Annotated in this window: 52 protein-coding genes and 1 other annotated feature (2 of these 53 cut by a window edge); of the genes, 32 read left to right on the forward strand and 20 right to left on the reverse strand. The window is 46.8% G+C overall.

The window, feature by feature from the left end:
• Positions 1–620: the 5' portion of an efflux RND transporter periplasmic adaptor subunit gene (locus tag NFHSH190041_RS11535; RefSeq protein ID WP_261921987.1), read on the reverse strand. It extends 466 nt beyond the left edge of the window; 620 of the gene's 1,086 nt are visible here — the first part of the coding sequence; it begins with the start codon at positions 618–620; the stop codon falls past the left edge of the window.
• Positions 621–1,021: 401 nt separating this feature from the next.
• On the opposite strand from NFHSH190041_RS11535, the gene NFHSH190041_RS11540 reads away from it, so the two are divergent.
• Positions 1,022–1,906 carry an IS1595 family transposase gene (locus NFHSH190041_RS11540; RefSeq protein ID WP_261925010.1) on the forward strand — a complete coding sequence of 295 codons (885 nt, stop codon included), beginning with the start codon at positions 1,022–1,024 and terminating at the stop codon, positions 1,904–1,906.
• A gap of 419 nt (positions 1,907–2,325) precedes the next feature.
• Here NFHSH190041_RS11540 and bamC read toward each other — a convergent pair whose 3' ends face one another.
• On the reverse strand, positions 2,326–3,417 hold the full coding sequence (gene bamC / locus NFHSH190041_RS11550; protein ID WP_261921989.1) for an outer membrane protein assembly factor BamC: 1,092 nt from the start codon (positions 3,415–3,417) through the stop codon (positions 2,326–2,328).
• A gap of 3 nt (positions 3,418–3,420) precedes the next feature.
• On the reverse strand, positions 3,421–4,305 hold the full coding sequence (gene dapA / locus NFHSH190041_RS11555; RefSeq protein WP_261921990.1) for a 4-hydroxy-tetrahydrodipicolinate synthase: 885 nt from the start codon (positions 4,303–4,305) through the stop codon (positions 3,421–3,423).
• A gap of 168 nt (positions 4,306–4,473) precedes the next feature.
• Between dapA and NFHSH190041_RS11560 the strand changes: the two genes are divergently transcribed.
• Positions 4,474–5,016: a glycine cleavage system protein R gene (locus NFHSH190041_RS11560; RefSeq protein ID WP_261921991.1), complete on the forward strand. Its 543-nt coding sequence runs from the start codon at positions 4,474–4,476 to the stop codon at positions 5,014–5,016.
• Positions 5,017–5,121: 105 nt separating this feature from the next.
• On the forward strand, positions 5,122–5,592 hold the full coding sequence (bcp, locus tag NFHSH190041_RS11565) for a thioredoxin-dependent thiol peroxidase (RefSeq protein WP_261921992.1): 471 nt from the start codon (positions 5,122–5,124) through the stop codon (positions 5,590–5,592).
• 138 nt (positions 5,593–5,730) lie between these two features.
• Here the strand turns inward: bcp and NFHSH190041_RS11570 are convergent, their stop codons facing one another.
• Positions 5,731–6,357: a LysE/ArgO family amino acid transporter gene (locus NFHSH190041_RS11570; protein WP_261921993.1), complete on the reverse strand. Its 627-nt coding sequence runs from the start codon at positions 6,355–6,357 to the stop codon at positions 5,731–5,733.
• Between the two features lie 145 nt (positions 6,358–6,502).
• Between NFHSH190041_RS11570 and NFHSH190041_RS11575 the strand changes: the two genes are divergently transcribed.
• Entirely contained in the window at positions 6,503–7,396 is an 894-nt protein-coding gene (locus NFHSH190041_RS11575) for a LysR family transcriptional regulator ArgP (protein WP_261921994.1), read from the forward strand.
• Between the two features lie 97 nt (positions 7,397–7,493).
• On the opposite strand, the gene NFHSH190041_RS11580 is transcribed toward NFHSH190041_RS11575, so the two are convergent.
• Both NFHSH190041_RS11580 and NFHSH190041_RS11585 read right to left on the reverse strand, forming a co-directional pair.
• On the reverse strand, positions 7,494–8,558 hold the full coding sequence (locus NFHSH190041_RS11580) for an AI-2E family transporter (protein ID WP_261921995.1): 1,065 nt from the start codon (positions 8,556–8,558) through the stop codon (positions 7,494–7,496).
• Positions 8,559–8,604: 46 nt separating this feature from the next.
• Positions 8,605–8,838, reverse strand: a complete 234-nt coding sequence (locus NFHSH190041_RS11585; protein WP_261921996.1) for a sulfurtransferase TusA family protein — start codon at positions 8,836–8,838, stop codon at positions 8,605–8,607.
• Positions 8,839–8,951: 113 nt separating this feature from the next.
• Here NFHSH190041_RS11585 and NFHSH190041_RS11590 point away from each other — a divergent pair, with 113 nt between their 5' ends.
• From NFHSH190041_RS11590 to NFHSH190041_RS11605, 4 genes are all read left to right on the forward strand, one after another.
• Complete coding sequence (locus NFHSH190041_RS11590) at positions 8,952–10,442, forward strand: M48 family metalloprotease (protein WP_261921997.1); 1,491 nt, start codon at positions 8,952–8,954, stop codon at positions 10,440–10,442.
• 57 nt (positions 10,443–10,499) lie between these two features.
• Complete coding sequence (gene arsC / locus NFHSH190041_RS11595; RefSeq protein ID WP_261921998.1) at positions 10,500–10,847, forward strand: arsenate reductase (glutaredoxin); 348 nt, start codon at positions 10,500–10,502, stop codon at positions 10,845–10,847.
• Positions 10,848–11,213 (forward strand): DUF2069 domain-containing protein, encoded by a 366-nt coding sequence (locus tag NFHSH190041_RS11600; protein WP_261921999.1) that lies wholly within the window; start codon positions 10,848–10,850, stop codon positions 11,211–11,213.
• A 176-nt stretch (positions 11,214–11,389) separates the two neighbouring features.
• On the forward strand, positions 11,390–13,300 hold the full coding sequence (locus tag NFHSH190041_RS11605; protein ID WP_261922000.1) for a hypothetical protein: 1,911 nt from the start codon (positions 11,390–11,392) through the stop codon (positions 13,298–13,300).
• A 69-nt stretch (positions 13,301–13,369) separates the two neighbouring features.
• Here NFHSH190041_RS11605 and hda read toward each other — a convergent pair whose 3' ends face one another.
• Positions 13,370–14,080, reverse strand: coding sequence for a DnaA inactivator Hda (gene hda, locus NFHSH190041_RS11610; protein WP_261922001.1), 711 nt, complete (start codon positions 14,078–14,080; stop codon positions 13,370–13,372).
• 110 nt (positions 14,081–14,190) lie between these two features.
• Entirely contained in the window at positions 14,191–15,252 is a 1,062-nt protein-coding gene (locus NFHSH190041_RS11615; RefSeq protein ID WP_261925106.1) for a DUF2066 domain-containing protein, read from the reverse strand.
• Between the two features lie 208 nt (positions 15,253–15,460).
• Between NFHSH190041_RS11615 and NFHSH190041_RS11620 the strand changes: the two genes are divergently transcribed.
• Positions 15,461–16,711 carry a uracil-xanthine permease family protein gene (locus NFHSH190041_RS11620; RefSeq protein ID WP_261922002.1) on the forward strand — a complete coding sequence of 417 codons (1,251 nt, stop codon included), beginning with the start codon at positions 15,461–15,463 and terminating at the stop codon, positions 16,709–16,711.
• 72 nt (positions 16,712–16,783) lie between these two features.
• Here NFHSH190041_RS11620 and grxD read toward each other — a convergent pair whose 3' ends face one another.
• Entirely contained in the window at positions 16,784–17,131 is a 348-nt protein-coding gene (gene grxD / locus NFHSH190041_RS11625; RefSeq protein ID WP_261922003.1) for a Grx4 family monothiol glutaredoxin, read from the reverse strand.
• Positions 17,132–17,355: 224 nt separating this feature from the next.
• Between grxD and sodB the strand changes: the two genes are divergently transcribed.
• The 4 genes from sodB (at position 17,356) to NFHSH190041_RS11645 (ending at position 23,069) form a co-directional block, all read left to right on the forward strand.
• Entirely contained in the window at positions 17,356–17,940 is a 585-nt protein-coding gene (sodB, locus tag NFHSH190041_RS11630; RefSeq protein WP_261922004.1) for a superoxide dismutase [Fe], read from the forward strand.
• Positions 17,941–18,264: 324 nt separating this feature from the next.
• A complete protein-coding gene (locus tag NFHSH190041_RS11635) occupies positions 18,265–20,199 on the forward strand; it encodes a PrkA family serine protein kinase (protein WP_261922005.1) in 1,935 nt (644 codons plus the stop codon).
• A gap of 53 nt (positions 20,200–20,252) precedes the next feature.
• Positions 20,253–21,521 carry a YeaH/YhbH family protein gene (locus tag NFHSH190041_RS11640; RefSeq protein ID WP_261922006.1) on the forward strand — a complete coding sequence of 423 codons (1,269 nt, stop codon included), beginning with the start codon at positions 20,253–20,255 and terminating at the stop codon, positions 21,519–21,521.
• Positions 21,522–21,536: 15 nt separating this feature from the next.
• Entirely contained in the window at positions 21,537–23,069 is a 1,533-nt protein-coding gene (locus NFHSH190041_RS11645; protein ID WP_261922007.1) for a SpoVR family protein, read from the forward strand.
• A gap of 46 nt (positions 23,070–23,115) precedes the next feature.
• On the opposite strand, the gene fadR is transcribed toward NFHSH190041_RS11645, so the two are convergent.
• On the reverse strand, positions 23,116–23,832 hold the full coding sequence (gene fadR, locus NFHSH190041_RS11650) for a fatty acid metabolism transcriptional regulator FadR (RefSeq protein ID WP_261922008.1): 717 nt from the start codon (positions 23,830–23,832) through the stop codon (positions 23,116–23,118).
• A gap of 304 nt (positions 23,833–24,136) precedes the next feature.
• Between fadR and nhaB the strand changes: the two genes are divergently transcribed.
• On the forward strand, positions 24,137–25,717 hold the full coding sequence (gene nhaB / locus NFHSH190041_RS11655; protein WP_261922009.1) for a sodium/proton antiporter NhaB: 1,581 nt from the start codon (positions 24,137–24,139) through the stop codon (positions 25,715–25,717).
• Positions 25,718–25,823: 106 nt separating this feature from the next.
• The gene (dsbB, locus tag NFHSH190041_RS11660; protein ID WP_261922010.1) at positions 25,824–26,324 is read left to right on the forward strand and encodes a disulfide bond formation protein DsbB; all 501 of its coding nucleotides are present in this window, start codon (positions 25,824–25,826) and stop codon (positions 26,322–26,324) included.
• 55 nt (positions 26,325–26,379) lie between these two features.
• On the opposite strand, the gene NFHSH190041_RS11665 is transcribed toward dsbB, so the two are convergent.
• Genes NFHSH190041_RS11665 through NFHSH190041_RS11675 form a run of 3 tightly spaced genes read right to left on the reverse strand, consistent with a single transcriptional unit; the run spans position 26,380 to position 28,172 of the window.
• Positions 26,380–26,820, reverse strand: a complete 441-nt coding sequence (locus NFHSH190041_RS11665) for a YcgN family cysteine cluster protein (RefSeq protein ID WP_261922011.1) — start codon at positions 26,818–26,820, stop codon at positions 26,380–26,382.
• A gap of 58 nt (positions 26,821–26,878) precedes the next feature.
• Complete coding sequence (locus NFHSH190041_RS11670; protein ID WP_261922012.1) at positions 26,879–27,871, reverse strand: lytic transglycosylase domain-containing protein; 993 nt, start codon at positions 27,869–27,871, stop codon at positions 26,879–26,881.
• A 22-nt stretch (positions 27,872–27,893) separates the two neighbouring features.
• Positions 27,894–28,172 (reverse strand): YcgL domain-containing protein, encoded by a 279-nt coding sequence (locus tag NFHSH190041_RS11675; protein WP_261922013.1) that lies wholly within the window; start codon positions 28,170–28,172, stop codon positions 27,894–27,896.
• Positions 28,173–28,293: 121 nt separating this feature from the next.
• Here NFHSH190041_RS11675 and minC point away from each other — a divergent pair, with 121 nt between their 5' ends.
• Genes minC through minE form a run of 3 tightly spaced genes read left to right on the forward strand, consistent with a single transcriptional unit; the run spans position 28,294 to position 30,065 of the window.
• A complete protein-coding gene (minC, locus tag NFHSH190041_RS11680; protein ID WP_261922014.1) occupies positions 28,294–28,983 on the forward strand; it encodes a septum site-determining protein MinC in 690 nt (229 codons plus the stop codon).
• 6 nt (positions 28,984–28,989) lie between these two features.
• On the forward strand, positions 28,990–29,802 hold the full coding sequence (minD, locus tag NFHSH190041_RS11685; RefSeq protein ID WP_261922015.1) for a septum site-determining protein MinD: 813 nt from the start codon (positions 28,990–28,992) through the stop codon (positions 29,800–29,802).
• Positions 29,803–29,804: 2 nt separating this feature from the next.
• Positions 29,805–30,065, forward strand: coding sequence for a cell division topological specificity factor MinE (minE, locus tag NFHSH190041_RS11690; protein ID WP_261922016.1), 261 nt, complete (start codon positions 29,805–29,807; stop codon positions 30,063–30,065).
• Positions 30,066–30,136: 71 nt separating this feature from the next.
• On the opposite strand, the gene rnd is transcribed toward minE, so the two are convergent.
• The 4 genes from rnd to tsaB form a co-directional block, all read right to left on the reverse strand.
• Positions 30,137–31,252, reverse strand: coding sequence for a ribonuclease D (gene rnd / locus NFHSH190041_RS11695; protein ID WP_261922017.1), 1,116 nt, complete (start codon positions 31,250–31,252; stop codon positions 30,137–30,139).
• Positions 31,253–31,312: 60 nt separating this feature from the next.
• A complete protein-coding gene (fadD, locus tag NFHSH190041_RS11700; RefSeq protein ID WP_261922018.1) occupies positions 31,313–32,986 on the reverse strand; it encodes a long-chain-fatty-acid--CoA ligase FadD in 1,674 nt (557 codons plus the stop codon).
• 213 nt (positions 32,987–33,199) lie between these two features.
• Positions 33,200–34,120, reverse strand: a complete 921-nt coding sequence (locus NFHSH190041_RS11705; protein ID WP_261922019.1) for an alpha/beta fold hydrolase — start codon at positions 34,118–34,120, stop codon at positions 33,200–33,202.
• A gap of 226 nt (positions 34,121–34,346) precedes the next feature.
• A complete protein-coding gene (tsaB, locus tag NFHSH190041_RS11710) occupies positions 34,347–35,036 on the reverse strand; it encodes a tRNA (adenosine(37)-N6)-threonylcarbamoyltransferase complex dimerization subunit type 1 TsaB (RefSeq protein ID WP_261922020.1) in 690 nt (229 codons plus the stop codon).
• 236 nt (positions 35,037–35,272) lie between these two features.
• Between tsaB and NFHSH190041_RS11715 the strand changes: the two genes are divergently transcribed.
• Positions 35,273–36,541, forward strand: a complete 1,269-nt coding sequence (locus tag NFHSH190041_RS11715; protein WP_261922021.1) for a lipopolysaccharide biosynthesis protein — start codon at positions 35,273–35,275, stop codon at positions 36,539–36,541.
• A gap of 83 nt (positions 36,542–36,624) precedes the next feature.
• Here NFHSH190041_RS11715 and NFHSH190041_RS11720 read toward each other — a convergent pair whose 3' ends face one another.
• Both NFHSH190041_RS11720 and NFHSH190041_RS11725 read right to left on the reverse strand, forming a co-directional pair.
• Positions 36,625–38,997 (reverse strand): diguanylate cyclase domain-containing protein, encoded by a 2,373-nt coding sequence (locus tag NFHSH190041_RS11720; RefSeq protein WP_261922022.1) that lies wholly within the window; start codon positions 38,995–38,997, stop codon positions 36,625–36,627.
• Between the two features lie 456 nt (positions 38,998–39,453).
• Positions 39,454–39,927 (reverse strand): rhodanese-like domain-containing protein, encoded by a 474-nt coding sequence (locus tag NFHSH190041_RS11725; protein WP_261922023.1) that lies wholly within the window; start codon positions 39,925–39,927, stop codon positions 39,454–39,456.
• 210 nt (positions 39,928–40,137) lie between these two features.
• Here NFHSH190041_RS11725 and NFHSH190041_RS11730 point away from each other — a divergent pair, with 210 nt between their 5' ends.
• Together NFHSH190041_RS11730 and NFHSH190041_RS11735 are read left to right on the forward strand one after the other, a co-directional pair.
• Positions 40,138–41,022: an IS1595 family transposase gene (locus tag NFHSH190041_RS11730; protein WP_261925107.1), complete on the forward strand. Its 885-nt coding sequence runs from the start codon at positions 40,138–40,140 to the stop codon at positions 41,020–41,022.
• 407 nt (positions 41,023–41,429) lie between these two features.
• The gene (locus tag NFHSH190041_RS11735; RefSeq protein ID WP_261922024.1) at positions 41,430–42,230 is read left to right on the forward strand and encodes a hypothetical protein; all 801 of its coding nucleotides are present in this window, start codon (positions 41,430–41,432) and stop codon (positions 42,228–42,230) included.
• A 4-nt stretch (positions 42,231–42,234) separates the two neighbouring features.
• Here the strand turns inward: NFHSH190041_RS11735 and NFHSH190041_RS11740 are convergent, their stop codons facing one another.
• Positions 42,235–44,178, reverse strand: a complete 1,944-nt coding sequence (locus NFHSH190041_RS11740) for an ATP-dependent DNA helicase (protein WP_410010876.1) — start codon at positions 44,176–44,178, stop codon at positions 42,235–42,237.
• A gap of 515 nt (positions 44,179–44,693) precedes the next feature.
• Positions 44,694–44,809, forward strand: a sequence feature (His leader region).
• Between the two features lie 94 nt (positions 44,810–44,903).
• Here NFHSH190041_RS11740 and hisG point away from each other — a divergent pair.
• The 11 genes from hisG to gadC (NFHSH190041_RS11795) all read left to right on the forward strand — a co-directional run.
• Positions 44,904–45,878, forward strand: coding sequence for an ATP phosphoribosyltransferase (gene hisG, locus NFHSH190041_RS11745; protein WP_261922025.1), 975 nt, complete (start codon positions 44,904–44,906; stop codon positions 45,876–45,878).
• Between the two features lie 5 nt (positions 45,879–45,883).
• Positions 45,884–47,173 (forward strand): histidinol dehydrogenase, encoded by a 1,290-nt coding sequence (hisD, locus tag NFHSH190041_RS11750; RefSeq protein WP_261922026.1) that lies wholly within the window; start codon positions 45,884–45,886, stop codon positions 47,171–47,173.
• Positions 47,170–48,444, forward strand: a complete 1,275-nt coding sequence (hisC, locus tag NFHSH190041_RS11755) for a histidinol-phosphate transaminase (RefSeq protein ID WP_261922027.1) — start codon at positions 47,170–47,172, stop codon at positions 48,442–48,444. Before hisD ends, hisC begins: the two co-directional genes overlap by 4 nt.
• An 84-nt stretch (positions 48,445–48,528) precedes the next feature.
• Positions 48,529–49,719 (forward strand): bifunctional histidinol-phosphatase/imidazoleglycerol-phosphate dehydratase HisB, encoded by a 1,191-nt coding sequence (gene hisB, locus NFHSH190041_RS11760; protein ID WP_261922028.1) that lies wholly within the window; start codon positions 48,529–48,531, stop codon positions 49,717–49,719.
• Positions 49,719–50,429 carry an imidazole glycerol phosphate synthase subunit HisH gene (gene hisH / locus NFHSH190041_RS11765; protein WP_261925109.1) on the forward strand — a complete coding sequence of 237 codons (711 nt, stop codon included), beginning with the start codon at positions 49,719–49,721 and terminating at the stop codon, positions 50,427–50,429. Before hisB ends, hisH begins: the two co-directional genes overlap by 1 nt.
• Positions 50,426–51,163 carry a 1-(5-phosphoribosyl)-5-[(5-phosphoribosylamino)methylideneamino]imidazole-4-carboxamide isomerase gene (hisA, locus tag NFHSH190041_RS11770; protein WP_261922029.1) on the forward strand — a complete coding sequence of 246 codons (738 nt, stop codon included), beginning with the start codon at positions 50,426–50,428 and terminating at the stop codon, positions 51,161–51,163. The genes hisH and hisA overlap by 4 nt, the downstream gene beginning before the upstream one ends.
• Entirely contained in the window at positions 51,145–51,951 is an 807-nt protein-coding gene (gene hisF / locus NFHSH190041_RS11775; RefSeq protein ID WP_261922030.1) for an imidazole glycerol phosphate synthase subunit HisF, read from the forward strand. Before hisA ends, hisF begins: the two co-directional genes overlap by 19 nt.
• 43 nt (positions 51,952–51,994) lie before the next feature.
• Positions 51,995–52,735: a bifunctional phosphoribosyl-AMP cyclohydrolase/phosphoribosyl-ATP diphosphatase HisIE gene (hisIE, locus tag NFHSH190041_RS11780; RefSeq protein ID WP_261922031.1), complete on the forward strand. Its 741-nt coding sequence runs from the start codon at positions 51,995–51,997 to the stop codon at positions 52,733–52,735.
• Positions 52,736–53,566: 831 nt separating this feature from the next.
• Entirely contained in the window at positions 53,567–55,309 is a 1,743-nt protein-coding gene (locus tag NFHSH190041_RS11785; protein ID WP_261922032.1) for a pyridoxal phosphate-dependent decarboxylase family protein, read from the forward strand.
• A gap of 77 nt (positions 55,310–55,386) precedes the next feature.
• Positions 55,387–56,823: a putative glutamine/gamma-aminobutyrate antiporter GadC gene (gene gadC / locus NFHSH190041_RS11790; RefSeq protein ID WP_261922033.1), complete on the forward strand. Its 1,437-nt coding sequence runs from the start codon at positions 55,387–55,389 to the stop codon at positions 56,821–56,823.
• A 50-nt stretch (positions 56,824–56,873) separates the two neighbouring features.
• Positions 56,874–57,671, forward strand: the 5' portion of a protein-coding gene (gadC, locus tag NFHSH190041_RS11795) for a putative glutamine/gamma-aminobutyrate antiporter GadC (RefSeq protein WP_261922034.1). The gene runs 615 nt beyond the window's last position; the window shows 798 of its 1,413 coding nt (coding positions 1–798); its start codon is at positions 56,874–56,876; the stop codon falls past the right edge of the window.

The raw sequence follows: 57,671 nt of genomic DNA on the forward strand, positions 1-57,671 counted from the left end.
ATAACGCGCTCGGGTACGGCAAAGTCCAATTTCACCACCGCCAAATCATCAAGGGTGGTCATCACAGTGCCGGGCGTGACCAAACTGCCTTTACTTATCTGCCGCAGGCCTAATAGCCCGGCAAAAGGCGCGGTAATATGTCGCTCCGCTACCGCCGCTTTGGCAGCCGCCAACTCAGCTTTGGCTGTATCAAGCTGACTTTGCAGTCTGTCACGCTCAAGCTCAGCCACGGTTTGATTACTCACTAAGGAACGGATCCGCGCTAATTCCCGCATCTGTTCATGCAGTTTTACCCTTGCCGCCTCTACCCTTGCCTGCTGATCAGCCGTATCAAGCTCTGCCAGTAATTGGCCTTTGTTAACAAATTGACCGTCATGAAAATGCAGTGCCGTTATGCGCTCCGCCACACTGGGGGTAATCACCACAGACTCTCTGGCGGCAACAGTTCCTATGGCAAACACTTCATCACGAACGGGAGAAATACGGGTATCAATCACTACCACTTGTACCGGCCCCCCCCGGCGAGATGGCGGCTTGGCATCCTGAGAGGAAAATGACCACCAATACCATGCTGAAGCACACAGCAATGCTGCAAGAGAGAATAAAATTATGTTTTTCATGACTTACTGTTCCATGTAAATGCCGGGTCAGTTTACATGGCAGCAAAACAGCATCAAGTAACTTTACCAAAAGTTACAAAAAGATAACCAACATCTTAATTGATACATCAAACAGTCAATAGGCTACAGATGGGTGATAGATGAGGCTCAGTTCTATGTAATGGCGTTAATCTATTTCCTTGCCACCAAGCACAGCGCCATAAGCAACAATGATGAAAACCAACTGATGACAGCAAACAATGACATCGATTAGACAAGTGAGAATAAGGCGAAATTGAGGAGAGAAAATAAATCAAAACTAGGGTCTGTTGACCTTTCATGATTAAATTTCATGCCTATGCACCTCGGTCAGTTTGGGCGTAATATAGAACCATAAATCGCTTCTTGTGGAGGGTTTTATGATGAACATGTCAGAAATGAGCTTTATAGATTGGCAACGTCAATTTCATTCAGAAAATGCCTGTCTTGATTACCTGAAAATGCAGCGATGGCCGGATGGATTTATCTGCCCTAAATGTGGTCATCGTCAAGCCTATCAAATCCATACCCGTGAGCTTTATGAATGCTGTCAGTGCCATAAGCAAACATCCGTGACATCTGACACGCTGTTTCACGGCACGCATATCCCGCTGTCTAAATGGTTTACGGCCATTTATTTTATAGGGTCAGACAAAGGCGGAATATCAGCATTACGGCTCAAAAAGCTCATTGAAGTTAACTGGCGAACGGCAAGGTTGATACTGAAAAAATTGCGTATCGCAATGGGGCACAGAGACAGACTGTATTGGTTATCTGGCAACATAGAATTGGATGATTGCTTGGTTGGCGGCAAACAAAAAGGTAAACGTGGTCGAGGCGCGGCAGGGAAAACACCGATAATTGTGGCCGTTGAAACCCAAGGTGAACGAGCCGGCTATATTGCCATGCAGGCTGTTAACCGTATCAGCCACCAAAGTGTCGAGCAATTTGTGCAAGCGCATATTCTCCCCAATCAATATGTTCGCTCAGATGGGCTACGTGCATTGACTATCATTGATAAAACCCAGCATCACGAAGCCAGAGTGACGCCGAAAGAATTGGTTGATGAGTGGCTCCCGTGGGTACATATCGCCATTAGCAACCTGAAAACATTTATTCAGGGCACATTCCACGGAATATCCAAAAAATATGTACAGGAATACCTCAATGAGTTCATTTATCGTTTTAATCGCAGAAGAATAGAAAAACAAATTCCTATGCGGTTGTTAAATATAGCTATTTTTCATTCACCTATGAACTCATGCTGAGCAAAGTGCATAGGCATGTTAAATTTTGTTCGAGATAAAAGCGTTTTAATCGCGGCGAGTGGTTTGGCGCCTAGTTATTCTAAGCAAGAACCGCTCAACAAAGAGTAAAACGCTTTTAGCCGAACCCTGCGGGCAGCGTTTGAGGCTCCTTTCTACTGCGTTATCGGCTTATCAGGTAGCGCAACTACCTATCAAAGCCTCTGCCTTGTATAAAGCAATCTCAAATCGCTGCAAAAACAAACTTGAAAGGTCAACAGACCCTAATAGTACCTAATGCCCAACTCACGAAGCGCATGGCCATACTGATAAAAAAACGCCCGGTCATATCCTGACCGGGCGTTATCATTCTTAACAGCAAGGTGCCAAATTATAAAAACTGCACAAGGTATAAGATGGGCTAAATCGTCACTGTCACGGACTTAACGGACTTTGCGATCTTCACTCATCAGCTCTGAAAATGCCTTATACACACCATCAATCACCTTATTATCCAGTGGCTTATCAGAAATATCCCGCAGCAATATTCGCGTTTGCTCACTATTAGTAGTGCGCTCCAACATCAGACGATAATTCCCTTTTTCCAGTGGCAGCTCAGTGTCATTCCACAATGAGCTCCAAAAGCCAGCATTATCGTCATAACTAAGGAACATCATGTCCTTGCTGCGATCCATATCCGTAATATCAAAGCCCATTTCCGGCAACACAATACGCAAACGGTTCCAGACTTTGTCAAAATCAGCATCGGCAAGATAAAAGTTTTGCTCTCCCTGCTCTAATGCAACATGGATCCCAAGACTCTGCTCCCGCTCACGAGCCTTAGTGGCCTGATCCCGTTTCAGACTCATATAGGCCACAGTAGAATTAAGCATATCTATGGTGTAACGACGTTTATCATTAGCCGTTAGAGCAATATCCTGTTTGTTGCCGTTATAACTTTCTTCATGGGCCAGCAATTTGATGACTATCGCACCGGTCCGCCCATGGGGACGCACCTGCACATCAAATTCATATTTCTGCCGCAATTGATAAATTTTGTCATCGCCCCACAGATTTGAGTCAATGACTTCATCATATTGGATCCAATCTGTGTCGATTTTACCGCTGGCAAAGTCAGCCCGGGCAATGCCGATATGGCGGCGATTGAGGAAGTCTTGCAGATAATCAAAAATTTCCTGTTTCAGATTAATCTTGCTATCGACAGACTCCACCACAATTTTAATATTGTCGCTGCCCTCTTCAACATGAGTGCCCTCTGCCATAGGTAAAATCTGCAGCGGTGGACGAATATCTAACTGGTTACCCACCAAGCTTGGATCAGCCTTAGGCCCCAACGGAGGTATGCTGTATTCACGGCTATAAGTTGGCGTTTTCAATCCTTGTGGAATAACCAAAGGGGCGGAGCGTCCGGCATTGAGGTAGTCCTCGTTGCCATTTGCCTGACGGCGTTCCATCGGGGTACTGCAGGCGGTCAAAGCCGACAACAGTATGACAGGCGTAAGATGCTTAAGCATGTATCAGTTAACCTCTATCCGGGCTTTGTTCATCGCTTGCAGCAGTTGACCATGATAAGTGTCAGAAAGTTCAGTCAAAGGCAGGCGAATATGATTATTATTGATCAATCCCATACGGTGAACGGCCCATTTGACCGGAATGGGATTGGCTTCGCAAAACAGTTCGCTATATAAGCCGGTTAAGGGGGCATCCAAGCGGTGAGCCAAGGTCGCATTGCCAGCCAGTGCAGCATCACACATAGCTTTAAACTCCGCTGGCACAAGATTGTTAGCTACCGAAATCACCCCATTGCCACCTAAGAGTAAAAATTCACAGGCGGTAGCATCATCACCACTGTAAAGCAGAAAATCGGCAGGGCAAAGCTGACGTAAGCGACTGCTGCGGCTTAAATCACCCGTGGCTTCTTTTACCCCAATAATCTTGCTGTGCAGTGCCAATTCAGCCACTGTCTCTGGCAGCATATCCACACCGGTGCGGCCGGGAACATTATATAAAATCTGAGGAATATCAGTACTGTCTGCCACAGCGCGATAATGAGCAATCAGCCCCTGCTGAGTCGGCTTATTGTAATACGGGGTGACGCAGAGCATTGCCGCAACATCCAGTTGACCCAGAGCCTGAGTCAACTCAATCACTTTGGCAGTAGCATTGCCCCCATTGCCGGCAATAACAGGAATACGCCCGGCGGCAAACGCAATAGTCTGCTTCACGACAGCCAAATGTTCTGCCAGGCTTAGGGTGGCAGACTCCCCAGTAGTCCCTACTGAAACGATGGCATCCGTGCCCCGGTCAATATGAAATTCCACCAGCTTTTCCAAGCTGGCATAATCGACTTCCCCGCTGCCGGTCATCGGCGTGATCAGGGCAACCATGCTCCCGTTTAACATCTGACTTCCCCAAGAATTCTGGACAAGCTATGGTACTGATGCCACAAGCGAATGACAAGCTCAGCCAGGACTATGAAAACGAATAAGTTGTGGTAGCATAACTCTCCGCATGAAAATCCGGCTACCGCTGTAAAAGCGCCTTAGATGTCGAAATAACGAGGAAAATTCATGACCAACTACCTGGTCGTCACCGCAATGGGGGCAGATCGTCCCGGCATTGTCAGCAACCTGGCCAGACTGGCCAGTGACTGTGACTGCGATATCGTCGACAGCCGCATGGCGTTGTTTGGCAATGAATTCACTTTAATTATGATGGTTTCTGGATCGTGGGCTGCCATCACCAAAATTGAGACCAGTTTGCCTGCATTAAGCATGGAACTGGAGTTATTGACGGTAATGAAACGCACCTCAAAACATCATATGCCGCAAAATTACATTTCCCGTATTGAAGTGACCTTCCACGGTCAGGATCAGCGTGGCACCATGACCCAGATCACACAGTTTCTGGCCGCCCGCTCACTGGATCTAGCCGCAGTCCGCTCCCACGCTGAAGAAGATGACCAAGGGCATTCTATCCAAACCGTAGTGCTGGCCATTAATATTCCAGAAAAAGTCGTCTTGGAAACCTTAGAGCACAGTATTCATCAACTGGCGCAAGATATGTCATTGGACTGCAGTATCAAACGGATGCAAGGTATTGCAGCGCCCTGATATACCCCACTTAATTGCACATCGCGACGTAAAGCGGGAAGATGCAGGACGGGAATTAAGTATATAACGGTTAACTATCATAGACATGACATAAGGAGCGTGCCCATGAACACATTACAGGCAGGGGATAAAGCCCCCCTATTTACGCTACACGATCAACATGACAAACCAGTGTCCCTGACTGACTGCCTCAGCCAAGGTCAAGTATTAGTCTATTTTTACCCCAAAGCTGCCACCCCAGGCTGTACCGTACAGGCTTGTGGGCTACGTGATAGCAAAGCCAGATTAGATGAACTGCATGTGACAGTGTTGGGCATCAGTCCGGATCCTGTGGCCAAACTTGCGCGCTTCAGTGATAAGCAAGCACTTAACTTCCCCCTGCTAAGCGATGAAGATCATGCCATTGCCACCGCGTTTGGGGTCTGGGGCGAGAAAAAGTTCATGGGGAAAATCTATGATGGTATTCACCGCATCAGTTTTCTGATCGGCCAAGATGGTGTTATCACTCAGGTATTTGATAAATTCAAAACCAAAGACCACCACCAAGTGGTATTGGATTACCTGACATTGAGTTAATCCGGCAAATAGATATAACAGATAACAAAGCGCCGACAATCGCTATAGATTGCCGGCGCTTTTGTTTTCCCTGTCGCGTCACCTAATATCCATATCAAATCAAAGGCGACAAATAATCATGCTTGTAGCTTGTGCAGATTAAGCCAAAAGCAGAGTCAGATAAGGCCACAACAGTGCAGCGGCAATGGTCCACATCGTCAAGCAGATAAAACGGTCCAAATAACACCAAGCCTGCGGCTTTTCAAATACCGGCCCTAATAATCTGGCGCCAAAACTAAGACTGAAAAACCAGATAATCGATGACACGATTGCACCGGCGCCAAACCAAAGTCTGACATTATCGGCGAACTGGGTACTGATACTGCCTAACAACACCACGGTATCCAGATACAAATGAGGATTGAGTAAGCTTATCGCCAGTGTCGTTAAAATGGCGGTGCGAAGTGAATCCGCCCCTTTAGCATGATCCAAGTCCATACCTTGAGGCTGAAATGATGACCTCAATGCATTAGCACCATACCAGATCAAAAAAGTCGCTCCGCCAAAACTGGCCAAATGCTTGATTAAGGGAAATTCTGTGATCAGATGCCCTAACCCCAGTACACCGGCAGAAATCATCACAGCATCGATGAGTGAGCAGAGTATGGCAATAGGTAACGGATGACTGCGGCGGATCCCCTGTTTTAATACAAATGCATTCTGGGCTCCTACGGCAACAATCAAACTGCCACCTACGCCCATCCCCTGAATAAATGCCGTTTGCATCGGCTCCCCTTATAGTTTTCTGATTTTTACTGGAGCGCAAGCATACCCAAGCCACATTAATAAATATAACTAATAATTTTTATGCCTTATCAGTTTTGCTAATATCAACATGACTTTTATTTCCACTCACTTGGGATGACTGATTATGTTTGATTATGTACAACTTAAAGCGTTAGCCGCCGTGATTAACTGCGGTGGATTCGAACGTGCAGCCCAGCAACTCAACATTACCCAATCTGCTGTTTCACAACGGATCCGACAACTGGAATTAAAAACAGGTCAGCCGCTGTTGATCCGAACCAATCCGGTTACGGCCACAGCGCTGGGTAAAAAATTATTACGCCATTTCGCCCAAGTAGAAATGCTGGAGCAAGAGTTACAAACCGAGTTGGCTGATGATACGCCCCAAACACCGAGTAAAATTAAAATTGCGGTCAACGCTGATACGCTGGCGACTTGGTTTCTGCCGGCATTGGCCCCGTTATTTCAGCGTAAAAACTGGCTGTTAGAGCTGATTGTCGATGATGAATCCTACACCCATCATCTGCTACAAAATGGTGAAGCCGTTGGCTGTGTCACCACAACAGCAACCCCAATGACCGGCTGTAGTAGTGAGCCCCTTGGCCAAATGGAATATCTGTGTGTGGCCACACCGCAATTCCAGCACCGCTATTTCCACAATGGCGTGACACCAACCAGCTTAGCCCTAGCTCCTGCGGTCATTTTCAGTACCAAAGACAAACTGCATGACAAATTTTTACAGCGTTACTTTGCCATGGCCGGCGGTGACTACTGGCAACATACCATCCCCTCATCAGAGAGCTTTTTAGAAAGTATTTTGCAACATATGGGATATGGCTTAGTGGCCCATCTACAGGCCGTGCCACTGTTAGAACAGGGGCGACTGGTTGAGTTAACCCCGGGGATGCGCAAACAAGTTCCGCTTTACTGGCAGCACTGGAATATCCGCGCCAAACAAACCACGTTAATTTACCGCGCGCTGATGACTCGCTGCCGACAACTGTTGTTACAGCCATAAAAAAACGGCACCAACTCCGCAAAGATGATGCCGGTTAAGTTATCGCACTAACGCGTAGTAACACTCACATAAACTAACGTTAGATTATAAAATGCTACTAGGGCTGCAACTGAGTCTGCGCAGGCCAAGCATTAATGACGGCTTTAATCAGCGAAGCTAATGGAATGGCGAAAAATACCCCCCAAACGCCCCATAAACCACCAAAAACCAAGACTGCGGCAATAATAATGACAGGGTGCAAATCCACCGCATCAGAAAACAATAGCGGTACCAATACATTACCATCAAGTGCCTGGATAATCCCGTACCCTATCATCAGATAAGCAAAATCTGAGGTAAAACCCCACTGGAAAAAGGCAACCAAGGCAATAGGTAAAGTCACCAGTGTGGCACCCACATAGGGGATCAACACCGATAAACCGGTCAATACGCCCAATAATGCGGCATAGCGCATATCCATCACCGCAAAAAAGATATAACTGGCAACGCCCACGACCACAATTTCAATCACTTTGCCGCGGATATAGTTAAAGATCTGCTGGTGCATCTCATCCCAAACTTTACCAGCCAACTGGCGGTTAGCCGGAATAAAGCGTTTGGCACCATGGATCAGTTCATCTTTATCTTTAAGGAAGAAGAACATCAGCATAGGAACCAAAATCGCGTACACCATAAGTACCAGCAGTGACGCAGAATAACCCAATAAATGCCTACCTAAATCAAAAAGATGCTCGGTATCCAGTAAACGGCGCAGCTGATCCACCATGGCATCGAACTGCTCTGGCGGCACAATTTGCGGATATTTCTGTGCCAACCCTTCCGCCAAATGCAACCCCTTATCCAGCATACTGGGTAACTCGGCAATCAAAGAGACACCCTGACGCCAGATACTGGGGACTAACCCTAGCACCAGCAAGAGTACCAAACCGATAAACAACACCAACACCAAGGAGGCGCCAGTGGTTCGGTTAATACCGATCCGCCCCATTTGCACCACGGGCCAATCCAACAAAAATGCCAATGATAATGCCACAAAAATAGGGGCTAACAGCTCGGCGCCAAAATAAATCAACCCAGCGCACATCAATAAGATAAATACCAGGGTCACGGCCTGGGGATCGCTAAAACGCTCTTTGTACCAGCGTTGAATAAAACTTAACATTCACTCTTCCAATAACTGATCAACACCATGAACTGGTCTGACTGCCTTAACCTGCTGCAGTCAATTGCTTGGTTATGACTAAAGATAGCGTGCCATCAGGCCCGCTCAAATATTTGAGAACATGTCCCTGTTTTTGTAAAAAGGCGGGAACATCCTGACGTGACGCAGTGTCTGACAACAAGATATGAAGCTGCTCCCCCGGCGCCAAATGCTTAAGAGCCAGTTTGGTCCGGACCAGAGGAACCGGACAGCGAAAAGCAGTTAAATCAATAAAAAGCATAATGAACTTGCTATCACCAAGGGACGGCCATTATCCTAACTTGCAACTTAAACCACAAGTCACATCTCCCCGGGGTTGTGGCCGGGAAGCCGAACCAGCAGCAGAGGATCCGCTTGCGAAACATGACCTATCCGGCGCTAAAACGCGCCTTGATTGCCAGCTCATTGTCCCTGATCTTATCTGCAGGGGCGATTGCCGATAGTTTTACCCCATCGAGCAGCTTTTCCGGCAATAACCTGCCAGATCTTGGCACTGTGGCAGTTAACAGCTTTAGTTTGGAAAAAGAAAATCAGCTTGGTGATGCCTATATGCGGGTGATCCGTGCCTCAACGCCCATTGTGACCGATCCGGTACTCAATCAGTATCTGACTGAACTGGGTGATAAACTGGTGGCCCATGCCCACGATGTCAAAACCCCGTTTTATTTCTTTTTACTACAAAATGATGAAATTAACGCCTTTGCCTTTTTTGGCGGCCATATCGGGGTGCATACCGGACTGTTTCTCAACGCCGATAATGAAAGTGAGTTAGCCTCTGTGTTAGCCCACGAAATCACCCACGTCACCCAGCGGCATCTGGCACGCTCTTTTGAAGCACAACAAAAAGCGGCGCCAGCCACTATCGCAGGAATGCTCGGCGCTATCTTATTAACCATTGCAGCCCCTCAAGCGGGTATGGCAGCGCTTGCCACCACTCAGGCACTGTCCGCCCAAACGAAAATTAACTATACCCGCCAGCATGAAAAAGAGGCTGATCGTATCGGCATGCAGGTAATGGTGGACTCCGGCTTTGACCCCGATGCTGCAGCAGACTTTTTTGCTAAGCTAGCAGCCCGTTATCGCTTTACCAGCAAACCACCGCAAATGCTGCTCACCCACCCGCTACCGGAATCCCGTATTACCGAGGCTCGCAACCGGGCAACACAGTATCCTCATCACCAGGTGGCGGATAATCTGAATTTCCAACTGGCCAAAGCCAGAATTGAAGTGCGCTTCTCCAGTTACAGTGATGCTGCGGCGCTGGCACTATTTGAGCAGCAATTAGATCGCAAACAGTACAGTTTTAAAGCTGCCGCACGCTATGGTAAAGCACTGGCATTATTCCGACTGAAGGAGTTTAGCGCCGCAGAAACCATCATCGATGAATTGCGCGCTAAAGATCCCGATAATTTGTTTTATCTGGATACCAAAACCGATCTGCTGGCCCAGCACAACGCCTATCCAGAGGCGATTAAATTGCTGTCGACACAGTTGGCACTGAAGCCAACGTCTCAAGTGATCAACATTAACCTGGCCAATATCTATATCGAGGCGGGTCAGGCTGACAAAGCTATCGGGCTATTGGAAGAGATGATTTTTCTTGATAAACAAAATCCCCTACCTTACCAACTGTTGGCAGATGCCTACCTGAAGCTGAAAAATAAATCCATGGAACATTTTGTCCGCGCTGAAATTATGGCACTTAATGCCGATTACGATGGCGCCATTGATCAGCTTAATTTTGCTTTTCGCTCAGCCCAAGATGAACCGCTGCAGCAAGCGCGGGTGGAAGCCCGAATTCGCCAATTCAAACAAGCGCGTCAGGCGATGGAAGCCCTGAAATAATCTACAGAGCAACCTGCCATGGCAGGTTCTCCCACACTCTCATCAAGGATGGAAAATATGAGCCCTATAACCCTTTTGCACAATCCCCGTTGTAGTAAGAGTCGAGCAGCGCTAGCACTGTTACAACAGCGAAACCAAGATGTCACTGTAGTGCAATACCTGAAAACACCACTCTCTCTGGCACAACTTGAAGTATTAATGAGCCAGTTGGGATTACAGGACCCGCGAGAGATGATGCGGACCAAAGAAGCTGAATATCAACAACTGCAACTCGATAACGCTCAGCCAGCGGAACTGTTACGCGCCATCGCTACCACACCGAAATTGTTAGAACGCCCTATCGCGATTGTTGGTAACCGCGCTGTCATTGGCCGACCGCCAGAAACTGTACTGGAGCTGATATAAATGCCCAGTGCCATCCTATTTCACAGCTGTCGTATCGGTTATCTACTCTTGTTGGGGCTATTAACGCTCTGGTGGTTAGTACTGGATAACAGTCAGTATTCACTACTTTTTAGCCTAATTGGTTTGCTGCCACTGCTGTTACCACTAAAAGGTATCTGGCAAGGACAACCTTATACCTATGCTTGGGCCAGTTTTATTCTGTGCCTGTATTTGTTACAAAGTTTAACCTTGCTGTATACCACGCCAGATGCATTCTGGTTCGCCCTAATCGAAACAGCCCTGCTACTGAGTCTGATCACCGGCTTTTCTTTCTATGCCCGTATCCGGGGGCGGGAATTAGACCTGGGACTAAAAAAACCAAACTAATGATACATTTGCATATAAAACCACCAGTGGGTGGTTTTATATTATTCCCCACTTCTACAGCACAAACTTAACAATATAAAAATCCATTGTTTACGCTTTTTCGACATATTTACCCGTGATATAGTCAAAAATGCAATCAAATAAAAATATAATTATAACAATGGAGTAATCTCTACATGAGGAAGTGTCAGTACATACCTTTCTTGGCAATATTACTGCTGAGCGGGTGTGATGATGACGGCAGTTTCTTCGGCCCGGGTTTTCAATTTGGTGACCCGCTCCCTGCCTGCACCGCCACAACCAATGCCCTACTCGCTGTCACCACTGCCGGACCTATCACGTTTTACCGTGAAGCTGAATATATACAGGGACGAGCTGCCAGTATCACGGCCATGCTGCCAGACAGTCGCCATTATTTACTCCAGTGGCAGCAACACGATGGCGCGCCACTAGAGTTAGTTACAGCGCAACGTCAAATTCTGGCATTTGAACCCCAGCATCCGGGTGAGTACCGCTTCAGCTTGACGGCCACCCCCATGCCAGGGCAAACCACGTTGAAAACGCTATCGGCTGAAATCACGGTGCAGGTTACCGCTGCGGAGCCCCATCAATTTAATATCCGCTTAGATCACCAACTTAGCGAAGGAGCTAATGCCAGCTTACGATTGGAAGCACCATCAGAGCAAAAAACGCAAGCGGTGACTTGGTGTCAGGTATCAGGTCCCACTGTCAGAGTTGATTTGCGCGATCCGGCCAGACCACTATTACAACTACCCTGGGTCAGCCAAGATGAGCGGGTTCACCTTAAAGCCATCGGAACTGAATTAGCAGATGATGCATATTTGCTTATTACCAATGAGCCGGCGGCACCAGCAGATGCGTTGTTTGAAGAGCCACTTTCGCGGGTGCATCCCTATCTTGAAGCATCACCCTATGCACAGGCATTACAACGCTGTATTTATAATAATCAACTTGCCCTGCGGGACTGTTCTCTGGCGGAATTACCCCTTATCGGGCAAAGTGGTCGTAAAGCCAATATAGATGACATTATGGCGAGGGTGCTGGTATCCCATGACTGGATGGGGGATAACTTCAAACTCTTTTTACAGCAGCATGATAAGCACCGGGATTTTATTAAGCTATTACAATCTGTCACTGCTATTGTGATCAGCTATGATATCCAACCCGCATTTTACTGGGTTGCCACCGGGGCAATTTATCTCAACCCGGATGATTTATGGTTAACGCCAACGCAGCGCGATACCATTAACGAAACGCCGGATTTTCGCAATGAGTTTGGCTCAGAATTACACTTTTTAATGCCTTGGCGCTATGTCAAAGATAACCGTTATGCGAGTGGTATTTACGATCCAGAGCAGCGGATATCACGGCCAACAACCGCGCTTCAAACCGATTTATCGTCTCTGCTTTACCATGAGTTAGCCCATGCTAATGACTTTTTCCCCCGCACGTGTCATGCAAATTTAAATGAAAAAACACTCTATGATGCCTATCTAGCACGACATAAAGCCCAATTGTTCGCATCAGACAGACTTGAGCAGAGTTATCCACTATTAAGTACAGAAATGTCTGCGCTGGCAGAAGTACGTTTTCTCGGCCAATCTGCTACCGATGACCAACGGGCATTTAGTCCAGTGGATGTCAGCCAATTTTTTACTTCTGACCATGCCAATGATTTTTATGCCTATTCAACCAAGCGGGAGGATGCCGCCATGCTGTTTGAAGAGAGTATGATGAGCCATAGATTGGGAGTACAGCGGGATATTGGCATTACCAATGCGCCAACCGATGCTGCTGCGCAGAATGTTATCGTTAGTTGGGGGGAGCGAGGCCGAGTCGGTCATGAAAAGCTCAAACCTAGAGCAGCCTTGATTATTAATCACTTATTACCTGAGCTTGGTGGCAGTCATGTGATTGCAAATCTGCCAGCACCGTTAGCGATGAGGGTAGACAAAAGCTGGGCTGATAATCTGATTTTATCACCAGCAAGACTGAGTACACCTGAAGCCACGATTTTACCGCCACTGCAATTGAGCGGCGATCGTCATCAGCTCATACTTGACTAAGGCAGGTTTTAGCAAGTTAACAGTAAACTCGCTGTAAACAATACAGGCGCCTAAGGGCGCCTGTATTGTTTATAGTCTCAACATTTCTTTGACAAATGGAATAGTCAATTTGCGCTGATGCACCATAGATGCTTTATCGAGTTTATCCAGTACATCAAACAAGGTGCGCAAGTCTCTGGCCATACGATTGAGTAAGAAACGGCCAACATCTTCTGGTAATTGCAACCCGCGCATTGCTGAGCGGCGCTGCAACGCGGCTAATTTCTCTTCATCGGCCATGGGATGCAATTGGTAAATCAACCCCCATTGCATTCGTGAAGCTAAATCTGGCAACAGAAACCCGGCCTCTGTTGGAGAGGAACTAGCACTGACCACTAATGCAGTATGCTTATGTTCAGCCATGCGGTTATACAGGTCGAAAATGGCCTCTTCCCACACAGGATGACCCGCAATGGCATCCACATCATCAATGCAGACTAAATCCATTTGCTCCAACCCCTCTAACAATGCAGGGGAGATACTGGCATGGATCCCTAAGGGAATATAAAAACTCCGCCGCTCCAAATCATTGGCATGGGCGCAAGCAGCATGTAATAAATGGGTACGACCCGATTTAGCCTGTCCCCAGAGGTAAAGGGCTTGTTTCCCTTCTCCGGCAGCACTGGCCTGTAATTTCTGGATAAGTTGGTCATTACCCGCTGCCGGGTAATAACTTTTAAACGTTTCATCATCTGGCAGATGAACTGGCAGGGATAATTGCAGCGGTGAGTTTTGGGTCACTCAGGTATTTCTCAATATCTAAAACCAAGATAATTGGGCGTCAGTGTATCACGGACGCCCGGACAGGTAAAAACCTGCAGCCAACAGTCGTCGGCTCTACTGGCGGAAAATTAACGCCACATGTACTCCAGTGGCTGATTCACATCCTCAGCAGACTGCTGCCAAGCGGGTAAAGCCGGTGAGAAATCATTCACTGGGGATAAGCGCGGATCTAAATTCAGTTGTCGCTTCAGGTCTGCCTTATTACCAAACAATTCAAGCGAGAAAGTCACCTTATCACCATGGATTTGTGCAATCACAGCTGATTTTGCGACGCTGAGCTGTTTAACATACTGCTCTAATGCCACTAATTGCGCTTGGCTATCAATTCCGGTGAAGGTCAAACTGACAGCTTCATCTGTGCCCGTGTCGGCGACAGCATACTGGCTGACAAAATATTGCGTTAAGCTAGATACCATACTATGTACCGCATCAGCTTCTGTGGGAGCAGTGAAATGACTTTCAAACAATGGCTGCCATAAACTGCCTTCATGCTTCATGGGATACAAATCTAACTGGTAACTAAATTGACCATCATCCGTCCGGGACATTGTAGCTAACACAAAATAGTCAACTTTATAGCGGTGCGAGGCAACAGATACAGCTTCAGGGAAATTTCCCCGAACATCAGCTTCCCCGACCAACATCAAATCATCAAGATCCATCACAGGAAAAATCATCGGCATACCTTTAGCTCTGGCATCCAATCTAAAATCCTGCCGCAACCCCGAACCCGCGCCATCACTAAGTAAATGCCGCTGGCCATCATCGCCTTCAGTGGATAGCCAAATCAATACCAATGGCCGCTGTCTTCCCCAAACCGGGATTTCAGCCTGACGTAATAACCGTGTGATACGACGCTGATCAAATTGGCCTTTAACGTAGAGCTGCCCAGCTTTTTCATCATAACCATACTGGGTCAGGTAAGCATCAGTCTGCTTTAGCGCTGAAATGATCGCGGGGTTACTCAATACAGCAGGATTACCCGTATTTTTCACAATAACATCAGAAAACGCCTGATCTAATGCGGCATTTCGCTCTGATGCTCCCCGACTGGATACAGCAACACGGGCCTGATCCAAATGGGAAACTTCAACAGCAAAGGCCGAAGGGGAAATCAGCGCCCAGATCACGCACAGCAAGAGTGAATTTCTAAAAAAATTACGCATCTTCAGGAAAACTAAAAGGTCGGAATTGTTGAGTCTACCACACTTGCCCACTATAGCGAGTCAGTGAGTACTCCATTCATAATGCAAAGTATTTTTTGTGATTTAAAACACACAAAAACTGTAAAAATAGAAATAAAATAAAAAGGTTTGGCCCTAATAAAAGAGAATAATAATGCAAAAATTACTGATCCCGCTCCAAGGCGCCCAAATGCTATTTGTTGCATTTGGGGCACTGGTGCTAATGCCACTGATAACAGGGCTGGATACCGGTGTCGCACTGTTTACCGCCGGTGCAGGTACACTCTTGTTTCAACTCATCACTAAACGACAAGTACCTATCTTCTTAGCTTCATCCTTTGCCTTTATTGCGCCGATTTTGTATGGCGTACAAACTTGGGGCATTCCCGCAACAATGGGCGGCTTGATTGCAGCAGGTTGTATGTATTTGATTCTAGCCAGCCTAGTGAAAATCCGGGGGACGGCTTTTATCCATCGCTTACTGCCACCGGTCGTCGTCGGTCCCGTCATTATCATTATCGGCTTAGGATTAGCACCGACTGCCGTCAATATGGCCTTGGGTAAAACCGGTGATGGCTCCGCGATTCTAGTGGATTACCACACAGCGATTGTGATTTCACTGGCCTCACTGTTCACGACTATCGCCGTTGCCATCTGGGCAAAAGGACTATTAAAACTGATGCCAATTCTGGCCGGGATTATTGTCGGGTATGGCTTGAGTCTAGCTTACGGCATTATCGACTTTGATAAAGTGACACAGGCCCCTTGGCTTGCTATTCCTAATTTTGTTGCACCAGAATTTCACTGGCAAGCCATCATGTTTATGATCCCGGTTGCTATCGCACCAGCGGTGGAACATATCGGTGATATTTTGGCTATTTCCAATGTCACCGGGAAAGATTATTTCAAAAAACCCGGCTTACACCGCACATTAGCCGGTGATGGTGTGGCAACCATTATGGCTGCGGCCGTTGGAGGGCCACCAAATACGACTTATTCCGAAGTCACCGGCGCAGTCAGCCTGACACGCAACTTTAACCCCACCATCATGACATGGACCGCTATCACCGCTATCACGCTGGCATTTGTCGGTAAACTAGGTGCACTGATGCAAACTATTCCGGTTCCTGTCATGGGAGGCATTATGTGCTTGTTGTTCGGTTCTATTGCCGCAGTAGGATTAAACAGCCTGATCCGCAATCAAGTCGACTTGGGTGAACCGCGTAACTTATGCATTGTTGGTGTCACTCTGGTATTTGGTATCGGCGGCATGGCCTTCGGTATTGGTTCATTCAGCCTACAAGGCATTAGCCTGTGCGGCATTGTGGCTATTACACTCAACTTAATCCTACCGCCGACGCCAGCACATTTAAAAGCAACTGCTACAGCAGAGCCTATAGAATAACGGGTATTCCCCTAACAAAAAGCCCCCAACACTGGGGGCTTTTCTCATTATTGTCACCAAGCTAAGTGCAGCTTATGCCTGCTCTTCTGCTTCATCTTTTTTATATTTCGCAGCTACCGCTTTGATCATCGGCTGCAGTTCGCCCTGCTGGTACATTTCCGTCAGAATATCACAGCCACCAATTAACTCACCTTCAACCCACAGCTGTGGGAAGGTTGGCCAATTGGCAAATTTTGGTAATTCAGCACGAATATCGGGATGTTGCAGAATATCCACATAAGCAAACTGCTCACCCATGTTAATCATGATCTGGGCAACTTGGGACGAAAAACCACAGCTAGGCAGTTTTGGAGAGCCCTTCATATACAGAATGATGGGGTTTTCTGAAATTTGTTGCTTAATTTTTTCGACAGTTTCCATTTTCAATCCTACAAAGGCACAAATAATTTTGTGATCTCAATTGTACTTCAGACCTTATGATAACGAAAACCCTCTGTTTGTAAGGGTATGTCTTTTACGATTTTTTCGATAACCATCATCGGTTTGAAGCGATAAAGAATGATTCACTTCACAAAATTTATCAGTACAATGATCCGCGTGAGCAAGTCTGTTTAAAGACAATGACATCCATGGAGAGAAGCAAAATGGCTTTCGAATTACCCGCTTTACCATATGCAATGAACGCACTGGAACCTCATATTTCCCAAGAGACACTGGAATACCATTACGGCAAGCATCACAACACTTACGTCGTAAAATTGAATGGTTTAATCCAGGGTACTGAGTTCGAAGGTAAATCACTGGAAGATATCGTCAAGTCATCAGCAGGTGGTATTTTTAACAATGCTGCCCAGGTTTGGAACCACACTTTTTATTGGCACTGCTTAGCACCTAATGCCGGTGGCGAACCAACTGGCGCTATTGCTGAAGCAATTAACAGCAGTTTTGGTTCTTTTGCCACCTTTAAAGAAAAATTCAATGATGCTGCAGTCAATAATTTCGGCAGTTCTTGGACTTGGCTGGTGAAAAAAACTGATGGCACGCTGGATATTGTTAATACCAGTAACGCAGCAACACCGCTGACAGACAGCACTGTCACCCCTCTGCTGACAGTTGATCTGTGGGAACACGCTTACTACATCGACTACCGTAATCTGCGTCCAGACTATCTGGCTAATTTCTGGCAATTAGTCAACTGGGAATTTGTAAACCAGAACTTTGCTGCATAACAATGCTACAAAGACAGCTAAAGGGAGCCTAGTTGCTCCCTTTTGTTTTATCACTCTTTACCCATAGCAATTCTCACCTAATGAGCGTCTTTTCCCACCCAATCAAATTCCCCCTCAAGCGAGCTTACTCTCACTTTCGTTATACCTCATTGGATAAATAAAGCTGACTAAACACAAGTGCAATTATTGCTTTTGCAACTATTTGTCATTGTTTTTACTGATTTTTTTTGCAAATACGCGCGTCTTAGCGCTATGCTTAATTTCAGGTGGTCAAACTTTAATCTGACTATCACAACCAAATGACCGGTGTTTCAGGGAGGTAACATGAGCATATTTGAACATTACCAACAGCGTTATGAACAGAAGCTCGATGAAGAATACACACTGCAGGAATTTTTAGACATTTGTAAACAGGATCGCAGTGCCTATGTCTCAGCAGCCGAGCGCTTATTGATGGCCATTGGTGAGCCCGAGGTCATAGACACGTCCAAAGATCCTGTGCTCAGCCGTATTTTCTCCAATCGTTTGATTTCCCGCTATCCGGCATTTGCTGATTTCTATGGTATGGAAGATGCCATTGAACAGATCGTTTCTTATCTGAAACACTCAGCTCAAGGACTGGAAGAATCTAAACAAATTCTTTATTTGTTAGGACCCGTGGGTGGTGGTAAATCTTCATTGGCAGAAAAACTAAAAGCATTAATGCAAAAAGTGCCAGTTTATATTCTCAGTGCAGATGGTGTCCGTAGCCCAGTAAATGATCATCCATTTTGTCTCTTTGATGTTGAAGAGGACGGCAAGTTACTAGAAAACGAGTACCAGATCCCTAACCGGTACCTGAAAACGATTATGTCGCCTTGGGCAGTCAAACGTCTGCATGAATTCGGTGGTGATATCAGTCGATTTAAAGTCGTTAAAGTCTATCCTTCCGTGTTAGATCAGCTAGCGATTGCCAAGACTGAACCCGGTGATGATAACAACCAAGATATTTCCTCTTTGGTGGGTAAAGTGGACATTCGTCAGCTTGAACATTATGCCCAAGACGATGCTGATGCCTACGCATACTCAGGTGCACTGTGTCGTGCCAATCAGGGACTGATGGAATTTGTGGAAATGTTCAAAGCGCCAATCAAGGTGCTACACCCATTACTGACAGCAACTCAGGAGGGGAACTATAACGGCACAGAAGGACTGTCGGCCCTGCCCTATAACGGTATTATTCTGGCACACTCCAATGAATCCGAATGGTCTAGCTTCCGTAACAATAAAAACAATGAGGCCTTTCTCGATCGGGTATATATCGTCAAAGTCCCTTATTGCTTAAGGATTTCAGAAGAGCTGCAAATCTACCAAAAACTGCTGCAAAGCTCTGAGCTCTCTATGGCTCCCTGTGCACCCGGCACCTTAGAGACTTTGGCACAGTTCAGTGTCTTGTCCCGTATCAAAATACCAGAAAACTCCTCTATCTATTCCAAAATGCGAGTTTATGATGGCGAAAGCTTGAAAGATACCGATCCCAAAGCCAAGTCATATCAAGAATATCGTGACTACGCTGGTGTAGATGAAGGCATGCAAGGCCTCTCAACCCGTTTTGCGTTCAAGATCCTGTCTCGCGTGTTTAACTTTGATTACTCTGAAATCGCCGCTAACCCAGTTCATCTTTTCTATGTACTGGAGCGTCAAATTGAACAGGAACAGTTCCCGAGCGAGACTGCTGAGCGGTATCTGGAATTCCTCAAAGGCTATCTTATTCCTAAGTATGTGGAATTTATCGGTAAAGAAATTCAGACAGCATATCTCGAATCTTATTCAGAGTACGGTCAAAATATTTTTGACCGTTATGTCACCTATGCCGATTTCTGGATTCAAGATCAGGAGTACCGGGATCCTGAAACTGGCCAGTTGTTTGATCGGGCGGCCCTCAATGCTGAACTGGAGAAAATTGAAAAGCCCGCAGGTATCAGCAATCCAAAAGATTTCCGTAATGAAATCGTCAACTTCGTTCTGCGGGCTAGGGCTAATAATGAAGGTCAAAACCCCCTGTGGACCAGTTATGAGAAGCTGCGTACTGTCATTGAGAAAAAGATGTTCTCTAACACAGAAGATCTACTGCCGGTAATTTCTTTCAATGCCAAAACCTCAACGGATGATCAACGTAAGCATGATGATTTTATCAACCGCATGATGGAAAAAGGCTACACCAAGAAGCAGGTACGTTTGCTGTCAGAATGGTATCTGAGAGTGCGTAAATCCTCGTAATACCCGAGAACTCAGGGGGCCTGCGCCCCCTGTCAACCCTGTGGGAGGTGCGTATGGCTAATTTTATCGACCGACGGTTGAATGCAAAAGGTAAAAGCACAGTCAATCGTCAGCGTTTTTTAAATCGTTATAAAAAACAGATCAAAAAAGCCGTCAGCGATGCGGTAACTCACCGCAGTGTGACGGATGTGGATAAGGGCGAACAAATTTCAATTCCTACCCGGGATATCAGTGAACCAATGTTCCATCAAGGTAAAGGGGGAGTCAGAGAACGTATTCACCCTGGAAATGATCAATTTACAAAAGGCGATCAAATTGAAAGGCCACCTTCTGGTGGCGGACAAGGCAGTGGTCAGGGCGACGCATCCGATTCCGGAGAAGGCCAGGATGATTTTGTATTTCAGATCTCTAAAGATGAATATCTGGAGTTGCTGTTTGAAGATCTCGAGTTACCTAATCTACAGAAAAACCGCTTAAACAAACTGGTTGAATACCAGATTTATCGGGCTGGTTTCACCAACGATGGTGTCCCGACCAATATCAATATTGTTCGCTCGCTACGCTCATCTCAAGCTCGTCGTATTGCGATGACAGCAGGGAAAAAGAAAAATCTGCACCAATTACAGCATCAATTAAATGAGCTGGAAGATACTCCCGGCGCTAATGCGGAACAAATTCTGTTACTCAAGCAAGAAATCGAAGAACTGAAGCATAAAATTGCCAAGGTCCCTTTTATCGACACCTTTGACTTGAGATTTAATAATTTCGCTAAGCGCGAAGTGCCTTCATCTCAAGCAGTGATGTTCTGTTTGATGGACGTATCAGGATCGATGGATCAGGCTACCAAAGATATGGCAAAGCGTTTTTATATTTTGCTGTATCTGTTCCTAACCCGCACCTATAAAAATTTGGAAGTTGTGTATATTCGCCATCATACCCAAGCCAAAGAAGTTGATGAACATGAATTTTTCTACTCTCAGGAAACTGGGGGCACCATAGTGTCTAGTGCACTGAAACTGATGCATGAAATTCAACAAAAGCGCTATCCGGCAGATGAATGGAATATCTACGCCGCCCAAGCATCAGACGGTGATAACTGGGCAGATGATTCTCCCAACTGCCGCAACTTGCTGGCCAAGCAAATTTTGCCCATGGTGCGCTATTTCAGTTACATCGAAATAACCAATCGAGCCCACCAGACCCTGTGGCGGGAATATGAGTCTCTGCAACAGCAGTTTGACAATATCGCAGTCCAACATATCCGTCAGGCTGAGGATATTTACCCGGTTTTCCGGGAACTGTTTAAAAAGCAGGCGGTGTAGATGGAAGGGGGATGTATGGGGAACACAAACCAGCAAGCACTGAGCGATGGTCCAGATTGGACTTTCGAGCTCCTAGAACAATACCAAACTGAAATTAAACGGGTTGCGGATCATTACTGCTTGGATAGTTATCCCAACCAAATTGAAGTCATCACAGCCGAGCAAATGATGGATGCTTATGCCGGAATAGGTATGCCTATTGGTTATACCCATTGGTCATTCGGCAAACGTTTTATCGAAACAGAACAAAGTTACAAGCGCGGCCAAATGGGGTTAGCCTATGAGATTGTAATTAACTCCGATCCCTGTATTGCCTATTTGATGGAAGAAAATACCATCACTATGCAGGCACTGGTGATGGCACATGCCTGTTATGGGCATAATAGCTTTTTCAAAAACAACTATTTGTTTAAAACCTGGACCGATGCCAGTTCCATAATCGACTATCTGGTATTTGCCAAAAACTACATTGCCGAATGTGAAGAATTACATGGTGCACAGCAAGTTGAAGATATTCTCGATTCCTGTCATGCCCTGATGAATTATGGCGTTGACCGCTATAAACGGCCAATGGAGATATCATTCAAGGAGGAGCAGTTAAGGCAGAAAGAACGGGAGAAATATCTGCAAAGCCAAGTGAATGATTTATGGCGGACAATTCCTCGAGCGCAAGAAGAGGTGCGCAGTAAAAAGAAGAAACGTTTCCCGGAAGAACCTCAGGAAAATATTCTCTATTTTATTGAAAAACATGCTCCGTTACTGGAGCCTTGGCAACGAGAAATCGTCAGAATTGTTCGCAAAATGGGACAGTATTTCTATCCGCAAAAGCAAACTCAGGTGATGAACGAAGGCTGGGCCACTTTCTGGCACTACACCATACTCAATCACCTGTATGATGAAGGGAAAGTCACAGACAGATTTATGTTAGAATTTTTGCAAAATCACACCAGTGTGGTCGCACAGCCAGCATACAATAGTCCATATTATGGAGGGATAAACCCCTATGCACTGGGCTTTAACATGTTTGTCGATATTCGTCGCATCTGTGAAAACCCGACAGAAGAGGATAAGGCTTGGTTCCCAGACATTGCGGGGAGCGACTGGTTAGAAACTTTGCATTTTGCGATGCAAAACTTCAAGGATGAAAGCTTTATTAGCCAATACCTGTCCCCTACGGTCATCCGTCAGTTCAAGCTATTTGGTATTTTAGATGATGAGCAAAAAAACTACTTGGAAGTCAGTGCTATTCATGATGACCAAGGCTACAAGGCCATCAGACAAATGCTATCTCAGCAATATAATCTGTCTAATCTAGAACCCAATATTCAGGTGCACAATGTTGAGGTTAGCGGCGATCGTTCCATGACTCTCAGATACGTGCCAACCAACAGTATCCCACTTGCTGATAGCCATAGTGAAGTACTCAAGCACTTACACCGGCTATGGGGATTTGATATTTATCTAGAGCAGGTCAATGATGATGGTAGTGCAGTCAGGTTAGCATCCTGTCCGGAGCGACCTGGTGATAGTCAAAAAATGTCAGCATAAATTAAAACACCGCCTAATAGGCGGTGTTTTTTTATGTAATAACAATCTATTTGTCTTGTGCTATATCAGCCGGCATGGCATCTCGCAGCAACATCCACATTTTCCCAGAGTCAATGCCATAGTTACGCATCAGTAATGGTACCTCCGCATAATCCCCAGATTGAGCCAGTGCTTCTAAACGACAATAAAATGCTTTAGCTAATGCCCGGGCATCTTCACTGCTGAAATAATAACGCCCAACCCGGCTATAAAGGCCTTTAAAACCATTAAGAATTAATACATAAAGCGGATTGCCGGATGAAAACGCCAACTTATGATGCAACTTATAATCAAACTCAGCATACGCCTCAGCAGTATCAGGCATGCCATGGATATGAGACAGGGTTGTCAGTACTACGTCAGGGCTATGGCGTAACGCCCCGCGGAAATAAATAGTACTGATATTAGTACGAGCAGAAAGCAATTGGTCTACCAGCTCTGGAAAACCATCCGGATTAAGATCCGCGATAGTTTCCAAAATATTCAGACCGGATGTTTCCCAGAAATTATTAACCCGTGTTGGTTTACCATGCTGAATGGTCAGCCAGCCATCACGAGCCAAACGCTGCAACACTTCACGTAAGGTGGTTCTGGTTACACCAATCAGTTCGGATAACTCACGCTCTGCAGGCAAGATCGATCCCGGCGGAAATTTATTTTCCCAAATGGATCGTACAATGTATTTCTCTGCAAAACTTGCAGGTCCTTTGGCGTTGATAATCATCAGCCGTTTATCCAATAGTCATACTATTTATATATGGATACAGATCATACCAGATGAACAAAAAATGAAAACCATTGCGGTAAATTCGGGATGAAGATCAAAAGTTAAAAGGGTTTTTTGGTCAAAAATAATCCAAACACATATATTAAATCTTTGTTTTTGCCGGATAGCTCCGCTTTTTGAAATTAAGCAATTGCTAAGTCATTACAATCAACCTGGTTTGGGCTAAACTTGTGCCCGCGCAAGAAACGTGCAACAAACCTGTAAACGTTATTCAATATTCTTATAAGTTAGAGAGGGTGCCATGCCTGTGACAATGAGTCAGGCGTTTATTGGAAACTTCTTGGGTAACTCTCCCAAGTGGTACAAAATCGCAATTCTGTCATTTTTAATCCTTAACCCGATTCTCTTCTACCTCAACCCATTTGTTGCTGGTTGGGTATTGGTGGTCGAGTTTATTTTCACCCTGGCTATGGCGCTGAAATGCTATCCACTGCAACCCGGTGGCCTACTGGCTATCGAAGCTGTCATCATTGGAATGACTAGCCCAAGTCAGGTGCTACATGAAATTGAAGCCAACTTAGAAGTGTTACTGCTGCTGGTCTTTATGGTCGCCGGTATCTACTTTATGAAACAGCTGTTGCTGTTTGGCTTTACCAAAATGATCACCAAGGTGCGCTCTAAAATGGCAGTGTCGCTGCTATTTTGCTGTGCCTCAGCCTTTCTGTCAGCCTTCTTGGATGCATTAACCGTTATCGCAGTGATCATCGCTGTCGCGGTTGGTTTTTATGCTATCTACCATAAAGTCGCATCAGGAAAAGAGTTTGGCGCCGATCATGATCATACCTCTGAAGGCCAAAATCAGCTGAATAATGATGAGCTGGAAGCATTTCGTGGTTTCCTGCGTAATCTGCTGATGCATGCTGGTGTGGGTACTGCTCTGGGTGGTGTTTGCACCATGGTGGGCGAACCACAAAACCTGATTATTGCCGCACAAGCAAATTGGCAATTTGCTGAGTTTGCGATCCGGATGTCACCGGTTACTGTTCCTGTCTTTATCGCCGGTATTTCTACCTGTCTGTTAGTAGAAAAGTTCAAGATATTTGGCTATGGCGCGCAACTGCCTGACAGCGTACGTCAGATTCTGTGTGACTATGCTGATCACGAAGATGCTCGCCGTACTAATCGCGATAAGATGAAATTGATCATCCAAGCCATTGTCGGCATCTGGCTGATTATTGGCCTAGCTTTCCACCTCGCGTCTGTGGGCCTAATCGGTCTGACCGTTATCATCCTGTGTACTGCATTTAACGGCATTACCGATGAACATGCTCTGGGTAAAGCTTTTGAAGAGGCCTTGCCATTTACAGCGCTGCTGGCGGTATTTTTTGCCGTTGTTGCCGTGATTATTGATCAGCGTCTGTTTGCCCCAGTGATCCATTGGGCACTGGCATTTGAAGGCAATATGCAGTTAGTGATCTTCTTTATCGCCAATGGCCTATTGTCCATGGTATCCGATAACGTGTTTGTGGGAACCGTGTATATCAATGAAGTAAAAGCGGCGCTGTTAGATGGTCAAATCACCCGAGATCAATTCGATCTGTTGGCTGTTGCTATCAATACCGGGACTAACCTGCCATCCGTAGCGACACCAAACGGCCAAGCTGCGTTCCTGTTCCTGCTGACGTCGGCACTGGCACCGCTTATTCGCCTGTCATACGGCCGCATGGTTTGGATGGCACTGCCATACACTATCGTATTGTCTGTTGCTGGTCTGCTGGCCATTGAAACTGGTTTCTTGGCAGATATGACCCAACATTTCTATAACTCAGGTTTATTACTGCACCATTCCATCAGTGAAGTGATGGGTGTAACAGGTCACTGATACACCTGTTGACTGCATGAAGTGAGTTAAGTAAAGTCAAAAAACGCCCTGATTTAGGGCGTTTTTTATTACAAATTTCATGATAAAACTGTTTCAGGAGTCCTCAGTGGCAGCATTGATCCAATTTGCCCAATCCCGCCTTGCCTGGCTAATCCTTGGCGCCAGTGCGCTGCTTTTGGAAGCTTGCGCATTATTTTTCCAATACGGTATGCACCTGCACCCCTGTGTTTTGTGCGTTTATCAGCGGGTGGCAGTAATGGGGATTTTGTTTGCTGCTATTATCGGCCTGATCAGTCCTAGAGGGATACTGCGTTTCCCTGCGGCCTTACTTTGGCTAGTGAGTGCGGCCTGGGGGGAAAAACTGGCAACCAGCCTACATGATATGCAAGCCAATCCATCGCCTTTTTCTACCTGTTCTTTTTTACCGGATTTTCCTAGTTTTGCTCCGCTACACACCTGGTTTCCCGATATGTTTATGCCAACAGGGTTGTGCGGTGATGATGTTTGGGGAATGTTAGGATTATCTATGGCGCAATGGATGCAAGTCGCGTTTGCGTTATATCTATTCGCTTGGTTTGTGATGATTGTGCCATTATGCCGTCGCTGACCATAACGAAAAATGCCCCGCGTGCGGGGCTTTTTACACTGTTCCGTCGCGGATACTAATCCATATCTTTGAGCGGCCACAATACAATGTGGTCTTCAATATCTTTTACTTGCGTCTCACACACTACCTTCCCGCAAACACTCATCCCGTTGTTACGCATCGCCACTTTAGAGCCGGCGATCAGAGGGTGCCAACTCGGCAACTCGCGGCCAAGATGCAACCTGCGATAAGCACAGGAATCAGGCAACCAATCCAACTCAGCAATATTGTCGACGGTGATCTCCGTGCACTGTGGTACATGTTTAAATCTGTCACTATAGTGCTTGCACTGGCCTGTCTGGCAATCCAGTAGCAAACAGGCAGCATTGGTGTAATAAAGCTCATCGGTTTCATCATCGATCAGTTTATTCAAACAGCACTTACCACACCCATCACACAGCATTTCCCACTCTTCAGTGGACATTTCTGCCAATGTTTTCTGCTTCCAAAAGGACATAACTTACGACTTAACTTCAATCAGGAAAAGAGGGAGCGTATTCTACACTAAAAAGTTATTATTTTTTGAGCTGCCTAAACTTTAACTTCAGTCTTTCAGATAAATAACTGACAGAAAGCGCAAAATAATGATCATTTTGCCAAGCATACAAGGCGCGATAATTATCATAAACAAGGTAATGCCGCCCCGTTGCGCCATCTGGACGTAACAGTGAAATCTGCATATCTTGCCGTTTAGGCAAGTTGCCGCCATCAAACCTGCGCACGCCTAAGTTCTGCCAGTAGGCAAAGCTAGCACTATGCGCCATACCGTACTCAGCTTTAAATAAAGCGGGTAATTTCACTTGTCGTCCCCAGGTCTGCTCAGCTTGCCAACCTTGCTGTTGCAAAAAATAGGCTAACGACGCCAACATATCTGCAACCGAATGACGGATATCAAGCACGCCATCCCCGTTACCATCCTGCCCAAATTGCTGCAGCCGTGATGGAGAAAAACCTATCGGGGCAATCACACCTTGCCGCTCAGTTACCCAAGTCTGTGTTGGAAAATGTTTAACTAAGTCCAGAGCCGCGATCAACTCAGACATGGGCAATTGCTGGGCGAACACTTTCGAAGCCACCACCGAGAGCATGGGGTAAGCATCCTGGCTTAACGCATAATTAGACAAGGCCCCCCATAACGCGACTAAAAATCGAGGCTGCACCCCATATTGCTGCTGTAGCCGCTGTAATAACGCCCCATGTTGCACCAGTAATTGTGCACCATACTCAATTTGTTCAGATGTAAAACGGGCGGGTAGATAGTGCTCTAAGGTGATATGGCCAAACGCTAAAGGCTCATCGGTAACGGTTTTTGCTGGCCGAAAATCATAAAAACGCTTTATGGTTGAAAACTGGCTATCGAGCCATTGTGACGGGTAGGTATACTTCTGACCCAGCTGCTGCTTGGTCTGTTGCAGAAACAGCTGGAATGAGGGGCTGTTATTCTCGGGTTCAGCATATACCGCAACAGAAACAAACAGCCCTAACCATAGTATGAATATCCATTTCATTTCGACCATCCCAGTCTATCCGTCAGTTATCTAATCCCTGTCCCTGACGATAAGATTTCAGTAGATTTTCCGGTGGAGGGGGTAATTGCAAATAATAGCCTTTATCTGCTAACTCAGCTCGAACTTTCTCGATATCGGCAATACCTAATTTATCACGCTGATTAATCGGGAAAACCATCACCAGTTTTGGCGTACCAAACATAGCTAATAACGGCTCCGGTACCTGGGAAAAGTCATCTCTTTTACTAACGAAAAGATAAGTCTCCGCTTTACGGCTGCTTTTATAGACGGCACACAGCATAAATGTCCTAATTCGGGTTTTCAAATCTTGCCAGTACAGGGGGCACACTATAACATGAGCACTATAAAAGTTAACTCAACTCAGGGGCATAGACTGAGTTTTTTGGGAGAATTTTACGGGGATGGCCAAACCTTGCATAGAGTTGAAGGGCGCATCTTTTACGCTTTCCGTTTTACATCTCAAACACAGTAATTTGGAGCTGATAGCGACTGAATTAGCCCAAAAAATCGCTCAAGCACCACAGTTTTTTCTTGGCGCGCCATTGGTTGTCAATCTCTCGGCAATCCATGACGACCAATTTGATATAGCTGCGCTTAAACGACTAATGTCGGCACATAACCTCGTCATGGTGGGAGTCTCTGGCGCGAGTAAAATTCTGTCAGCCAAGGTGAAAGCGCTTGGGCTGGCAAACATCAAAGCCGGAAAAGATATCAAAGCACCACTAATTTCCCGTGGCAGCAAAATCATCAAGCGAAATATTCGCTCTGGACAGCAGATTTATGCGCCGAACAGTGATGTAATAGTGTTCGGTAACGTCGGTAACGGCGCAGAAGTCATCGCCGATGGCAGTATTCACGTCTATGGTGCCCTGCGGGGAAAAGCTATGGCGGGTGCCAGCGGTGATAAACGCAGTGTTATTATTGCTCAGGTACTGGAAGCTGAACTCGTCTCTATCGCCGGGCAGTATTGGTTGAATGAAAACCTCAATGAACATGATTTTGCAACCAGCGGATGTATTCGACTCAATGGTGAGTCGCTGATCGTTGAATCTCTGCCCAGAACAATAACCAGCTGGCAGACAAAAGGATAGAAAAACATGGCACAGATTATTGTTGTCACCTCAGGTAAAGGCGGTGTGGGCAAAACCACGTCCAGTGCTGCAATTGCCACAGGACTGGCATTAAAAGGTCACAAGACCGTGGTCATCGACTTTGATATCGGCTTACGAAATCTTGATCTTATTATGGGGTGTGAACGTCGGGTAGTGTATGATTTCGTCAATGTAATCAATGGCGAAGCAAATCTAAACCAAGCATTGATCAAAGATAAGCGCTGTGAAAATCTATTTATCCTGCCAGCATCGCAAACCCGGGATAAAGAAGCCCTGACCAAAGATGGTGTGGGAACAGTGCTACATAAACTCGATGAGATGGGCTTTAAGTACATTATCTGTGACTCACCAGCTGGGATTGAAAATGGTGCTATGATGGCACTTTACTATGCAGATACCGCGATAGTTACCACTAACCCGGAAGTCAGCTCTGTACGTGACTCAGACCGTATATTAGGCATCTTGCAGAGTAAATCACGCCGGGCTGAGCAGAATCTTGAGCCAATTAAAGAATTGCTCTTACTGACACGTTACTGCCCTAAACGGGTCAGTTCAGGCGAAATGCTTAGCGTCGATGACGTCGAAGAGATCTTGGCAATTCCACTGCTGGGTGTGATCCCTGAGTCACAATCAGTACTTAAAGCATCTAATGCCGGTGTCCCGGTCATTTTGGATAGTGAAAGTGATGCCGGACATGCTTATCAGGATACTGTCGAAAGATTGTTGGGCGAGGAACTCCCCATCAGATTTCTCACGGAAGAAAAGAAAGGCTTTTTAAGAAGGATATTTGGCAACTAATTATGTCTTTACTCGACTATTTCAAAAGTAACACCAAGCCCTGTACTGCGGCCACAGCGAAGGAGCGGTTGCAGATCATTGTTGCTCACCAACGTTGTGAACGTGGAGCACCGGATTATTTTCCGCAAATGAAACAGGATATTATCGAAGTGATCCGCAGATATGTACACATTACCGAAGATCAGGTGACAGTACAGTTGGAACAGAACGATGATAACCTGTCGGTGATTGAGCTCAATGTTACGCTGCCGGGCACACTATAACCCGCAATGAGTGGTTTAGCGATGTTCCTGCCCTGTCGTTACAGGGCGGGAACATTGGCGCTATCTGCTATTTACAATGTCAGATCCAGTGTCAACAACGGCGCTTTTGCTAATTCGCCTCGCCAGCCACTGAGCAATAACGGCAGCTTTTTGCTGCGGCCATCCATATGCCATTGCATAAAATCATGGATATTCCGCTTAGAAGCAAAAATTTCTGTCGGAATATTTTGCTGCTCGCAAATTAAGGCTAACTGATTTTTAACCGCTTTAAAGGCCGCCTTATAGCCTGGCTTTAGTGCTAACACATCCACAGGCTCTGGCAAATTGTCTAAATCAGCACTTTGCATCACTTTAATCAAGTCCCGGCCATTGATGCGTTTCTCCTGTTCGGTCAGATCATTCATCTTTAGCAAGTCACTTAACTGCCTAGGCTGCTTTTTGGCCAAGCCGATCAGCGCGTGATCCTTCACCACAAAGCCCAAAGCAAGATCCCGTGCCAAGGCTTTTTCTAGCCGCCATTTAGCCAACACTTTGAGATAAGCCAGCTGATGTGAGGTTAATTGAAAGGCATTTTTGACTTTCAAATAGGCATGTTCTAAATCAGGTTGCTGCAAACGACCGGCGGTCATCCGAGTGCCCTCTTCCCACACCCAATCGAGCCGCTGTTGCTGCTCAGCCTGTTGCTTCAGCATAGGATATAGCTGATACAAGTAATACACGTCATTGGCAGCATACTGCAATTGAGCATCAGACAATGGGCGCTTTAGCCAATCAGTTCGGGACTCACCTTTATCTAAAGAAATTCCCAGCAGTTGCTCAACCAGCTTGGCATAGCCCAAGCCATGACCTAACCCACATACAGAAGCAGCCAACTGACTATCAAACAACGGTTGGGGCTGGCAATGACCATAATGGGCAAATACTTCTAAATCTTCACTACAGGAGTGCACCAACTTGATGATCTGCGGATTAGCCAATAATGCCCAAAAGCGGGAAAGATCCTGCACCGCTAAAGGATCGATCAGCGCCAGAGTCTGACCATCATAAGCTTGGATTAAACCCAGCCGTGCATAATAGGTGCGGGTGCGGACAAATTCAGTATCCAGTACCAGTAATTCAGCCTGTTGGTATTTGGCCACCAGCGCATCCAACGCAGACTGAGTATCAATATATTCAAACGCTAACAAATCTGTCTCCACTATTTCACTGCCACAAAAAAGCCGGCTCAGTCGCCGGCTTTATCGGTATTACGCTTTTCTGGCTTCATCTCGAAGCTGGCGGCGCAAAATCTTACCGACATTGGTCTTTGGCAATTCATCGCGGAATTCTACCAGCTTCGGCACTTTATAGCCCGTCAAATGATGACGGCAATGCTTAACCAATACTTCTTTGGTTAAAGACTTGTCTTTAGCAACGACAAACACCTTCACCAACTCTCCACTGACCTCATGGGGAACACCAACAGCAGCCACTTCAACCACTTTCGGGTGCAGTGCAACCACTTCTTCCACTTCATTAGGGAAAACATTGAAGCCAGATACCAAAATCATGTCTTTTTTACGATCAACGATAAAGAAGAACCCTTTTTCATCCATATAACCGATATCACCGGTTGAGAGCCAGCCATCGCTATCCAGCACCTTGACAGTCTCTTCTGGACGCTGCCAGTATCCCTGCATCACTTGCGGGCCTTTTACAAATAGCTCACCGGTTTCTCCCTGAGGTAGCACATTGCCTTCTTCATCACGAACCTGAATATCAGTCGATGGCGCAGGGAAACCAATAGAGCCATTGTAACCGTCCAAATTGTATGGACAGCAAGTGACCAGTGGTGAGGCTTCAGTTAAGCCATAACCTTCTAACAAACGGGTCTGAGTCAGGCTCTGCCATTTATCGGCAACGGCGCGCTGTACCGACATACCACCGCCAATAGACAATTTCAGACGTGAAAAGTCCAAGGTGGCAAAATCTGGATTATTTACCAGCGCATTAAACAGGGTGTTTACCCCGGTCAGCGCAGTAAATGGATATTTACGTAACTCACTGATAAAACCAGGTACATCACGAGGATTAGTGATCAACAGGTTTTTAGCGCCTTTGTGCAAAAACAGCAGGCAATTTACCGTCAGGGCAAAAACGTGGTACAGCGGCAGGGCCGTCACTACAAATTCCTTACCATTTTGCAGTGCTGGAGAATAAGCGCCATCAGCCTGCAACACGTTGGCCACCAGGTTACCGTGACTTAGCATGGCGCCTTTAGATACTCCAGTTGTACCACCTGTGTACTGTAAAAAGGCCAGATCAGATGAATCTAATTCAGGTTTTACATATTGCATACGGCGGCCTTTAGACAGCGCCTGACGCATAGATAACGCATGGGGTAGATGATACTTAGGCACCAGCTTTTTAATGTACTTCACCACAAAGTTCACCAATGTGCGCTTTGGCGTGCTAAGCAAATCACCCATACCTGTGATAATCACGCTCTCTACCGGGGTCTCATCCACCACCTCTTCCAGCGTGCGGGCAAAGTTAGACACCACCACAATGGCTTTGGCTCCAGCATCATTAAGCTGATGTTTCAATTCCCGCGGGGTATACAGTGGGTTCACATTAACCACCACCATACCCGCACGTAAAATGCCGAATAGTGCGATGGGATACTGCAGCAGGTTCGGCATCATAATAGCGACCCGATCACCCTTTTGCAGCTTGAGCTCATTTTGCAGGTAAGCGGCGAAAGCACGGCTACGCTCTTCCAGTTTACGGTAAGTCAGCGTCGCACCCATATTGATAAACGCGGGCTGGTCAGCATATTTGGCCACGGCACATTCAAAAAAGTCCACCAATGATGAAAACTGGTTAACATCAATATTGGCCGCCACACCGGCTGGTAAATGATTAATCCAGGGCTGATCCACAAATCTCTCCTACATTGCCTCAAGCAGTGTTACGGCAAAAACGCCACGGCACTATCTGAGATAATGCCGCCACTCTTTTAGTTTTAATTACTTCTGATTAGTTACTTTTGATTTTTATTAACGGTAAACGACCGCCGATGTTCATACGATCGTTTTAATTTCTAAATATCATCACATAAAAATAACAACTTGCCTAGTTTGGCCCCGAAACCGTCATTCTGCAGTCATATGGTGTGACTGCAAAAAAGCGCCAATTTCACCGGCAACGTCTGACGCATGTTCCATATGCAAATGATGATTTCCAGGTAGCTGTGTCAGTATCAGTGCTGCAAACCACTGCCCGGCAAGCTGGCGAATGTCATCTAACGGCATCAACCCTTGCTGGGCAACGATCAGTAATGCCGGCACACTCACTTTATCCATCAAGGCATTGACCTGAGACAGACAAAAACGCACCGGAGAGTCCAATTTTAAACGCGGGTCGGTGCGCCAGCAGACTCCCTGCTCATGGGGTTGAACATTACGCGCAATCAAGAGTTCACACCAATGTCGCTCCAACCCGGTTAACTGATGCCGCGCTCTGACTAAAGGTCTAATATCGGCATAATGCGCCAAAGCACGCTCAGGACGATTATGCTGCGTTAAACTGCGCTGAAGCCGCTGAGCAATATTGCTCTCAGCCTCCACCAAAGGACCTGCTGCTTCAATCATCATCAGCGCAGGAACCTGTTCGGGATAAACTGCACTATAGACAGAAGCCACCATCGCCCCCATTGAATGGCCTAGCAAGGCAGCAGGTTTCAAGCCCTGCTCATCCAGCACGGACAACAAGGCATGCAAATCCAGCAAATAGTCCACCCAGTGTAACGGCGTTTTGCCGGGGCGATGCTGAGAATACCCGTGCCCTGGCCATTCAACCGCAATCACCTGATAACCGCTGAGCTCAGCTGCCAGTGGCTGAAAGCTCAAAGCATTATCCAGCCAACCATGCAGTGCTAAGATCACTGGCTGGTTCGGCTGACCAAAACGCAAGGCTGATAAACGGATATGAGGCAGCTGGAAAAATAACTGTTCCGGTGTTGCATGCTGACCATTATCGGCAGCGTTTGGCATCCGGGACCGGGTCTGTAGCACTAGGCTCTCCTTCCCTGGTGGGGCCGGGTTGCGACCGGCGGGCAAGACTGACACAGTTTATCCTGTAATTCTTTGCGCTGTGACGCTTTTTTTATAAATAGCGGCCATTGACAAACAGGTCGGACTTCTGCTGCCAATCAGCAATCATGCCTGCCGTAAAACCATTTTGCTCCATCCCTGAGAGCGAACCGGCAGGCAATGCACTGACAACAGAAGCCCAATATCTCTATTCCCGACCGGGCAGCTTTTTCCATGCCACAGTGTCACGCAGATAGACGGGTTGTAGATCATCTACGGTTGTGCAAGCCCCTGCGGCGCGAGCAGTAATGGCCAGCGGTAACATAAAGCGGGCATCCGGTAACCGAGCAGCATCATCTAACTGCAAACCGCCGGCCAACGACAGCAATTCAGGGTAAGCGGCAAATCCAGTACCACAAGCCACAATGGGCTGACTGGCATCCAACGCTAATGCCACAGTTTGCGGCGCCGATACCGCTTCGCTGCCGATTAACTGGGCTTGACCATCGTGGGCAATAAACTGGCCCCAGTACACTTCGCCCATACGAGCATCAATGGCGGCTAACACCTGAGTCGCCCCACGACTGATGGCACTTTGTGCCATCGCGGCTAAAGTGGAAATCCCCACCACAGGCTTATCCGCACCCAGCGCTAATCCTTGAGTCATACTGGTGCAAATTCGGATCCCGGTAAAACTGCCCGGTCCGCGGCCATAAGCAATGGCATCTAAGTCCGTCAGCCGGATACCTGCCTGCTGCAGCAGACTATCCACCATGGGCAGTAAACGCTGGCTATGCTCCCGAGGAACCTCATCAAAAGCAGAATAGATATGGCCCTGATGTGTCAGGGCGGCTGAACAGGCTTCAGTACAGGTGTCCAGCGCCAGAATTGTTGGCATGGGTATCACTCTCGTCAAAATAATCTGTTGGCAACGTCTATCGCTGCCATTAATGGCGCAAGATCATAACATCTGTACCGCGAAAACACAGCGTTAAGGCGGCGTCAAATGCGATTTCGCTGTCTTGCTGGCGACACTTTAACCCACTGATAACCACAAGCCCTCACTGTGTGATCTGGCTCATGCCAACATAGGGCATTGCCCCCTACACTGCGCGCTCATTTCAGGGAGCCTTCATGTCACAGTATTCTATCTCCGCACTTAAACGTGTCTTTATTCAAGGCATAGGAGCCACACTGCTCAGCATTGCGCTGGGGTATGGTTTTAAAATTTATCTTGCCCAGTGGGTTGCCAGAGATAGCCTGGCGCTGTACCACACAGTGGTGGATGTGATTACCCTCGCGCTGATTGTGATGACGGGGTTTCGCAGCGCCATGGTGGTCAGCTATGCCAGAACCCGTAACGACAGGGATATTATCAATCTGTTCCGCTTCTGCCTGATTGCTGTCGTACTGCTGACGTGGGGGCTGGTACTGCCCTATATTAAACACCGGTTGCATATGAATGTGGCTTACTGGCAACTGGTGGGCATTATTCTTTCCATGGGGCTGAAGATTTACTTTACCAATCAACTGGCCATGTATCGCATGTATGGGATCAGCAACCGTATCACTTGGCTTGATCCGGCACTGCAAATTCTGCTGTTTGCTTTGGGGTATGGCGTCTTGGGTATGTCGCCGCTATCGGCACTGTTTCACAGCTTGATTATCGGTAATTTTCTTATCGCCGTGATGATGTTTATCAGTCGGCGGCGACAGATCCGCACCCATCCGCTACAAGGGGTCATGCTATCGGCAGATCTGAAACAGTTTATGCAGCGCAGTATGACGGCGTCATTGGAAACTGGAGCCAGCATGCTGATGATTTACCTAATGGTACTACTAACAGTACGCTATTTTTCCCTGGAGGAGTTGGGTAATTTTCAGGTTGTCGTCAGACCGGTAATTACTTATATGACCTTACTATTTGTCTTTCCCATCTACCGTTTTGTGCTGCCTGAGCTGGCGGAATATGTCCGCCAACAAAATTATGCGGCTATTGCGGCAATCAAACGTCTGTTGTATCGCTTTGCCTTTGCGGTCAGTGCCGTATTTTTCCTGTTGATGTTATTCTGGGGACGGCAGCTAGTGCACTGGCTATATCCTGCTGAATACCACGGCGCAGCCATTGTCCTGATCCACTTTGCCGCCTTTTTTGTTCTGATGATACTCAACGCCTTTCAGCTGGCCTTTATCAAAGCCCATAACGGCTTTATGCCCAGTCTGCTGATCCGTATCAGTGGACTTGTCTCCCTCTTAGCAGCGTTTTACTTACTACGACAATATTCAGGCAATGTGGTCAGTGTGATTTTGGCGCTAGGGTGTGGGTATGGCGTGATGTTTATTCTAAGTGGCTATTATGAGCGCAGATTATTGGCCAGGACACCAGCAGCACAACACCACTAAGTAGTCTTAGGAATTGTCAGAGGCAGACTATGTACCTAAGTTATCGATATTACCTAAGGTAACAACATCACCATCGCAAAGACTTAAGGTTTTAAGTCAGAAAGTGCAAGTTCCGGAGCAAGGCAGAGGCGATTACGCCCAGTCTGCTTGGCCCGGTATAGCGCCTTGTCGGCAGCAGTAATCAAAGCACTTATCTGTGACTGCACATTCATATCCGTACGTTCAGTGCGACTTTGTCGTTCAGGATAACAGCTGGCCTGCCCAATACTGACGGTCACATAAGGGCTACCGGACTGATTTTGCCCATGGCGAATCGCCAACCCGACAATAGCCTGACGCAAACGATGAGCAACTCTTGCGCCCCCATCGCTGTCAGTTGCGGGCAGGATCAAAGCAAATTCTTCCCCACCATAACGCGCCACCAAATCGCCCCTTCGGCCGATACTCTCAACCATGGCAGCGGCCAATTTGATCAAACAATCATCCCCGGCACGATGGCCATAAAGGTCATTGAAACGTTTAAAACTATCAACATCGACCATCAACAACGTCAAGGGTTGCCCTGTACGTTGCAATTGCTGCCAGTCAGCATAGAGTTGCCGGTCAAAACAGCGTCGGTTAGCAATGCCGGTCAAACCATCAAGAAAACTGAGTCGCTCTAGCTCCCGAGATTGAGTTTCCAACTCCCGGTTCAAGGCGGCAATAAAATGCAACAGCCGCCCCAACACTCGGGCATGAGAGCTAACATATTTGTCCACAGTGCCATCGGGCAACACCGGCAACTGCGTCGGCATGCTTGGCTGTTTGGCGCTCTGACATGTCGTCAGCGGCCCTTCCCTAAAGCCCACTGCCACCAAACTCATGTTCAACAAGGGTTGATCACGACAGATTTCGGTCACGGTATAAAAGCCATTGGTCGGAGCAATTCGCTGGAAACTTAAAGTTTCGGGCTTTACTTCATCAAGCAAAACAAAGCGGCGACAGCCACAACTAAACAACAAAATGCTCTGGGCGCCAAAATCACTCAATACCTGATTCAAACTTTCCAGCTGACACTGCAATAGTTGGGGGTAAACAAAGCCCATGGCAAACTCACTTCCCAACGGCATGCGGCTAAGAAACTGTAAACTGCCATCTGCACCAGCCGCAACCGGTACTCGCGCTACCAGCCCGGCGCGATCTGACTGACGGCGCTGGCGCAACATCATATCCGCTTCAGTATCGCTTGGCCGTTTCTCACCAGATACTCGGCCAGATAGCGGCGCACACTCCGTAGTGGGATGAACCGCCTGAGCAGCCGAGGATTCCACTTTATTTATGCTTAGCCCATTGCCAGAGCCACTGGTTGAAGCAGCCACAGCGCAATCAATGGGAGTATCAGTCGAAGGCTGCCCAGCAACATCTGAGCTGATATCAGCGCTCGCAGCGATGGTCTCAGCCATCCAGTCAGGCTCATTATCCCTTGGATGAGGCCAGATATCGGCAGGCAAAGGTGACAAAGCAACAGACCGCCCGGTCAATTGCCCAGCGTGGGCCAACAACGGAAAACCCAGCGCATTGGAGAAAAACGCGTCATCCCCTTCAATCCCTAACAGCTGCCGATACACCTGTTGTGCAGGTTGATGATTAATCTCCTGCACCGTCCCACCAGAAGATGCTGTCACCCGCAATGGGGTATGGGTCATAGTGCGCCATCCCAGCATACTGTCGGTAAAGATGGAGAGCGCCTCACCACAAAAAGCCAACGCCAGTACTGCCTGTTCATCGGGAAGAATTAACCGTTGACTCACATCAGCTTCAGACTCATCACTTTGTGCAACGATAAAATCAGCCGGATAAGCACCAAATACAGCGGTATGGCTAAGGCCATAATCTCCTGCGCCGCCACCAAACAAACAATAATCAGCGCCCTGCTGAGTCAATGCCGATAATAGCGCCGATAAATCCGCGGCAATGGGATTACCCAGCAGCATCACACCTTTGACCGGGCCATGACGGCCAGATACAACAGGTTTTTTTTCAGATTGCGACACATCTGAGTTAGCCGCATTATCATTGACCTTTGCAAGTTGTTCAGCCAAGCGCAGCCCCGTATCGGTTTCTGAGCCCGGCGCACAAGGCAGTAATAATGGCAGTACGGTTGCAGTGGGAAAAAATAATGCCGTTATCACGGTGCGACCGACATGGGTTTCACCCTGTAAAATCTCACCGGTGGACGTCGCACCAGCAACACAAGCCCGAGGCATACAGGCAGCAGCATCGCGGCATAAATCCGTCATCCATTCAGGTTGAGATGAGGCGGTAAAGATTAGCAGTAACGTTGTCCCCGCACAGGCATACTGACGCTGACAATCTGGCGACTGTAAAAATATCGCCAAAGCACCCTGCTCGGTAATATCGGCAGACAAGGTCACAATTGTGTCAATAGTGGAAGATATGGAGGTTAGCTCTGTCATTACATCCCGCCCGGTTCCGTCTTACTTCATGGTATTCACCCGGCAGTCCATGCCAAACAGGCCCATTGAAAAAACAACCTAAATGATTTTGAGCGGCGCTTGCCACCCGCTTTAATGTACCGCGGCTCACTACCCTATCAGGGTTATCCCTTTATTTTTTCGCCAGCATAACACCTTCATTCTCTGTTGTAGAGCCTCAAACGGGTTAGAAAAGATACGCTCATCAGTAAAAGAAAACTCACAATAAGATTAACCAACCTGCAGCAATAAGAAATACAGAGAGTTAACTTAGAAATGACAATATGGCGGGTAAAAAAACGTCATAAAAAATGCAGCCGTTTCCGGCTGCGAAATAAAGCAGGGCTTACCTAAGGAGAAATAAGCAAAGATGAGAGTAAAAAAATTCACCTTGGGGTATACACTGAGCCGATTGCGCTCCGAGCATCCCCACTAAGGCTAATGGGCTTCTTTCGGGCCCAAAAAGGCGGATAATCCCTTAAAACCACCTTTTAAGATCAAAACATTGTCAAAGCCTGCGTGACGCAGCGCTGTGCCAACGGCCGTAGCTCGGGCACCGGACTTACACACCAAAACCACAAGTTTATCCCGCGGCAACTTGGCCAGATTATCAGGCTCAAACACCTGATCTGCTGCAATGCTTAATGCACCCGGCAATGTTAATCCATACACGGACATCTCTGCCTCAGTACGAATATCCAACGCCACCATCGCTTTACCGGCTTTCGCCGCCGATATAAATGCCCCCGGACTCATCAGGCCAAGCGCCTGACCTGCTGATGGGCCTTTCACCCCGGCAAACAATTGCTGGTAACTTTGCGCCAGTTCCCGGTCATACGCTTGCGCCGCAGTACTGACCAGACCCGCACATAATAGCATCACCAAACCAAGCCCTTTGCTGGACTTTTCCATAGTGGGTATCACTCCTTTGTTTCCTGTTTTGAACGGCTTAATTAAATAACGATGCTTTCATCCAGCTCAATAGACAGACGTCACAATTTCAGCCGGGATAAATTATCAAAGCGATGTGAAAATACCGATGAAAAATAAACATGCCTATGCACCTCGGTCAGTTTGGGCGTAATATAGAATCATAAATCGCTTCTTGTGGAGGGTTTTATGATGAACATGTCAGAAATGAGTTTTATAGATTGGCAACGTCAATTTTATTCAGAAAATGCCTGTCTTGATTACCTGAAAATGCAGCGATGGCCGGATGGATTTATCTGCCCTAAATGTGGTCATCGTCAAGCCTATCAAATCCATACCCGTGAGCTTTATGAATGCTGTCAGTGCCATAAGCAAACATCCGTGACATCTGACACGCTGTTTCACGGCACGCATATCCCGCTGTCTAAATGGTTTACGGCCATTTATTTTATAGGGTCAGACAAAGGCGGAATATCAGCATTACGGCTCAAAAAGCTCATTGAAGTTAACTGGCGAACGGCAAGGTTGATACTGAAAAAATTGCGTATCGCAATGGGGCACAGAGACAGACTGTATTGGTTATCTGGCAACATAGAATTGGATGATTGCTTGGTTGGCGGCAAACAAAAAGGTAAACGTGGTCGAGGCGCGGCAGGGAAAACACCGATAATTGTGGCCGTTGAAACCCAAGGTGAACGAGCCGGCTATATTGCCATGCAGGCTGTTAACCGTATCAGCCACCAAAGTGTCGAGCAATTTGTGCAAGCGCATATTCTCCCCAATCAATATGTTCGCTCAGATGGGCTACGTGCATTGACTATCATTGATAAAACCCAGCATCACGAAGCCAGAGTGACGCCGAAAGAATTGGTTGATGAGTGGCTCCCGTGGGTACATATCGCCATTAGCAACCTGAAAACATTTATTCAGGGCACATTCCACGGAATATCCAAAAAATATGTACAGGAATACCTCAATGAGTTCATTTATCGTTTTAATCGCAGAAGAATAGAAAAACAAATTCCTATGCGGCTGTTAAATATAGCTATTTTTCATTCACCTATGAACTCATGCTGAGCAAAGTGCATAGGCATGAAAATAAAAGAAAAATAAATTAGATTTCCCACTGATTTTTAGCCTTTTTTAGCGCTAAAAAACTACCATACACTCTTTCTCAGCATATCTTGCTGGTATTTTTGTCGGGATGAAAAAACGGCTTAGATTCGCGAAATGGCCATTAAATAAATACCCTTGAATAAAAAGCCATTTTTCAGCAAATTTTTATATTTTTAGCGCTATCATGCTTAGAAAACACCGCGCCAAGTTCATTTTTTAAGCACCACCTCCATTTATGGTGGTTTTTATCTTCAGGCGATAAGTTATCGACAACGCCCTAAACAGAGGAAATGGGATCCGGCGCACAGCGCTTCAAGCCACCCCCATATTATAAGATCCTAATTTTTAGGACAATTTGGAGCGTTACCATGAAGTATTCTCTGCTGGCCTGCGCCACATTCATGTCGCTGTGCTGCTCCCCAGCGGCCTTTGCCTGGGACTGGCGCGTTGAAACCGGCGTACATGATTTTATTGTTAATCAAGCCGACTCCCATACTCCGGGCATTAATGCCACTTTCAGCTTTATTCACCCCTTGGGCTCCAAGAGCAAATTGATGGGAGATATCGCCCTCTATTATGATCATGACAAAGATAAGCTGGACCCGGATCATATTCCCATCTGGTTCAGCTCTTCCTATCTACTGAGTCAAGAATGGCTAAGGCTAAGCCCCTATACCAGTTTTGGTGGCCAGCTGATGTTATCGGGACGGCGCAACACCGTCAGTGGGATCGAAAAACAGTTTAAGGTCTTTCCCGGAATGGCCGTTTCCTATGATGACGGTCGGATCATGGCCAATGTTGATCTGTCCTTTGGCTATTACTTAATGGAATTAGATGATGATGTGCCCAAAACAGCAGGTTATCATCGCGGGGAATTTAGCCATGACGCAGGAGCTTTCAGTGCCGGGATCGCCACGCATCTGCAATTAAGCCAATCTCTCGCCTTTATCGGCTCCGCCCGTAATTGGCATGATGGCAATGACTGGCTGGAGTACCGCTACAGTGGTGGTTTTACTCTGCATCACTCCGCCTGGCAACCGGGCACATTACTGCAACTTGAAGCCGTATATCACCAATATAATCTAGCGCCTTATAACCGCGGCGATGTACCTATTTTGCCCTGGAATCGGGATTTGAAACTGCAGTTGGGATTTAGCTTTGCCCTGTAACTTTTCAGAGTTTTCGTAAAAAGCGCAATGCCCGCTCCAAATCCCGAGTGCGATGCATCGGAGGCAGGGATGCCACAAAATCCTTACCATAGGGACGATTAACAATCCGGTTATCACACAGGATCAGCACGCCGCGATCTTTCTCATCGCGGATCAAGCGCCCCGCGCCTTGTTTAAGCGCAATAATGGCCTGAGGCAGAGATATTTCAGCAAAAGCATCGCCACCACGGCGAGTGACGGCGTCAGCTCGCGCTTTATACAAGGGGTCATCCGGAGAGCCAAACGGCAATTTATCGATAATCACACAACTGAGCAGGCGGCCACGGACATCAACCCCCTCCCAGAAACTGCCGGTTCCCAACAATACCGCATTGCCTAACTGACGAAATTTTTGCAGCAAACTTTGTTTTCCACCCTGCCCTTGCACCAGCACTGGCTGCAGCAATCGCGCCCGCAGCCCCTGAGCCACCAGCTCCAGCATACGATGGCTGGTAAACAGAATAAAAGTACGGCCATCAGCCGCTTCCACCACCTTGATACAAAGTTCAATCAGCTGCCGCACCGCCATTGGGGTATTAGCAACATTCCCCAGATGGCGTGGTACACAGAACATGGCTTGGCGGCGATAATCAAATGGACTGTCCAAAACCACTGTTTTCGCGGTTTCAATACCCATTGCCCGGGTAAAATGCTCCAGGGAGCGATTAACTTGCAAGGTGGCGGATGTAAAAATCCAGCGACACTGAGGGTCAAACAACTCACGGCACTGTTTTGCCACATCAATTGGCGCAATCCGTAGCCTTGCCTGGGCACCATTGAGATCCACCCCATAAGCTGCCTGTTGCTGCTCACAGGCAAAAAAACGTCGAAAGTCATCGGTCTGAGTCTGTAAACGCTGGGCAAGATGATCTAATTCATCATGGCGGCCAAGATGGGCTTGCATCACTTGATACAGGGCATCAAGTTCGGTAATCAGTCCCCAACTTAACAAGTTCATCTGTCGGTCAGCCAATACCGTACGCCAGTCACTGACCTGACGTTCAACCAACGCCAAATACCATTCCTGTAGTGCCTGCTGTGAGCGCAATGCCAATTGCCCCAGCTGCCCGGTATCTTTCATGTCACTGCGATAGAGCCCATGGATCCGTCCCAGCAGATTGGCCAGACTATGGCCTGAGCATTGACTGCCAAAATAACTGACGGCAATATCTGGCAGCAGATGAGCCTCATCAAAAATCACCACATCGGTATGGGGCAACACCTCAGCAAAACCGGTATCTTTCATCACCCGATCAGCAAACAGCAGATGGTGGTTTACTACAATCAGCCGCGCTTCCATCGCCCTTAGCCGGGCTTTGCGGCTATAACAGGCGGCATAATAATCACAGCGCTGACCAATACAGGTTTCTCGGGTACTGCGCACCAAATCCAGCGCAGCAGAAGTTTCTGACACAGAAGTCACACTGTCCAGATCGCCATCTTTGCTCATCCCGGCCCATTGATTGAGCCTGAGCATATCATCCATCACCCCAGCATCACGGCTACTTATCTGTTCCAGCTGTTTTGCCAACCGCCACTGGCAAAGATAATTATTGCGCCCTTTGAGCAGCGCTAAACGCGGGTGCAGATCCAACATTGAGAGCAGCAGGGGTAAATCTTTATAAAACAATTGCTCCTGCAAATTTTTACTGCCGGTACTGACGATGACTGACTGGCCTGATAGTAGCGCGGGGATCAAATAGGCAAAGGTTTTCCCCACGCCAGTGCCTGCTTCCAGCACCAGGTTATCCTCGCCAGCCAAGCATTGTGCCACTGCCGCGGCCATCTCAGACTGAGGCGCTCTGGGTTTATAGCCTTGAATATGACGTGACAGCACGCCGCCAGTTGCAAAAACATCCGCAACCCGGCGCTCTAGTGATGAAAGTGAACCAACAAGATTCTGTGACAAACTGTTATCCCGGCAAGCGGCAGCAAAAGGAGCGGCATTATAGCAATCCCAATGCCCCAACACATCTGCTAGGGTTTGCTGACCTTTCAAGTTTTTTTGCAGCGATTTGCGGGGACTTTATACCAGGCAGAGGTTGGATAGGTAGTTGCGTTACCTGATAAACCGATAACGCAGTAGAAAGAAGCCTCAAACACTGCCTGACGGGGCTGGCTAAAAGCGTTTTAATCGCAAAAGGTCAACAGACCCTAGTATGCGCCCTATGGGTGTCAAATATCACCAACTGCCAGTCATAACGGCCAACATCATTGGCTGTTTTTATATACTGCTCATTTTATGCTTGCCTGATGTACTAAAATCCATTAGCGTAAAAAAGGTGAACAAAAAACAATCTATTTGTTCACTCAGCACATCAACGCTGAGCACAATAAACGCAAAGCTTAAATTTGAAATAATGCACATCAAAAGCAACGGATCAAAAGTAACTGAAGGACAGCCATCATGACAACAGCATTCAACCATCATCATCACCATTTTTGCTAGCCTTCGGTCGCTGGCCGCCGGAGGTTATCTCTTCCGGCGGTGAATCAGATTTCAGTATTTAACCCCCGGAAATTTCTGGGGGTTTTTTATTGCCCCCTATCTGCCAGCACAGTTTGAATTTTTCATGATTGCAGCATCACCCCAACACATGCCGCAGCATTGCCATCAACAGACAGGGACAGAGCATGACAACAGCACAGCAGAGCAATGGCCAAAGTAAGCCACCACTCACCACCAGACTTAACCAGCAATCGGGCACAGATAATGACTCCCCACGGCTGCGAATCGCTATCCAGAAATCAGGCCGCCTGGCGCGGGATTCCCAACTGCTTTTACGGCGCTGCGGAGTGAAGTTCAATGTGAATGAACAGCGACTGATCGCCCATGCTGATAATATGCCTCTGGATCTCCTGCGGGTGCGGGATGACGATATCCCGGGGCTGGTCATGGACGGCGTGGTTGATCTGGGAATTATTGGGGAAAACGTGCTGGAGGAAGAGCAAATTGAGCGCCAGCGGCTGGGCAAATCGGCACAATTTACCAAATTAAAACAACTGGATTTTGGTGATTGCCGCCTGTCATTGGCAGTCCCTGATGAATTTAGCTACCGGGATTGTACCAGTCTGGAACAGTGCCGCATTGCCACCTCCTATCCCAATCTGCTGCGGCGTTATCTTGAGCAGCAGGGCGTCAACTACCGGGATTGCACATTAAAAGGCTCGGTCGAAGTGGCTCCTCGAGCTGGTTTAGCCGATGCCATTTGTGATCTGGTCTCTACCGGCGCAACGCTGGAAGCCAATGGGCTCTATGAGGCTGAAGTCATTTTTCAATCCAAAGCCTGCATGGTGCAATCATGCCAAAGCAGTGACAACCGCAGCCAACCCCTTATCGATAAACTGCTCTCCCGTATCGATGGTGTGCTGCGTGCCAGAGAAAGTAAATACATACTACTGCACGCCCCGGCGGGCAAACTCGATGAGATAGTTGCACTACTGCCCGGAGCAGAAAACCCCACTATTCTGCCCCTAAGCGGCAGTAGCGACACCTTCGCCGTCCATGCTGTCAGCAGTGAAGATCTGTTTTGGGACACGATGGAAGCCCTAAAAGCTTTGGGTGCCAGCTCCATACTGGTAATGCCAATTGAAAAGATGATGGGGTAACACAAATGCAGATATATGATTGGCAACAACTCACCACCACGCAGCAGCATACCCTATTATGTCGCCCGGTGGCCAAGCAAACCTCATTAACAACCCAAGTCAGTGCCATTATCCGCCAAGTAGCCGAGCAAGGAGATGCCGCACTACTGGCGTTAACCGAGCGGTATGATGGTATCCGCCCCGAATCTCTCCAGGTATCAGCCCAGACGATTGCCCAAGCGCAGCAGGCCTTACCCCAGCAATTAATCGCTGCCATTGACCAAGCCGCCGCGCAAATTCGCCGGTTCCATGCGGCGCAGCAGGCGCAGGATATCACCCTGGAAACCCTCCCGGGTGTGCGCTGCGAACTGCGCCATGAGCCACTCGCGCGAGTTGGGTTGTATATTCCCGGCGGCAGTGCGCCGCTTATCTCAACAGTACTGATGCTGGGGATCCCCGCGCAACTGGCAGGCTGCTACCAACGAATGTTAATGACCCCGCCGCCGGTACCCCCTGCCATTCTCTATGCGGCATCCCAATGTGGCATCGAGCAGATTTACGCTTGTGGTGGTGCCCAAGCTATTGCGGCGATGGCATTGGGGACAGAAAGCGTACCTCAAGTCGATAAAATTTTCGGCCCGGGTAATGCTTGGGTAACGGAAGCGAAACGTCAGTTAAGTCAGTCATCACAAACCTGCCTCAGTATTGATATGCCAGCAGGCCCTTCGGAAGTGTTAGTGATCGCTGATGCCACCGCCAAAGCCGACTTTGTTGCCGCCGATTTACTTTCCCAGGCCGAGCATGGGGCCGATTCTCAGGTGCTATTGATCACCGACAGCCACACTTTGGCGCAGAACGTGGCCAGTGAGGTGAATATGCAACTTGCCGCCCTGCCTCGGCGAGATATTACCGCGAAGGCATTGGCTCAGAGCCGTATCATTTTCGTTCAGGATATGACGCAAGCCACTGACCTTGCTAATCAGTATGCTCCAGAGCACTTAATCATTCAGACCCAGACACCCAGAGCGTTACTGCCACAACTGCGCGGGGCGGGTTCGATTTTTCTTGGCCCTTATACTCCGGAATCGGTAGGCGACTATGCCAGTGGTACCAACCATGTACTGCCGACCTATGGCTATGCTCGCAGCGTCTCCAGCTTGTCACTGGCGGATTTCAGCCGCCGCTATACGGTGCAAGAGCTCAGTTACCAAGGGCTAAGCACATTGGCCGATACCGTGATGACCCTGGCCGCAGCAGAGCAACTTGATGCGCACCGCAATGCGGTTGCTATCCGCTTGAAGGGAGAGACCTTATGATGCCCCAAAAGCCGACTCCGCAGGCACTAACGCCCAAGCGTTCAACACGCCGGGAAATAACTGACTCCACAGAGAAATTAACCCAAGACGTACGCCAAACAGTATCGCCAGATACTGACCTGGCAGCGACAGCAAAACAGGCCGCTACCTTAGCTGATACCCTGCTTCGCCCGGCGCTGCGTGGGCTTACGCCCTATCAAAGCGCCCGGCGTTGTGGTGGTCAAGGGCATATCTGGCTCAATGCCAATGAGTCGCCATTTAATAACAGCGAACTGGTCGGAGCCAACCGCTACCCTGAATGTCAGCCACCTGAGTTAACATACGCGTATAGCCGTTATGTGGGCGTCGATGAAGAGTATATTGTTATCACCCGGGGAGCAGATGAAGCCATCGAACTGCTGATCCGCACCTTCTGCACGCCGGGGCAAGACAACATAGGGCAGTTTTCCCCCACCTATGGTATGTATGGCATCAGTGCAGGCTGTGCTGGCGTCGCCGTCAGTGAACTCAGCTGGCCCTTACCTGCGCCAGAGTCTAAGCAGGAGCGGGGGCCAGAAGCACAACTCCCCACTCCCAAAGATAAGCTGGTGTTTTTGTGCAATCCGAATAATCCCACCGGAAAGCGCTATTCCCGCCAACAGATTTGCGCCCTATTACAACATTATCCGGATCGATTGATCGTGGTCGATGAGGCGTATATTGAATTTTGCGCCGAGGATTCCATGGTCTCGCTACTGGGGCGTTATGCCAACTTAGTGGTACTGCGCACCTTATCTAAAGCCTTTGCCTTAGCCGGGATCCGCTGCGGTTTTTTACTGGCCAATCCAGCGATTTGTCAGCAGATACTGCGCATTATTGCCCCTTATCCTATCGCCCTGCCGGTGGCACAAATGGCCACCCGTGCGCTCTCCCCGGCGGGTATAGCCACAATGCAATATCAGGTCAGTTGCCTTAATGCCAACCGCAGCCGCCTACTGACGGTGATGCAACAACTGGGGGCACAGCTAGAGAACAACACGGCGGGCAACTTTGTATTAGCCGATTTCAGTGCCACCCCGACGCGACTGGACAAGGTCAAACAAGCGCTCACCCAAGCCGGTATTGTTGGTCGCAGTTACCAACATCCACAGCTTCGTTATGCTATTCGCCTAAGCGTGGGGGATACAGCGCAGATCAGTAGCGTTATCGCGGCCTTAATGCCCCTGCTGCCTTTGCAGGAGCAAAGCGTAACAGTACATCCGGCAACGGACAGCCCTCAGGCTGACTATTAAAGCTCAAAGTCACCGACTACAAAGTGGCGGTACAGCAGCAATGCAACAACCGCACAGCGACAGAGAACCGACAGGGAAAGCACTATGCAGCAGAAAATCTTATTTATTGACCGTGACGGCACCTTGGTTCAGGAGCCGCCAAGTGACAAACAACTGGACAAGCTGGAAAAGCTTAAACTGGAACCTGGCGTGATCCCCGCATTACTGGCTCTACAACAAGCCGGATTTACTTTGGTCATGGTCAGCAATCAAGACGGACTGGGGACAGAGACGTTCCCTAGCGCGGATTTTATTGCACCACATCAGATGATGATGGAAATTTTCACATCCCAAGGTATCCGCTTTAGCGATGTACTGATCTGCCCCCACACAGAAGCAGACAACTGCAGCTGTCGCAAACCGAAATTGGGACTGGTACAGCCCTACCTTACCGATGGCAAAGTGGACTTTCGTCATTCTTGGGTGATTGGCGATCGGGAAACCGATATGCAATTAGCCCGCGCCATGGGCATTAGGGGACTGCGCTATCTCCCTGCAGATGCTCAATCGTCAATTATTGACGGAAGAATAGATAGTAGTAGCGCTAAAACAAACCTAACTGAGACAAACTGTTCTGAAATAAACAGTACTGAAACAGACAGCATCATAGACACTAGCACAGGACTAGACTGGCCGGGGATCTGCCGATTGCTGCTGGGCAATAATCGCCGTGCCACGGTAAAACGTACCACCCGAGAGACAGATATACGGGTGACGGTGGAGCTCGACCGTCCCGGTCACAACCGTATTCAGAGCGGAATTGGCTTTTTCGACCATATGCTGGAGCAGATCGCTACCCACGCCAATATCTCTCTTAATATTGATGTCAGCGGCGATCTGCATATTGATGATCACCACAGCATCGAAGACACAGCACTCGCACTGGGGCAAGCTTTGCGACAAGCATTAGGGAATAAAACCGGAATTGGCCGCTTCGGCTTCAGCCTGCCGATGGATGAAGCGCGAGGAGAATGCCTGCTGGATCTATCTGGCCGACCATGGTGCCAAGTTAATGCCAAGTTCAGTCGGGATAAAGTGGGTGGTCTGTCCACGGAAATGGTGCCACATTTTTTCCGCTCTTTAGCCGATGGCCTCGGGGCTACGCTACAGCTCAGCTGTGACGGTGATAATGAGCACCATAAGATAGAGGCACTGTTCAAAGCCCTAGGCCGGGCACTGCGACCGGCACTAGCCCGAAGCGGCGCTGGCCTGCCATCCAGTAAGGGGGTACTGTGATGGTCGCCCAAACCGTTATTATTGATACCGGCTGCGCCAACCTAAATTCGGTTTATGCTGCCTTTACCCGTTTGGGTGTTGAGGTTTGCATCAGTCAGTGTCCCCAGCATATTACCGCAGCTAAGCGAGTGATCCTTCCCGGTGTTGGCAGCGCCGACCCGGCTATGGCGTCATTGCAAGCCAAAGGGCTGCTGCCGGTACTGGCATCCCTCACCCAACCCGTGTTGGGGATCTGCTTAGGTATGCAATTGCTGACCCGCAGCTCCAGCGAAACCCAAACGTCACAAAACACGGCATTATCCAATGGCACAGCATTAATGGGTAATGTCGCCAAATCAGTAGGGCATGCCCCAAACGCCATATTCCCACATGATGTGACTGCGCCAAAATGCACCCCCATGCTGGGGCACATTCCGACTAAGGTGATCGCCCTCAACAGCGCCGGACAACCTTTGCCCCATATGGGCTGGAATACGCTTACCCCATCAGCGCATCCATTGTTTGCCGGTATTACGGCGTCAGATTACTTCTATTTTGTTCACAGTTACTGTGTGCCAATCGGCCCTCATACCTTAGCCGAGAGTCACTATGGCATGGCATTCAGTGCCGCCATCGGTCGGGATAACTGGCTAGGCGTGCAGTTTCATCCGGAAAAAAGTGCTGCGGCAGGCGCCAAGGTACTGCGCAACTTTATGGAGATAAGTGCATGATCATACCTGCAATAGACTTACTCGATGGCCAAATCGTCCGCCTGTATCAGGGAAATTATGCCCGCCAAACCGCATTTGAGCTCCCCCTTAAGCAGCAGTTGCAAGGCTATATTGACCAAGGGGCTCAATGGTTGCACCTGGTGGATTTATCCGGGGCCCGACAACCCGACCAGGCCCAAACCGCTCTGCTACGGGAATTACTCTGTGATCTAAGCGCCAAGGTGCAAGTTGGCGGCGGGATCCGCACTGAAGCTCAGCTGGAAGCCATGCTGGAAGCTGGCGCGGACCGGGTCGTTATCGGTTCAATGGCCGTCACTGCACCCGATACCGTGCAGCAATGGCTGCATAAATATGGCAGCAGTGCCATCTGCCTGGCATTGGATATTCAAATTGATCACCAGGGACAAAAAATTCCGGCGATCCACGGCTGGCAACAGGCTGCAGACACCACATTAGAAAAGTTGATTGACCGCTATCTCACAGCAGGGCTTGAGCATGTATTGGTGACAGATATCAGCCGCGATGGCACCCTCAGTGGTGCCAATACCGCGTTATACCGTGAACTGGCGGCGCGCTATGGACAAATTCACTGGCAAGCCTCCGGTGGCATCGCCACCCTAGAGGATATCAATGACATCAAGCAAAGTGGCGCAGCCGGCGTCATTGTTGGCCGCGCGCTGCTACAAGGCAATTTCAACGTCAAGGAGGCCGTCACATGCTGGCCAAACGTATAGTGCCCTGTCTGGATGTTCGGGATGGCAAAGTGGTTAAAGGAGTACAATTTCGCAATCACAAAGTCATGGGTGATATCCTGCCGTTGGCGCAGCGCTATGCCCAAGAAGGTGCTGATGAGCTGGTCTTTTATGATATCAGTGCCAGTGCCCGGGGACGTTTAACCGACACCAGTTGGATCCAGCGGATTGCTGAGCAAATCGATATTCCATTTTGTGTTGCCGGAGGGATACGCACGGTGGCGCAAGCTCGCGCCATGCTAGCTGCTGGCGCAGATAAAATCTCGATTAATTCCCCAGCGCTATCAGAGCCAGAACTCATCACACGACTACAGGACGAATTTGGCCGCCAATGTATTGTGGTGGGAATTGACTCCCAATTTGATCCTGACACTGGCAGTTACCGGGTAAAGCAGTTTACCGGTGAGCAGTCGGCAACCCGCACCACCAATTGGTATACACAAGATTGGGTGGAACAGGTACAACAACTGGGCTGCGGCGAAATCGTGCTCAATGTGATGGATCAGGATGGAATGCGACAAGGCTATGATATTGACCAACTCAGCCAAATCCGTCAGCTATGTGATGTGCCGCTGATCGCCTCTGGAGGCGCGGGCTGTGCGGCTGACTTTTGCCGCGTATTTCGTGAAGCCAAAGTGGATGCGGCGCTTGCCGCCAGTATTTTTCATCAAGGCACCCTCGCTATTGCTGAATTAAAGCAATTTCTGCTGCAAGAGGGGATCTGCGTGCGACCTGTGACTGATACTAGCCTAGACACAGCTACCCACTGACCGGGCTGAGACCATCAGCATATCCGTAGGAGACATTGATTATATGGTTAAAACAACGCATACCGCTGACACAAACCTCGCTTCAGCAGAGTATCACCCCCTCTATCAGTTGCCGGTAAATTGTGCCGAGAATTTAGCTGAACACGCCGATTTTAACAAAACAGGCGGCCTGTTACCGGCAGTGATCCAAGATACCCTGAGCGGCACCGTATTGATGTTAGGGTATATGAATCACGCCGCACTAGAGCAAACCATCAACAGTGGCTGGGTGACTTTTTTCAGTCGCAGTAAGCAAAGGTTATGGCAAAAAGGAGAGGGCTCAGGTAACAAGCTACGCTGCCTCTCTATCGCGTTAGATTGCGACAACGATGCTCTGCTGCTACAAGCGCTGCCATTAGGACCAACTTGCCACACTGGTGCCCAGAGCTGTTGGCATGATAATGCGGCTGCGCCATTTAGTGAGCAATTAACGCGTTTGATCCGTCAGCGTCATCTTCAACTTCAGCGCACAGGCTCTGATGCCAGTCAATTTGACCCGTCAACTGAGGCCACTAAACCCAGTTATACCGAGTCACTGTTTCAGGCTGGCAGCAAACGTATCGCACAAAAGGTGGGGGAAGAAGGGGTAGAAACCGCGTTAGCCGCCGCAGTGGGCGATAAAGCCGAATTAGTTAATGAAGCGGCCGATCTGCTCTACCACCTGCAAGTACTGTTAGAAGATCAAGCTCTGAGCTTAAGCGACGTACAAAAAGTACTGCTGTGTCGGCACAGCAACATTAGATAAAATGATTTCCCTATCCAATGCAATTTGTAAAGAGCGCCATTAGATGGGGAATGACACTTTAATTAATGATATGCCATACTTATTTTAATAATAATATTTTGGATAACCTTATATACGCAGAATGCTAATTTACTTAATTCTTATGCGGGGTAGAAATATACTGAAATAACAACTCTTCCTTTAGCTAAGGCTTAGCGTTAACTTAAATTCTCTTCGATACAAAATATTAATTTATTCTCCTATTAACTGAATAATTATTCCCGTATTCAAAATCTGAAAAAGTAAATTCCTTTCCAAATGTAAACGATTAACTGATGTTAAATATTCTTACATAAAATAATGAACGGCAATGCCATCACGTCTCCACAGCCCTTTACCACTCTAAAGGCTCAAAACCACCTCACAATAAAACGCCAAAATAAAAACAAAAATAACAACTAATCATCATGGGAATTATCATCATAAATCTTACGAATTTTTAAATTCACACCTATCAAATCAACTAAAAGTTAATTATTCAAAAATGATAGCACAAAGAACTAAATCCACTATTTTCATACGCTTATCGTGCGAAATCCAAGGTAACCCCTATCGGTTATGAGCCCGTCGACTACTAATATTAAACCATTCTTTCTTTAACATTACTTGTAAAACATAATGTTTTACAAGCAGTAAAACACTGCTACTTTGGTTCTCGAACAGTATCGATGTTATATGGTACTGACATTTGTTAACTAGCATCACTGTCGTGAGCCTAAGATTATTCTCTCTCTCAACCCTAGACTATGTCTTCAGTGATTATGTGTATTGATTAGCTTAAGGATTTAAGAAATGAACACATATGAAAAAAATTGGGATGCAAATAGTAAAATTTCAAATGATGCCGCTGGCTGGGCTAAATACAGAAAAGATATGTTAAGTGCTTTTCCTGCTTATTATAATGAGTCATCAGATCCATTAGTATCTGCAATTAATAAAGCAGTAAAAGCAGTTGATCATCTCCGCCCTGAAGCTGAAGGTCCTGCATATTTGGGGAAAAATCCAGAACTAACTATTGATTTTGATCACGTTAAGCATATTAGTATGCCTGAAAAAATGGGCTCAACTGATAAAGTGATACAAGAAACTGTTGCACTATTTGAAGGGTTGCCTAACTGGGGGCATCCATTAACTATGTGTAACGTCATCCCACAAGCTAACACAGTGTCAATTGTTGCTGCTGTTTTATCAGAGATATTTGCACCTAATATTCTAGAAGGTGAATATTCATGGAACGTTCACCGCGCTGAATTAGAAAGTGCTGGGATGTTAGGTAATTTATTTGGTTGGAATCCTGAAAATACAGGTTGTCTCTATACCTATGGCGGCTCAGGTTGCTGGACTTATCATGTAAAATACGCTCTAAGTAGAGTACTACGAGATTCTCGTCAAAAAGGCGTTCGTACAGATGCCAAAGTTATCTGTTCACATCAGGCACACTATACCATGTTAAATAGTACTGACTGGATGGGACTTGGTATGGATAACATAATTAAAGTCCGAACAGATACTCATACAAATGCAATGGACTTAGTTCATTTAGAAGAAATCTTAAAAGATTGTCATGAAAAAGACATTCCTGTGGCATCTGTTGTTTGTACTATGGGAACAACAGATGCTAACGCATTTGATCCTGTTGAAGGGGTACGTAAGTTACTCGACAAATACCCAAATAACGGTGAAAAATATGGTAAAGCTTTACTATATTGCGATGCTGTTGTTGGCTGGGCTTGGGCAGCATTTAAAGAGTATGACTTTACAACTAACCCACTACAATTCTCAAAAGAAATTATTCCATCACTTATCGCCAATGAAAAAGCATTATCAGGTATCCAATTTGCTGATGCCGTTGGGGTTGATTTCCACAAAGTAGGTTGGTCTCCATACGCAAGCAGTTGTTTTGTTTATAAAAACAGCGAAGAGTTTGAAAATCTGCTGAAACGTCCAGGTTCTGCATATTTACAACCTCGCTCTCCCTATAATCCTCTCGACTATACATTAGAAGTCTCCCGAGCTGCGACAGGTTCCCTGGCCGGGTGGGCGACTATGAAATATTTTGGCTATGAAGGATTCCAAGCCATTATGGGTGGGATTTTAGAAGACCAAAACTTCCTACGTAATGTATTGGCATCTCATACTGAAACTGTATGTGTTAACGCAGAAGATCATGGATTAGTCACTCTATTTAGAGCTTACCCTGATGGTATTATTGCAGAAGAGCAATATCGTAAAGAGCTAACAGATCCATCATATAAAGATCAACTTATTCAAAATAATATGTTGACAAAAGCGATAGGAGATAAACTGTACCACTGGTTCCGTGAAGGTAAACAGGTTAATGGACAGTATACACCTTATATTAGTTTTAGTACTGGATTCAGGGTCACTGAATATAATGAAGCAGATACTGATCCAGATGCATATATTTTTGCATTAAAAATATTCCCAATGAATGTTCATATTACTCCTGAAATTATGCGGCATGCTATTGACTGTGTTCTATTAGCAAGGGATGAAGTTTTATCTGAAAAATAACTTCATCATATAATGAAAACACCGGTATTTATACCGGTGTTTTTACCATCCATAATTAAATATTTATGGAGTAAACTATGTCTGATAAAGTTTCAACTGCAAATAAAGCTAAATTAACTGTTGCAACGTTAGCAATTATGAACATTACAACAGTCGTAAGCTTACGGGGATTTTCAGCAGAAGCAGAATATGGCATTACTGCAGTATTTTACTATATCTTTGCAGCTATAGCCTTTCTTATTCCAGTTGCGTTATGTGCAGCCGAATTAGCAACAGGATGGCCTCAAAAAGGAGGGGTGTTTAATTGGGTTAGTAAAGCTTTTGGACATCGTCTGGGATTTTTAGCCATTTATTTGCAATGGTTATCAACTACTATATGGTTTCCAACAGTATTAATTTTCGCGGGTGTTTCATTAGCTTTCATTGGTCCCAATCAAACGTTTGATCAGGCATTGGCTTCTAATCGATTTTATAGTGGCCTTGTAGTTCTTGTTGTATATTGGTTTGCGACATATATTAGCCTAAAAGGATTAAAAACTGCGGCAAAAATAAGTTCACTTGCCGGGTTGGTAGGGACTATTATTCCTGGTGTTATCTTAGTTGTGCTAGCATCAATTTATATATTGGCTGGTAATCCTGTCCATTTTGATCTTTCAATGAAAGATTTTTTCCCAGATTTCACAAATTTCGATAATTTAGTTTTAGCTGCTAGCATATTTTTATTCTTTGCTGGCATGGAGATTAATGCTGTTCACGTTACAGAAGTAGATAACCCTTCAAAAAATTATCCTCTTGCAATTATTAGCGCAACGATTTTCACAGTTGTAATATTTATTTTGGGAACATTGTCAATAGCAACAATTATACCAAAACATGATATCAACTTAGTACAGAGTTTATTAGTTGCTTATGACAAATTATTTGCCCATTTTGGTCTAGGTTGGTTAGGTAATGTTACTGCAGCGGCAATAACACTTGGTGTTTTAGGGCAAATTATTTCTATCATTTCCGGCCCTTCTTCCGGGATATTACAAGTAGGTAGAGAAGGTTATTTACCCTTAGGATTACAAAAAGTAAACAAAAATGGTGTTCAAAAAAATATTTTAATGTGTCAAGGCGCGATTGTTACTGCCCTTGTTATTATTATGACTGTGCTTCCATCAGTTCAAGCGGCTTATCAAATGATAAGTCAATTAGCAGTCGTTCTTTATCTTGGTATGTATATCTTATTATTTTTATCTGTTATTTATCTTCGTTATAAAGAACCTCATACTCCTAGGCCCTATAAGCTACCTGGAGGTATGGTAGGTATGTGGATTATTGCTGGTATAGGTTTAATAGGATCAACCTTGGCATTTGTTTTAAGTTTTATTCCACCATCACAGATTTCTGTTGGCTCTCCTGCCACATATGTAGGGATACTTATTATTGGTGCCTTATTCTTTACATTAATTCCATTTATTATATATTTCTATAGAAAACCTGAGTGGTTAACTGATAAAGAAGATTATTAATAATAAGATGCCTAATTCTAGAAGAGTTAGGCATTTTTTGTGAGAAAAATATGAATATTTCCTCAACAAAAAATGCAAAAATAAGTATTGTGACTTTTTCCCTTATGAATATCACAACCGTTTTAAGCACAAGGGGATTAGCACCAGAAGCGGAATATGGTCTAACATCAATATTCTATTATCTATTTGCTGCAATTTTCTTTCTAATTCCTGTCGCATTAGTCGCTGCAGAATTGGCTACAGGTTGGCCTCAAAGAGGAGGGGTATTTACTTGGATAAAGGCTGCTTTTGGTGAAAAATTTGGATTCTTAGCTATCTATTTACAATGGATAGCAACAACTATTTGCTTTCCAACAATGCTAATATTTATTGCAGTCTCTTTTGCCTTTATAGAACCTGACTATACAAAATGGTTAGCAACAAATAAATATTATACTTTAATTGTAGTATTAGCTGTTTATTGGTTTTCTACATATACTACATCAAAAGGGATCAAATCTGCGGCTAAAATTAGTGCGATATCAGGTTTTATTGGCACTATCATTCCTTTATTTCTTCTAATTACATTGGGTATAGCTTATGTGATATTCAGTCACAACATAAATTTTGTAGTTTCTGAAAATGTCTTACTCCCTGATTTTACAAAGTTTCATAGTTTAGTTCTAGCTGCTAGCGTATTTCTATTCTATTCCGGAATGGAAATTAATGCTGTTCACGTTCAAGAATTAAATAATCCATCTAAAAGCTATCCATTTGCAATTTCAATTGCTTCTATCATAACCGTGATTTTATTAGTGTTAGGAACACTGGCTATTAGTGCGGTAATTCCAAAAGCAAACCTTAATCTC

Origin of the sequence: Shewanella sp. NFH-SH190041 (assembly GCF_024363255.1) — a bacterium.
In the GTDB taxonomy this organism is placed as follows: domain Bacteria; phylum Pseudomonadota; class Gammaproteobacteria; order Enterobacterales; family Shewanellaceae; genus Shewanella.

Coding starts and splice junctions, on each gene's coding strand:
- NFHSH190041_RS11720 (WP_261922022.1), bottom strand. CDS start 38,997: ATGACAGAGCTAACCTCCATATCTTCCACTATTGACACAATTGTGACC.
- NFHSH190041_RS11540 (WP_261925010.1), top strand. CDS start 1,022: ATGAACATGTCAGAAATGAGCTTTATAGATTGGCAACGTCAATTTCAT.
- NFHSH190041_RS11645 (WP_261922007.1), top strand. CDS start 21,537: ATGGGGAACACAAACCAGCAAGCACTGAGCGATGGTCCAGATTGGACT.
- NFHSH190041_RS11600 (WP_261921999.1), top strand. CDS start 10,848: ATGCCCAGTGCCATCCTATTTCACAGCTGTCGTATCGGTTATCTACTC.
- minD (WP_261922015.1), top strand. CDS start 28,990: ATGGCACAGATTATTGTTGTCACCTCAGGTAAAGGCGGTGTGGGCAAA.
- minC (WP_261922014.1), top strand. CDS start 28,294: ATGGCCAAACCTTGCATAGAGTTGAAGGGCGCATCTTTTACGCTTTCC.
- NFHSH190041_RS11640 (WP_261922006.1), top strand. CDS start 20,253: ATGGCTAATTTTATCGACCGACGGTTGAATGCAAAAGGTAAAAGCACA.
- NFHSH190041_RS11620 (WP_261922002.1), top strand. CDS start 15,461: ATGCAAAAATTACTGATCCCGCTCCAAGGCGCCCAAATGCTATTTGTT.
- hisF (WP_261922030.1), top strand. CDS start 51,145: ATGCTGGCCAAACGTATAGTGCCCTGTCTGGATGTTCGGGATGGCAAA.
- hisC (WP_261922027.1), top strand. CDS start 47,170: ATGATGCCCCAAAAGCCGACTCCGCAGGCACTAACGCCCAAGCGTTCA.
- NFHSH190041_RS11605 (WP_261922000.1), top strand. CDS start 11,390: ATGAGGAAGTGTCAGTACATACCTTTCTTGGCAATATTACTGCTGAGC.
- bamC (WP_261921989.1), bottom strand. CDS start 3,417: ATGCTTAAGCATCTTACGCCTGTCATACTGTTGTCGGCTTTGACCGCC.
- tsaB (WP_261922020.1), bottom strand. CDS start 35,036: ATGCCAACAATTCTGGCGCTGGACACCTGTACTGAAGCCTGTTCAGCC.
- hisB (WP_261922028.1), top strand. CDS start 48,529: ATGCAGCAGAAAATCTTATTTATTGACCGTGACGGCACCTTGGTTCAG.
- NFHSH190041_RS11570 (WP_261921993.1), bottom strand. CDS start 6,357: ATGCAAACGGCATTTATTCAGGGGATGGGCGTAGGTGGCAGTTTGATT.
- gadC (WP_261922033.1), top strand. CDS start 55,387: ATGTCTGATAAAGTTTCAACTGCAAATAAAGCTAAATTAACTGTTGCA.
- hisG (WP_261922025.1), top strand. CDS start 44,904: ATGACAACAGCACAGCAGAGCAATGGCCAAAGTAAGCCACCACTCACC.
- hisIE (WP_261922031.1), top strand. CDS start 51,995: ATGGTTAAAACAACGCATACCGCTGACACAAACCTCGCTTCAGCAGAG.
- NFHSH190041_RS11635 (WP_261922005.1), top strand. CDS start 18,265: ATGAGCATATTTGAACATTACCAACAGCGTTATGAACAGAAGCTCGAT.
- hisA (WP_261922029.1), top strand. CDS start 50,426: ATGATCATACCTGCAATAGACTTACTCGATGGCCAAATCGTCCGCCTG.
- hisD (WP_261922026.1), top strand. CDS start 45,884: ATGCAGATATATGATTGGCAACAACTCACCACCACGCAGCAGCATACC.
- NFHSH190041_RS11575 (WP_261921994.1), top strand. CDS start 6,503: ATGTTTGATTATGTACAACTTAAAGCGTTAGCCGCCGTGATTAACTGC.
- hisH (WP_261925109.1), top strand. CDS start 49,719: ATGGTCGCCCAAACCGTTATTATTGATACCGGCTGCGCCAACCTAAAT.
- grxD (WP_261922003.1), bottom strand. CDS start 17,131: ATGGAAACTGTCGAAAAAATTAAGCAACAAATTTCAGAAAACCCCATC.
- sodB (WP_261922004.1), top strand. CDS start 17,356: ATGGCTTTCGAATTACCCGCTTTACCATATGCAATGAACGCACTGGAA.
- NFHSH190041_RS11670 (WP_261922012.1), bottom strand. CDS start 27,871: ATGAAATGGATATTCATACTATGGTTAGGGCTGTTTGTTTCTGTTGCG.
- NFHSH190041_RS11725 (WP_261922023.1), bottom strand. CDS start 39,927: ATGGAAAAGTCCAGCAAAGGGCTTGGTTTGGTGATGCTATTATGTGCG.
- NFHSH190041_RS11580 (WP_261921995.1), bottom strand. CDS start 8,558: ATGTTAAGTTTTATTCAACGCTGGTACAAAGAGCGTTTTAGCGATCCC.
- NFHSH190041_RS11585 (WP_261921996.1), bottom strand. CDS start 8,838: ATGCTTTTTATTGATTTAACTGCTTTTCGCTGTCCGGTTCCTCTGGTC.
- NFHSH190041_RS11560 (WP_261921991.1), top strand. CDS start 4,474: ATGACCAACTACCTGGTCGTCACCGCAATGGGGGCAGATCGTCCCGGC.
- dapA (WP_261921990.1), bottom strand. CDS start 4,305: ATGTTAAACGGGAGCATGGTTGCCCTGATCACGCCGATGACCGGCAGC.
- fadR (WP_261922008.1), bottom strand. CDS start 23,832: ATGATTATCAACGCCAAAGGACCTGCAAGTTTTGCAGAGAAATACATT.
- NFHSH190041_RS11665 (WP_261922011.1), bottom strand. CDS start 26,820: ATGTCCTTTTGGAAGCAGAAAACATTGGCAGAAATGTCCACTGAAGAG.
- NFHSH190041_RS11735 (WP_261922024.1), top strand. CDS start 41,430: ATGAAGTATTCTCTGCTGGCCTGCGCCACATTCATGTCGCTGTGCTGC.
- minE (WP_261922016.1), top strand. CDS start 29,805: ATGTCTTTACTCGACTATTTCAAAAGTAACACCAAGCCCTGTACTGCG.
- NFHSH190041_RS11675 (WP_261922013.1), bottom strand. CDS start 28,172: ATGCTGTGTGCCGTCTATAAAAGCAGCCGTAAAGCGGAGACTTATCTT.
- NFHSH190041_RS11785 (WP_261922032.1), top strand. CDS start 53,567: ATGAACACATATGAAAAAAATTGGGATGCAAATAGTAAAATTTCAAAT.
- NFHSH190041_RS11730 (WP_261925107.1), top strand. CDS start 40,138: ATGAACATGTCAGAAATGAGTTTTATAGATTGGCAACGTCAATTTTAT.
- arsC (WP_261921998.1), top strand. CDS start 10,500: ATGAGCCCTATAACCCTTTTGCACAATCCCCGTTGTAGTAAGAGTCGA.
- nhaB (WP_261922009.1), top strand. CDS start 24,137: ATGCCTGTGACAATGAGTCAGGCGTTTATTGGAAACTTCTTGGGTAAC.
- bcp (WP_261921992.1), top strand. CDS start 5,122: ATGAACACATTACAGGCAGGGGATAAAGCCCCCCTATTTACGCTACAC.
- NFHSH190041_RS11715 (WP_261922021.1), top strand. CDS start 35,273: ATGTCACAGTATTCTATCTCCGCACTTAAACGTGTCTTTATTCAAGGC.